The sequence below is a fragment of the Methylobacterium sp. Gmos3 genome (assembly GCF_056430985.1).
In genome coordinates, this window is the sequence record NZ_JBWJYL010000005.1 from 1 (window position 1) to 55,428 (window position 55,428).

General features: G+C 70.1%; 51 protein-coding genes, 1 tRNA gene, 1 rRNA gene and 1 other RNA gene. 31 read left to right on the plus strand and 23 right to left on the minus strand.

Features of this window, described 5'->3' with window-relative positions; genetic code table 11:
• Positions 1-111 (plus strand): 5S ribosomal RNA (rrf, locus tag ACS5Q7_RS11250); the annotation flags it as partial.
• A gap of 62 nt (positions 112-173) precedes the next feature.
• Positions 174-249 (plus strand) — tRNA-Ala (locus ACS5Q7_RS11255).
• 50 nt (positions 250-299) lie between these two features.
• On the opposite strand, the gene ACS5Q7_RS11260 is transcribed toward ACS5Q7_RS11255, so the two are convergent.
• From ACS5Q7_RS11260 to ACS5Q7_RS11275, 4 genes are all read right to left on the minus strand, one after another.
• Positions 300-530, minus strand: coding sequence for a hypothetical protein (locus ACS5Q7_RS11260; RefSeq protein WP_478339407.1), 231 nt, complete (start codon positions 528-530; stop codon positions 300-302).
• Between the two features lie 702 nt (positions 531-1,232).
• Entirely contained in the window at positions 1,233-1,409 is a 177-nt protein-coding gene (locus ACS5Q7_RS11265) for a hypothetical protein (protein ID WP_478339408.1), read from the minus strand.
• A 14-nt stretch (positions 1,410-1,423) separates the two neighbouring features.
• The gene (locus ACS5Q7_RS11270) at positions 1,424-2,143 is read right to left on the minus strand and encodes a sugar transferase (protein WP_478339409.1); all 720 of its coding nucleotides are present in this window, start codon (positions 2,141-2,143) and stop codon (positions 1,424-1,426) included.
• A 163-nt stretch (positions 2,144-2,306) separates the two neighbouring features.
• Entirely contained in the window at positions 2,307-2,843 is a 537-nt protein-coding gene (locus ACS5Q7_RS11275) for a hypothetical protein (RefSeq protein ID WP_478339410.1), read from the minus strand.
• Between the two features lie 95 nt (positions 2,844-2,938).
• On the opposite strand from ACS5Q7_RS11275, the gene ACS5Q7_RS11280 reads away from it, so the two are divergent.
• The 9 genes from ACS5Q7_RS11280 (at position 2,939) to murD (ending at position 13,275) form a co-directional block, all read left to right on the plus strand.
• Entirely contained in the window at positions 2,939-3,379 is a 441-nt protein-coding gene (locus ACS5Q7_RS11280) for a VOC family protein (RefSeq protein WP_478339411.1), read from the plus strand.
• Between the two features lie 53 nt (positions 3,380-3,432).
• Positions 3,433-3,825: RNase P RNA component class A (gene rnpB, locus ACS5Q7_RS11285), an RNA gene on the plus strand.
• Between the two features lie 385 nt (positions 3,826-4,210).
• Positions 4,211-5,254, plus strand: a complete 1,044-nt coding sequence (gene rsmH, locus ACS5Q7_RS11290) for a 16S rRNA (cytosine(1402)-N(4))-methyltransferase RsmH (protein ID WP_478339412.1) — start codon at positions 4,211-4,213, stop codon at positions 5,252-5,254.
• Entirely contained in the window at positions 5,251-5,661 is a 411-nt protein-coding gene (gene ftsL / locus ACS5Q7_RS11295) for a cell division protein FtsL (RefSeq protein WP_243956742.1), read from the plus strand. The genes rsmH and ftsL overlap by 4 nt, the downstream gene beginning before the upstream one ends.
• Before the next feature lie 136 nt (positions 5,662-5,797).
• The gene (locus ACS5Q7_RS11300) at positions 5,798-7,582 is read left to right on the plus strand and encodes a peptidoglycan D,D-transpeptidase FtsI family protein (protein ID WP_478339745.1); all 1,785 of its coding nucleotides are present in this window, start codon (positions 5,798-5,800) and stop codon (positions 7,580-7,582) included.
• Positions 7,579-9,039, plus strand: a complete 1,461-nt coding sequence (locus ACS5Q7_RS11305; RefSeq protein ID WP_478339413.1) for a UDP-N-acetylmuramoyl-L-alanyl-D-glutamate--2,6-diaminopimelate ligase — start codon at positions 7,579-7,581, stop codon at positions 9,037-9,039. Before ACS5Q7_RS11300 ends, ACS5Q7_RS11305 begins: the two co-directional genes overlap by 4 nt.
• Complete coding sequence (locus ACS5Q7_RS11310; RefSeq protein ID WP_478339746.1) at positions 9,036-10,490, plus strand: UDP-N-acetylmuramoylalanyl-D-glutamyl-2,6-diaminopimelate--D-alanyl-D-alanine ligase; 1,455 nt, start codon at positions 9,036-9,038, stop codon at positions 10,488-10,490. Before ACS5Q7_RS11305 ends, ACS5Q7_RS11310 begins: the two co-directional genes overlap by 4 nt.
• Positions 10,491-10,536: 46 nt before the next feature.
• Complete coding sequence (gene mraY, locus ACS5Q7_RS11315) at positions 10,537-11,622, plus strand: phospho-N-acetylmuramoyl-pentapeptide-transferase (protein WP_478339414.1); 1,086 nt, start codon at positions 10,537-10,539, stop codon at positions 11,620-11,622.
• Positions 11,623-11,913: 291 nt separating this feature from the next.
• The gene (gene murD, locus ACS5Q7_RS11320; protein ID WP_478339415.1) at positions 11,914-13,275 is read left to right on the plus strand and encodes a UDP-N-acetylmuramoyl-L-alanine--D-glutamate ligase; all 1,362 of its coding nucleotides are present in this window, start codon (positions 11,914-11,916) and stop codon (positions 13,273-13,275) included.
• A 7-nt stretch (positions 13,276-13,282) separates the two neighbouring features.
• Here the strand turns inward: murD and glgA are convergent, their stop codons facing one another.
• Complete coding sequence (glgA, locus tag ACS5Q7_RS11325; RefSeq protein WP_478339416.1) at positions 13,283-14,806, minus strand: glycogen synthase GlgA; 1,524 nt, start codon at positions 14,804-14,806, stop codon at positions 13,283-13,285.
• 541 nt (positions 14,807-15,347) lie between these two features.
• Between glgA and ACS5Q7_RS11330 the strand changes: the two genes are divergently transcribed.
• Together ACS5Q7_RS11330 and ACS5Q7_RS11335 are read left to right on the plus strand one after the other, a co-directional pair.
• Complete coding sequence (locus tag ACS5Q7_RS11330; protein ID WP_478339747.1) at positions 15,348-17,786, plus strand: glycogen/starch/alpha-glucan phosphorylase; 2,439 nt, start codon at positions 15,348-15,350, stop codon at positions 17,784-17,786.
• A gap of 77 nt (positions 17,787-17,863) precedes the next feature.
• The gene (locus ACS5Q7_RS11335; protein WP_478339417.1) at positions 17,864-18,208 is read left to right on the plus strand and encodes a hypothetical protein; all 345 of its coding nucleotides are present in this window, start codon (positions 17,864-17,866) and stop codon (positions 18,206-18,208) included.
• Between the two features lie 6 nt (positions 18,209-18,214).
• On the opposite strand, the gene rlmN is transcribed toward ACS5Q7_RS11335, so the two are convergent.
• The 5 genes from rlmN to recQ all read right to left on the minus strand — a co-directional run bounded on the left by rlmN (position 18,215) and on the right by recQ (position 24,856).
• The gene (gene rlmN, locus ACS5Q7_RS11340; protein ID WP_478339418.1) at positions 18,215-19,492 is read right to left on the minus strand and encodes a dual-specificity RNA methyltransferase RlmN; all 1,278 of its coding nucleotides are present in this window, start codon (positions 19,490-19,492) and stop codon (positions 18,215-18,217) included.
• Positions 19,493-19,744: 252 nt separating this feature from the next.
• Positions 19,745-20,083 (minus strand): Grx4 family monothiol glutaredoxin, encoded by a 339-nt coding sequence (gene grxD, locus ACS5Q7_RS11345; protein WP_243954226.1) that lies wholly within the window; start codon positions 20,081-20,083, stop codon positions 19,745-19,747.
• Between the two features lie 70 nt (positions 20,084-20,153).
• Positions 20,154-20,390, minus strand: a complete 237-nt coding sequence (locus tag ACS5Q7_RS11350; RefSeq protein ID WP_238206256.1) for a BolA/IbaG family iron-sulfur metabolism protein — start codon at positions 20,388-20,390, stop codon at positions 20,154-20,156.
• A gap of 15 nt (positions 20,391-20,405) precedes the next feature.
• Complete coding sequence (gene purL, locus ACS5Q7_RS11355) at positions 20,406-22,631, minus strand: phosphoribosylformylglycinamidine synthase subunit PurL (RefSeq protein WP_478339419.1); 2,226 nt, start codon at positions 22,629-22,631, stop codon at positions 20,406-20,408.
• A 383-nt stretch (positions 22,632-23,014) separates the two neighbouring features.
• Entirely contained in the window at positions 23,015-24,856 is a 1,842-nt protein-coding gene (recQ, locus tag ACS5Q7_RS11360) for a DNA helicase RecQ (RefSeq protein ID WP_478339420.1), read from the minus strand.
• A gap of 80 nt (positions 24,857-24,936) precedes the next feature.
• On the opposite strand from recQ, the gene ACS5Q7_RS11365 reads away from it, so the two are divergent.
• Positions 24,937-25,182 carry a type II toxin-antitoxin system VapB family antitoxin gene (locus ACS5Q7_RS11365; RefSeq protein WP_478339421.1) on the plus strand — a complete coding sequence of 82 codons (246 nt, stop codon included), beginning with the start codon at positions 24,937-24,939 and terminating at the stop codon, positions 25,180-25,182.
• 150 nt (positions 25,183-25,332) lie between these two features.
• Here ACS5Q7_RS11365 and denD read toward each other — a convergent pair whose 3' ends face one another.
• The 5 genes from denD to ACS5Q7_RS11390 all read right to left on the minus strand — a co-directional run bounded on the left by denD (position 25,333) and on the right by ACS5Q7_RS11390 (position 30,909).
• Positions 25,333-26,301, minus strand: coding sequence for a D-erythronate dehydrogenase (gene denD / locus ACS5Q7_RS11370; RefSeq protein WP_478339422.1), 969 nt, complete (start codon positions 26,299-26,301; stop codon positions 25,333-25,335).
• 7 nt (positions 26,302-26,308) lie between these two features.
• Positions 26,309-27,586 (minus strand): 3-oxo-tetronate kinase, encoded by a 1,278-nt coding sequence (otnK, locus tag ACS5Q7_RS11375; protein ID WP_478339423.1) that lies wholly within the window; start codon positions 27,584-27,586, stop codon positions 26,309-26,311.
• A gap of 5 nt (positions 27,587-27,591) precedes the next feature.
• Positions 27,592-28,368, minus strand: a complete 777-nt coding sequence (otnI, locus tag ACS5Q7_RS11380; protein WP_478339424.1) for a 2-oxo-tetronate isomerase — start codon at positions 28,366-28,368, stop codon at positions 27,592-27,594.
• A 299-nt stretch (positions 28,369-28,667) separates the two neighbouring features.
• Entirely contained in the window at positions 28,668-29,579 is a 912-nt protein-coding gene (gene ltnD, locus ACS5Q7_RS11385) for an L-threonate dehydrogenase (RefSeq protein ID WP_478339425.1), read from the minus strand.
• 10 nt (positions 29,580-29,589) lie between these two features.
• Positions 29,590-30,909, minus strand: coding sequence for an MFS transporter (locus ACS5Q7_RS11390; RefSeq protein ID WP_478339426.1), 1,320 nt, complete (start codon positions 30,907-30,909; stop codon positions 29,590-29,592).
• 164 nt (positions 30,910-31,073) lie between these two features.
• On the opposite strand from ACS5Q7_RS11390, the gene ACS5Q7_RS11395 reads away from it, so the two are divergent.
• Positions 31,074-32,087 (plus strand): LacI family DNA-binding transcriptional regulator, encoded by a 1,014-nt coding sequence (locus ACS5Q7_RS11395; RefSeq protein ID WP_478339427.1) that lies wholly within the window; start codon positions 31,074-31,076, stop codon positions 32,085-32,087.
• Positions 32,084-32,761: a 3-oxo-tetronate 4-phosphate decarboxylase gene (gene otnC, locus ACS5Q7_RS11400; RefSeq protein WP_478339428.1), complete on the plus strand. Its 678-nt coding sequence runs from the start codon at positions 32,084-32,086 to the stop codon at positions 32,759-32,761. Before ACS5Q7_RS11395 ends, otnC begins: the two co-directional genes overlap by 4 nt.
• Before the next feature lie 162 nt (positions 32,762-32,923).
• Here otnC and glyS read toward each other — a convergent pair whose 3' ends face one another.
• The 3 genes from glyS to ACS5Q7_RS11415 all read right to left on the minus strand — a co-directional run bounded on the left by glyS (position 32,924) and on the right by ACS5Q7_RS11415 (position 36,788).
• Positions 32,924-35,023 (minus strand): glycine--tRNA ligase subunit beta, encoded by a 2,100-nt coding sequence (glyS, locus tag ACS5Q7_RS11405; RefSeq protein WP_478339429.1) that lies wholly within the window; start codon positions 35,021-35,023, stop codon positions 32,924-32,926.
• Between the two features lie 50 nt (positions 35,024-35,073).
• On the minus strand, positions 35,074-35,517 hold the full coding sequence (locus tag ACS5Q7_RS11410) for a hypothetical protein (RefSeq protein ID WP_478339430.1): 444 nt from the start codon (positions 35,515-35,517) through the stop codon (positions 35,074-35,076).
• Positions 35,518-35,867: 350 nt separating this feature from the next.
• Complete coding sequence (locus ACS5Q7_RS11415) at positions 35,868-36,788, minus strand: glycine--tRNA ligase subunit alpha (RefSeq protein ID WP_478339431.1); 921 nt, start codon at positions 36,786-36,788, stop codon at positions 35,868-35,870.
• A gap of 211 nt (positions 36,789-36,999) precedes the next feature.
• On the opposite strand from ACS5Q7_RS11415, the gene ACS5Q7_RS11420 reads away from it, so the two are divergent.
• Positions 37,000-37,269, plus strand: coding sequence for a hypothetical protein (locus ACS5Q7_RS11420; RefSeq protein WP_478339432.1), 270 nt, complete (start codon positions 37,000-37,002; stop codon positions 37,267-37,269).
• Between the two features lie 3 nt (positions 37,270-37,272).
• On the opposite strand, the gene ACS5Q7_RS11425 is transcribed toward ACS5Q7_RS11420, so the two are convergent.
• The 3 genes from ACS5Q7_RS11425 to ACS5Q7_RS11435 all read right to left on the minus strand — a co-directional run bounded on the left by ACS5Q7_RS11425 (position 37,273) and on the right by ACS5Q7_RS11435 (position 40,253).
• Positions 37,273-38,877: a Na+/H+ antiporter gene (locus ACS5Q7_RS11425; RefSeq protein WP_478339433.1), complete on the minus strand. Its 1,605-nt coding sequence runs from the start codon at positions 38,875-38,877 to the stop codon at positions 37,273-37,275.
• A gap of 278 nt (positions 38,878-39,155) precedes the next feature.
• Positions 39,156-39,650 (minus strand): MmcB family DNA repair protein, encoded by a 495-nt coding sequence (locus tag ACS5Q7_RS11430; protein WP_478339434.1) that lies wholly within the window; start codon positions 39,648-39,650, stop codon positions 39,156-39,158.
• 81 nt (positions 39,651-39,731) lie between these two features.
• Positions 39,732-40,253, minus strand: coding sequence for a DedA family protein (locus tag ACS5Q7_RS11435; RefSeq protein ID WP_478339435.1), 522 nt, complete (start codon positions 40,251-40,253; stop codon positions 39,732-39,734).
• A gap of 119 nt (positions 40,254-40,372) precedes the next feature.
• Between ACS5Q7_RS11435 and pdxY the strand changes: the two genes are divergently transcribed.
• The 6 genes from pdxY (at position 40,373) to murC (ending at position 46,675) form a co-directional block, all read left to right on the plus strand.
• A complete protein-coding gene (gene pdxY / locus ACS5Q7_RS11440) occupies positions 40,373-41,221 on the plus strand; it encodes a pyridoxal kinase PdxY (RefSeq protein WP_478339436.1) in 849 nt (282 codons plus the stop codon).
• A gap of 31 nt (positions 41,222-41,252) precedes the next feature.
• Positions 41,253-42,137 carry a PhzF family phenazine biosynthesis protein gene (locus ACS5Q7_RS11445; RefSeq protein WP_478339437.1) on the plus strand — a complete coding sequence of 295 codons (885 nt, stop codon included), beginning with the start codon at positions 41,253-41,255 and terminating at the stop codon, positions 42,135-42,137.
• The gene (locus ACS5Q7_RS11450; protein ID WP_478339438.1) at positions 42,130-42,840 is read left to right on the plus strand and encodes an NUDIX hydrolase; all 711 of its coding nucleotides are present in this window, start codon (positions 42,130-42,132) and stop codon (positions 42,838-42,840) included. Before ACS5Q7_RS11445 ends, ACS5Q7_RS11450 begins: the two co-directional genes overlap by 8 nt.
• A gap of 107 nt (positions 42,841-42,947) precedes the next feature.
• Positions 42,948-44,123, plus strand: a complete 1,176-nt coding sequence (locus ACS5Q7_RS11455) for an FtsW/RodA/SpoVE family cell cycle protein (RefSeq protein WP_478339439.1) — start codon at positions 42,948-42,950, stop codon at positions 44,121-44,123.
• The gene (gene murG / locus ACS5Q7_RS11460) at positions 44,120-45,229 is read left to right on the plus strand and encodes an undecaprenyldiphospho-muramoylpentapeptide beta-N-acetylglucosaminyltransferase (protein ID WP_478339440.1); all 1,110 of its coding nucleotides are present in this window, start codon (positions 44,120-44,122) and stop codon (positions 45,227-45,229) included. Before ACS5Q7_RS11455 ends, murG begins: the two co-directional genes overlap by 4 nt.
• A gap of 42 nt (positions 45,230-45,271) precedes the next feature.
• Positions 45,272-46,675: a UDP-N-acetylmuramate--L-alanine ligase gene (gene murC / locus ACS5Q7_RS11465; protein WP_478339441.1), complete on the plus strand. Its 1,404-nt coding sequence runs from the start codon at positions 45,272-45,274 to the stop codon at positions 46,673-46,675.
• 13 nt (positions 46,676-46,688) lie between these two features.
• Here murC and ACS5Q7_RS11470 read toward each other — a convergent pair whose 3' ends face one another.
• Both ACS5Q7_RS11470 and ACS5Q7_RS11475 read right to left on the minus strand, forming a co-directional pair.
• Complete coding sequence (locus ACS5Q7_RS11470) at positions 46,689-47,063, minus strand: helix-turn-helix domain-containing protein (RefSeq protein WP_478339442.1); 375 nt, start codon at positions 47,061-47,063, stop codon at positions 46,689-46,691.
• A gap of 10 nt (positions 47,064-47,073) precedes the next feature.
• Positions 47,074-47,331 (minus strand): type II toxin-antitoxin system RelE family toxin, encoded by a 258-nt coding sequence (locus ACS5Q7_RS11475; RefSeq protein WP_478339443.1) that lies wholly within the window; start codon positions 47,329-47,331, stop codon positions 47,074-47,076.
• Positions 47,332-47,381: 50 nt separating this feature from the next.
• On the opposite strand from ACS5Q7_RS11475, the gene murB reads away from it, so the two are divergent.
• The 8 genes from murB (at position 47,382) to lpxC (ending at position 55,380) form a co-directional block, all read left to right on the plus strand.
• Positions 47,382-48,317, plus strand: a complete 936-nt coding sequence (murB, locus tag ACS5Q7_RS11480; protein WP_478339444.1) for a UDP-N-acetylmuramate dehydrogenase — start codon at positions 47,382-47,384, stop codon at positions 48,315-48,317.
• A gap of 24 nt (positions 48,318-48,341) precedes the next feature.
• A complete protein-coding gene (locus ACS5Q7_RS11485; protein ID WP_478339445.1) occupies positions 48,342-48,575 on the plus strand; it encodes an AbrB/MazE/SpoVT family DNA-binding domain-containing protein in 234 nt (77 codons plus the stop codon).
• Positions 48,562-48,960, plus strand: coding sequence for a type II toxin-antitoxin system PemK/MazF family toxin (locus tag ACS5Q7_RS11490; RefSeq protein ID WP_478339446.1), 399 nt, complete (start codon positions 48,562-48,564; stop codon positions 48,958-48,960). The genes ACS5Q7_RS11485 and ACS5Q7_RS11490 overlap by 14 nt, the downstream gene beginning before the upstream one ends.
• The gene (locus ACS5Q7_RS11495; RefSeq protein ID WP_478339447.1) at positions 48,957-49,877 is read left to right on the plus strand and encodes a D-alanine--D-alanine ligase; all 921 of its coding nucleotides are present in this window, start codon (positions 48,957-48,959) and stop codon (positions 49,875-49,877) included. The genes ACS5Q7_RS11490 and ACS5Q7_RS11495 overlap by 4 nt, the downstream gene beginning before the upstream one ends.
• On the plus strand, positions 49,844-50,806 hold the full coding sequence (locus tag ACS5Q7_RS11500; protein WP_478339448.1) for a cell division protein FtsQ/DivIB: 963 nt from the start codon (positions 49,844-49,846) through the stop codon (positions 50,804-50,806). Before ACS5Q7_RS11495 ends, ACS5Q7_RS11500 begins: the two co-directional genes overlap by 34 nt.
• A 59-nt stretch (positions 50,807-50,865) precedes the next feature.
• Positions 50,866-52,191, plus strand: a complete 1,326-nt coding sequence (gene ftsA / locus ACS5Q7_RS11505) for a cell division protein FtsA (protein ID WP_478339449.1) — start codon at positions 50,866-50,868, stop codon at positions 52,189-52,191.
• Positions 52,192-52,285: 94 nt separating this feature from the next.
• Positions 52,286-54,046: a cell division protein FtsZ gene (ftsZ, locus tag ACS5Q7_RS11510; RefSeq protein ID WP_478339450.1), complete on the plus strand. Its 1,761-nt coding sequence runs from the start codon at positions 52,286-52,288 to the stop codon at positions 54,044-54,046.
• 389 nt (positions 54,047-54,435) lie between these two features.
• Positions 54,436-55,380 (plus strand): UDP-3-O-acyl-N-acetylglucosamine deacetylase, encoded by a 945-nt coding sequence (lpxC, locus tag ACS5Q7_RS11515; protein ID WP_478339451.1) that lies wholly within the window; start codon positions 54,436-54,438, stop codon positions 55,378-55,380.
• Positions 55,381-55,428: the final 48 nt, after the last annotated feature.

Here is a 55,428-nt window from a genome sequence, read left to right on the forward strand (position 1 = left end):
TGGCTCGAGCGGCGTGCCCAGAACCCGATCCCATCTCGAACTCGGCCGTTAAACACGCCAGCGCCCATGGTACTGTGCCTCAAGGCACGGGAGAGTCGGTCGCCGCCAGACCCGCACAACGCAAAAGCAAAAACATTCCCTCTCACACGGCTTCGCCCTCGGGCGAATGGGTTGGGGCCTTAGCTCAGCTGGGAGAGCGCTTCCATGGCATGGAAGAGGTCATCGGTTCGATCCCGTTAGGCTCCACCAATCCCGTCCATTACTAATCTTATGCAGTTTTGATCGGCTGTAAGCCGGTGTCAGGTTTCCCCTGGCATCGGCCGCATCAGCATGCCGAGAAGGAAGGCGAGTTCGCCACAGACCAGCAGCGCCACGCCCCGTCGGAGGCCGGCGCCGAAGCCAAGGTGGTAGACGACATAGCCGTAGGCGAGTTCCGCCGCGACGATCGGCACGAAGGCGCAGAGCATCCAGACGCCACCGAACCGACCGAGCGCCAGCCCGAGCAGCGTGTTCAGCAACAGCCCCTTCATGCCGTGCGCGGCTCCCGCCTCGTCCCGTCGGCGCGCAGGAGCCATCGGGCAGTGAATCGATCCCCCGCGATCGCGGAGGACATCCGTTAGATCATGTGCCGGGGCAGGAAAAGCCGTTTCAGGGTCCCCTCCGATCTGTCACCGGCCGGGCTCGCCGCTTGAGCAGCTTGCCGACAGCGATGCCGAGCGGCACCGAAAGGGCGAGCCATGTCCGGAGGAAGCGCAGAACTTTCAGCATGGTCGTCCCTCGGGTACACTCGCCGGGCCGGGCCGGCCCTGCCGGCCGCGACACTCCGAAGAGCGAACAAGCGGGTATCGGCGGTGTTCCTCGATCACGAACAAAGAGCGGTTCCGCCACCCTGGGAACCGCCTTCTCGCAAGGCCGAGACGAAGCGGAACGAGAATGCGGCCATCGCGCTCATCCTTCTCGTCTCCCTTTTCGGCTTACTTGCACCCGTAGCCGGCGGAACTTTAATCGGAATGCTCCTTGCCCTTCTGAGACAGTAAGGGCAGCATCGACCCGTGAGGAAACGTCAAGCTTTCGCCCCTAGGGTAACGAGAGCGACACCGCAGGGGCGACATCGATGCACTGGACCGCCGTGCTGCTAGCGGCCTATGCGGCCTGCTTTCTGGAAATCTGGCGCCTCTGCGACGAGGCCCCGGTTGCCCCGGACGATCAGTCCGGCGGCCTCTGAGACTGTATCAGCGCCCCTTACCGAAGGCGGCGACCCAAAGGCGATCCGGCAGCAGATAGACCCGCCTCACTGCGGCGGTCGCCAGGGCGAGGCCTGCGAAGGTCGCGGCCAGTGCCGTCAGGACAGGTCCCGGCTCCTCGCCGGGCTCCACATGATCGTACCAAAGCGGGTTGTCATCGTGCATGGCGGCCTCCCGGCTCAGCGGCTGCCGCGCTGCGCGAAGACAGCGGGAACGGTCCTGACCAGGATCATGAGGTCGCGCTTGAGGCTCCAGCGCGCAGCGTAGTCGAGGTCGAGGGCGACACGCTCCTCATAGGTCGTGTCGGAGCGACCCGAGACCTGCCACAGGCCGGTGACGCCGGGCGTGACCGAGAAGCAGGCGCTGAACGCCGCGCCGTAACGCACGACCTCGGCCTGTACGATCGGACGGGGACCGACGAGGCTCATGTCGCCGCGCAGGACGTTGATCAGTTGCGGCAGCTCATCGAGGGACGTCTTCCGCAGCACCCGGCCCAATGCCGTCACCCGCGGGTCGTCGGTGAGCTTGTGCGTGGCGGCCCATTCGGCCCGCGCCGCGGCGCTCGTGGCGAGATGCGCGGCGAGGGCCGCCTCGGCATCGACCACCATGGTGCGGAACTTCAGGCAGCCGAAGGGACGACCGTCGCGACCGAGACGCGTATGGCGGAAGATCGGCGACTTGCCGTCGCCCATCCAAACCGTCGCGGCGACGAAAGCCAGGAGCGGCAGAAGCAGGAACAGGGCTGTCCCGGCCACGACCACATCGATGGCGCGCTTGGCCGTGAGGCTCAGACGTCGCTCGAATCCCCGTGAATTCAGGGCATCGAGAAAGGGCTCGAAACTGTGCTGCGGCGCGAGCACGGACCTGATGACTGTCAGCTGTCCCTTGGGACGCGGCATGTGCGCAGATCCTTTTGCGGGGGGGAGGCGGTTAAATCTTTCTTAATATGCGCTGCATAACAAATAGGCTCCGCCCACACAACCTAACGGCGTAGCATGCGCACAGTCCTGGCGAGTCCATACTTGGCCAGATGAAACATCGAGCTTGGCAGATCCCGAATTATCATTTGATATGAACGGGAATAAAGCAGAAGCGCACCGCGTCATCCGAAAGGTGTTCCGGCCCTGTAGTCCGCTGTGGAGGCGCGATCATGCTCACGCTGTTATTGATCGGAACCTTGATAGGCGGCGCAATCGGCTTCCAATTTGGATTTGGATACGGCTGGATCTCCGGTGCCCTCGGCGCGCAACTGGGCGCGACCGCTGGCGTGGCTCTCGTGGCAGCCGTTTTCAGCCCTCGGTAGCGAATACGCATCCGCGTTTGAGAATGGTCAAGGTTAACACCGCAAAGCAGTCGAGCGGCATCATTCCGCGATACATCGCCTCGCGGAAACACAATCTGCTGATGCGCCGATTTCGTCTTCGCACTATTGGCCGCGCCGCCTATCGCGCGATTTAAGCCGGGAACTCTGACACGCCGCGCCAATTCTTGCCGAACCGGTTCGCCCGGATCGAAGGCTGCCGGAATTGCCCGGCCGGGCGTGCCGATATGGCCTGAACGGACAGCGTTGCCGGAGATGCGCAGCCGCCATGCCCGCATGGACCTCGCGGCGCCCCTTCCTAAGTAGTGGCTCGAACGACCGGCGCGCGGGCGCCGGGCCTTGCTAAACGGCCTTGCCGGCAGAGGATCGTCCCATGGAATTCCTGCACACGATGGTGCGCGTCGCCGACCTCGATCGGGCGCTCGCCTTCTATGTCGATACGTTCGGCCTCAAGGAGGTTCGCAGGATCGAGAACGAGAAGGGCCGCTTCACCCTGGTCTTCCTGGCCGCGCCGGGCGACGTCGCCCGCGCGCAGGAGAGCAAGTCGCCCCTCGTGGAGCTGACGTACAACTGGGACCCCGAGACCTATACCGGCGGGCGCAACTTCGGGCACCTCGCCTATCAGGTCGATGACATCTACGCCTTCTGCGACAAGCTCCAGAAGTCCGGCGTCACCATTAACCGGCCGCCGCGCGACGGGCGCATGGCCTTCGTGAAGTCGCCGGACGGCATCTCCATCGAGATCCTGCAGAAGGGCGACGCGAAGGAGCCTCAGGAGCCGTGGACCTCCATGGAGAACACGGGCACGTGGTGAGACGCGTCTAGCCCTTGACCGCTCGGGCGGGGCGGGCGCATGTCGCCCCCGGATCAGCCGGCCGGGCGGCCGCTCCGGGTTCGCCCGGGGAGGAAAGTCCGGGCTCCATGGAGAGACGGTGCCGGATAACGTCCGGCGGGGGCGACCCCAGGGACAGTGCCACAGAGAGCAGACCGCCCCGGATCCGTCCGGGGTCAGGGTGAAAGGGTGCGGTAAGAGCGCACCGCGGACGCGGCAACGCGGACGGCACGGCAAACCCCACCGGGAGCAAAACCGAATAGGGGCGGCGCGTCCCCCGCGAGGGGGGCAGGCCCGCTCTCCAGGCCAGTCGCCCGGGTTGGTTGCTCGAGGCGGTCGGCAACGACCGTCCCAGAGGAATGGCTGCCACGTCGAGGGGTGCGAGCCTCCCGGCCCTACAGAACCCGGCTTACAGGCCGGCTGATCCGCTCATTTCCGAAAAGACGAACGGTGGCAGTGCGTTGCGCGAATCTTCGCCCGCGCGGCGTCGGCGGAAAATGCCGAAAAACACACCATCGGTTAACCTTGCCCGGTTCTAGATCGGCAACGTGGCGCTCACGCCCAACGCGCGTTGACGACCTTCCGAGGCCCATGATACCCGGCACCCTCCCGTCAGCGGCGACAATCGGCTCGCCGGGCGTTACCTGCGGACCCGCAGGGCTCGTCCGTTCGCGGGTGTTCGCGCCCAGTGCCTCCGTCGCCGCTCCCGTCACGCGAGCCGCCTCCGCGCGGTCCGGACCAGGGCGAGATGAGAGTGCGCGCACGTTCCCACGCTTCCCCGCCCGCCGGCCCGTCGATTGTCGGGTGGCGCGCATGAGGGTCCAGCCGATTCGCACCGCCCCGGCGTCCGGTGCCCCCCATATCCCCGTCCTCCTCGATGAGGTGATCGCGGCGTTGAGCCCGGCAGGCGAGGGGGTGGTCATCGACGGCACCTTCGGCGCGGGCGGCTACACGCGGGCCTTGCTTGCCGCCGACCCGGCTCTGCGTGTCGTCGCCATCGACCGCGACCCGCGCGCCATTGCGGGGGGACAGGCCCTCGTGGCGGAGTCGCACGGACGGCTCGCCCTGGTGCCGGGCTGCTTCGGCGATCTCGACAGCCTCGCATCCGAGGCGGGGGCGGGCGCGGTGAACGGCGTGGTGCTCGATATCGGCGTGTCGTCGATGCAGCTCGACACGCCGGAGCGCGGCTTCTCCTTCCGCCACGACGGCCCCCTCGACATGCGCATGGGCGCCGAGGGGCAGAGCGCGGCCGACATCGTCAACGAGGCCGAGGAAGCCGAACTCGCCGACATCATCTATCATTACGGCGAGGAGCGCCGGTCGCGGGCGGTGGCGCGGGCGATCCACGAGGCGCGGCGGCGCGGGCGGATCGAGACCACGGCGCAGCTCGCGGAGATCGTGGCGGGCGTGGTGCGGGTCGAGCCCGGCAGCCACATCCACCCGGCGACGCGGACCTTCCAGGGCCTGCGCATCGCGGTGAACGACGAACTCGGCGAACTCGTCCGGGCGCTGCACGCCGCCGAGCGGGTGCTGGCGCCGGGCGGGCGGCTCGCCGTGGTCACGTTCCATTCGCTGGAAGACCGCATCGTCAAGCAGTTCTTCGCCGCGCGCAGCGGCCGGGCGGCCCAGGGCTCCCGGCACCTGCCGAGCCAGGGCGCCCCCGAGCCGCGCAGCCTGGAACCCGTCACCAAGGGCCCCGTCCTGCCGGGCGAGGCGGAACTGGCGCGCAACCCGCGCGCCCGCTCGGCGAAGCTGCGCGCCATGGCGCGCACCGACGCCCCCGTGCCGCCGCCGCTCAGCGCCATCGAGACCCTGGCGAGCCTGCCCGAACACCGCCGCGGAGGCGCGCGCCGATGATCCGCCTGCTCAACCTGCTGGCGATTGCCGGGCTCGTCGCCTCGGCCGTTTACGCCTACTCGATCAAGTACGACACGCTGTATCAGGCGGGTCAGGTGTCGAAGGTCCAGACCGCCCTGCACAAGGAGCGGCAGGCCATCGCCGTCCTGCGGGCGGAGTGGCAGTTGCTGACCCGGCCCGACCGGCTCCAGGCGGCGGTGGAGAAGCACCTCGCCCTCGAGCCCATCGGCATCAGCCATCTCGGCCGGATCGCGGACCTTCCCGCCCGGCCTGAGCGCGGCGACGAGATCGGCCGGCTTCTCGCGGCGACGGCGACTCCCAAGGAGAAGGGAACGCCCGAGCCGCGCACGACGGGTGCGATCAGCCGCACCGTGACGACGACCCGTACCCCGACCGCCGCGAGGTAGTTTCGTGTCCGACGCGCAGGATCATTCGGAGCGCCGGGAGCCGGTCTTCGGCACGGCGGAAGAACAGGCGGCTGCGGCGGAGGCGGCTGCGGCCCAGCCGGACCCGGTCGTGCCGGAGCAGGATGCCGCCCGCCTGATGCAGGCCGTGGAAGAGGTGCTGGCCCCGCGCGAATCGCGGCAGGTGCGCCTGCGCCGGCTCCTCGGCAACATGTTCCGTCTCGCCATCGAGCGCTCGCAGGTCCGCGTCGCCCTGGTCGGGCTGGTCTTCCTCGGCGTGTTCGGGGCGATCTCCGCGCGCCTGCTCACCATGGCGATCTTCGGCGAGCCGCCCAGCCAGGAGCACCGGGCGGCGGCCAGTTCCTCCACCGCCTTCCGCCCCGACATCGTGGACCGCAACGGCGAGATCCTGGCGACCGACATCCGCACGGTGTCGGTCTTCGCCGAGCCCGGCAACATCTACGACAAGGACGAGGCGGTCGAACTCCTCACCGCCGTCCTGCCCTCGCTCAACGCCTCGGAACTGCGCGCCAAGCTGTCGTCGCGGAAGGACCGGAAGGGCGCGGGGTTCGTGTGGGTGAAGCGCGAACTCACGCCGAAGCAGCAGGCCGAGGTGCACCGCCTCGGCATCCCCGGCATCGGCTTCCTGCCGGACCACAAGCGCGTCTACCCGAACGGCACCGCCGCCGCCCACATCCTGGGCGCGACGAATCTCGACGGGGTCGGCATCGCCGGCATGGAGAAGTACATCGACTCCACCGGCTTGCAGGCGCTCAACAGCTTCGGCCTCGTGAACAAGCAGGCGGACCTCAAGCCGATCCAGCTCTCCCTCGACCTGCGCGCCGAGTTCGCGGTGCGCGACGAGCTCGCCAAGGGCATCGAGCACTTCAAGGCCAAGGCCGGCGCCGCGATGATCCTCGACGTGAAGACCGGCGAAGTGATCGCCCTGGTCTCCATGCCGGATTTCGATCCGAACGATCCGAAGGACGCACTGGCGCCCGACAAGATCAACCGCATGAATGTCGGCGTCTACGAGATGGGCTCGACCTTCAAGGCGATGACGCTGGCGATGGCGCTCGAATCCGGCAAGTATAACGTCAACTCGACGTTCGACACGCGCGGCGGCGTCCTCAACTGGGGCCGCCAGAAGATCCACGAGTACCACGGCACCAACCGCATCATCACCATGCCGGAGGTGTTCACGCACTCGTCCAACATTGGCTCGGCCAAGATGGCGCTCGGCGTCGGCGTGCCCGGCCACAAGGCCTTCCTGAAGAAGATGGGCCTCACCGACCGGCTGCGCACCGAATTGCCGGAGAGCGCGGCCCCGATCGTCCCGTCGCGGTGGAGCGAGATTAACACCATCACCATCGCCTTCGGCCACGGCATCGCGGTGGCGCCCCTCCAGGCGGCGATGGCGGTCGGCGCCATCGTCAACGGCGGCAAGCTCATCACCCCGACCTTCCTGAAATCCGACGAGGATTCGGTGAAGGCGCGCTCGACCCCGGTGCTCTCGGCCCAGACCTCCGAGGCGATGCGCTACATCATGCGCCTGAACGCCAACGAGGGCTCGGCCAAGAAGGCCTCGGTGCCGCTCTACTTCGTCGGCGGCAAGACCGGCACGGCCGAGAAGGTTATCGGCGGGCGCTACAACAAGAACCGGCTGTTCACGACCTTCATGGCGGCCTCGCCGATGAACGACCCGAAATACCTGTTCGTCACCATCATGGACGAGCCGCAGGGCCTGCCGGAATCCGGCGGCTACGCCACCGCCGCCTGGAACTCCGGCGTCGTAACCGGCAAGATCATCGAGCGCGTCGCCCCGATCCTCGGCCTGCCGCCGCAATTCGAGGCGCCGGTGCGGCCCTTCCCGCAGATGGTCAAGCTCAACGCCTACCACGTGAACCAGCTGGGCGGCCCGTGACCCGCCTCGGCGACCTCTTCCCCGAGGCCAAGGGCCCCGCGGCCGACGAGCCCGTCGCCGGGCTGACCGCCGACAGCCGGCGCGTCGTGCCGGGCGGGGTGTTCGTCGCGGTTCCGGGGACCAAGGCCGACGGGCGCCTCTTCGCCGCCAAGGCGGCGGAAGCGGGGGCGCTGGCCGTCGCGGGGGAGGGCGAGCGGCCCGCCGATCTGCCCGAAATGACCGCCTGGATCGCCGTCCCCGAGGCCCGCCGCGCGCTGGCGCTCGCCGCCGCGCGCCTCTCCGGCCGCCAGCCCGAGACCGTGCTCGCCGTCACCGGCACCGCCGGCAAGAGTTCGGTGGCCGATTTCGTCCGCCAGATCTTTTCGCGGATGGGTCGCGAATCGGCGAGCCTCGGCACGGTCGGCATCGTCACCAACCGCGGCGCGCAATACGGCTCCCTCACCACGCCCGATCCGGTCACGCTGCACGAGACACTGGCGCGCCTCGCCGATGACGGCATCACCGAACTCGCCATGGAAGCCTCGTCCCACGGGATCGAGCAGCGCCGCCTCGACGGCGTGCGCCTCACGGCGGCGGGCTTCACCAATCTCGGGCGCGACCACCTCGATTACCACGCGAGCATCGAGGAGTATCTCGCGGCCAAGATGCGGCTTTTCACCGATCTGCTCCCCGTCGGGTGCCCGGCGGTCGTGAACGCGGACGGGGCCTTCTCCGACCGGGTGATCGCAACGGCAAACGCCGCCGGGCGGCCGGTCTTCACCACCGGGCGGGCGGGGCGCGACATCCGCCTCGCCGCCGCGCGGACGGAGGGTTTCGCCCAGGTGCTCACCGTCGAGGCCGGGGGCCGCTCGCGCGAGGTGCGGCTGCCCCTGGTGGGCGGATTCCAGGTGGAGAACGCCCTGGTCGCGGCGGGCCTCGCCCTGGCGGCGCCGGCCGGCGCGGCCGACCCGGACGGCGTCTTCGCCGCCCTCGACCACCTGACCGGCGTGCCCGGCCGCATGGAGCGGATCGGCGAGGCGCGGGGCGGGCTCTGCCTCGTGGATTACGCCCATAAGCCGGAGGCGCTGGAACAGGTTCTGACCGCGCTGCGCGCCTTCGCCTCGGGCAGGCTCGTGGTGGTGTTCGGCTGCGGCGGCGACCGCGACCGGGGCAAGCGACCGCTGATGGGCGCCATCGCCGCCCGCCTCGCGGACCACGTGATCGTCACCGACGACAATCCCCGCACCGAGGAGCCGGCCGCCATCCGCCGCGCGATCCTCGACGCGGCCCCCGGCGCCGAGGAAATCGGCGACCGCGAGGCGGCGATCCGCAGCGCGGTCGGCCGTCTCGGCAGGGGCGATGTGCTGGTCGTTGCCGGCAAGGGTCACGAAACCGGCCAGATCGTGGGAGATCGGGTGCTTCCGTTCTCGGACCATGAGGTCCTGCGTACCGCGATCACCGAGCTTGCTGGGGGCTGACCTTGACCGCACTCTGGACCCCGGACGCCCTCGAAGCGGCCACCGGCGGACGCTGGATCGGCGAGCGCCGGCCGGTGTCGGGCGCCTCGATCGACACCCGCACCCTTCAGCCGGGCGACCTGTTCTTCGCGATCCGGGGCGAGGCGCGGGACGGGCATGATTTCGTCGCCCAGGCGCTGGGCAAGGGCGCCGGCGCCGCCGTGGTGAACGAGAGCCGCGCGGCGGAGTTCGAAGGCCCGGTCCTCGCCGTGGCGGGAGAGGGCGCCGACCCTGTGCTGAATGCCATGGAACGGATCGGCCGCGCCGCCCGCGCCCGCAGCGATGCGCAGGTCGTTGCCGTCACCGGCTCGGTCGGCAAGACCGGCACCAAGGAAGCCCTGCGCCACGTCCTCTCGGGGCAGGGGGCGACGCACGCCTCGGCGGCTTCCTACAACAACCATTGGGGCGTGCCGCTGACGCTGGCGCGGATGCCGGAGGAGGCGCGGTTCGGCGTCTTCGAGATCGGCATGAACCACGCCCACGAGATCCTGCCGCTCACGCGCATGGTCCGGCCCCAGGTGGCCCTCGTCGTCACCGTCGAGCCGGTACATGCCGAGCACTTCCCCTCGGTCTCGGCCATCGCCGACGCGAAGGGCGAGATCTTCTCCGGCCTGGAGCCCGGCGGCGTGGCGGTGATCAATCGCGACAACCCGCATTACGAGCGCCTCGCCGCCCATGCCATGGCCTCGCGGGCCGGGCGGATCGTCAGCTTCGGAGAGCACCCCGAGGCGGACGTCCGCGCCAACCGGATCGTGCTCCGCCCCGACCTGTCGGTGGTCGATGCCAGCGTGATGGGGCAACCCGTCACCTACAAGCTCGGCACGGCGGGCCGCCACACGGCGCTCAATTCGCTCGGCGTGATGGCGGTGATCCATTCGCTCGGCGCCGACCTCGCCGCCGCCGCCCTTTCGCTCGCCGTCCTCGCGCCGCCCGCCGGCCGGGGCGAGCGCACCGCCCTCGAAATGGCGGGCGGCACCGCCTGGCTCATCGACGAGAGCTACAACGCCAACCCCGCCGCCGTCCGCGCGGCGCTGGCGACGCTCAGCGGCATCGAGACCGGCCCGCGCGGCCGGCGCATCGCCGTGCTCGGCGACATGCTCGAACTCGGGCCGACCAGCCCCGACCTGCATCGCGGGCTCGCCGAATCCGTCGAGGCGGCGGGTGTCGACCTCGTCTTCGCGGCCGGGCCGCTGACCCGCAACCTCTACGAAGCCCTGCCGGTCAGCCGGCGCGGCGCCGTGGCCGAAACCTCGTCCGACCTGATCGAGCCCCTGACCCGGACCCTGCGCCCCGGCGATGCCGTGATGGTCAAGGGCTCCAACGGCAGCCGCATGGGCCGGATTGTCGAGGCGCTCAAAGGCCGTTACGCCGCGCCGCATACGCGCCGCGACTCGGCCGTCGCCCTTTCCTGAGCGGCCCCGCCGCCTCCCCGCCCGAACAGAGGGGCCCCGCGCCCGGATGCTTTACCTCCTCTCGGACCTGAGCAGCACCTTCACGCCGCTCAACGTCTTCCGCTACATCACCTTCCGCACCGGCGGCGCGATGTTCACCGCCGGCCTGTTCGTGTTCTGGTTCGGGCCGTGGATCATCTCCCTGCTGCGCCTGCGCCAGGGCAAGGGCCAGCCGATCCGCGAGGACGGGCCGCAGACCCACCTGCTCACCAAGCGCGGCACGCCGACCATGGGCGGGCTGATGATCCTGGCCGGGTTCATCGTCGCGGTGCTGCTCTGGGCGAATCCGCGCAACCACTACGTCTGGATCACCCTCACCGTGACGCTCGGTTTCGGGGCGATCGGCTTTTATGACGACTATCTCAAGGTGACGAAGCAGTCGCACAAGGGCTTCTCCGGCAAGTTTCGGCTCGGCCTCGAAGGGCTGATCGCGCTGGCCGCCTGCGTGACGATCTCGGCCTATTCGCCGCTCTCGCTGCAGAACCAGCTCGCCTTTCCGGTCCTCAAGGACACGCTCCTGAACCTCGGCCTGTTCTATCCGCTGTTCGGCGCCTTCGTGATCGTCGGCGCGGGCAATTCGGTGAACATGACCGATGGGCTCGACGGCCTCGCCATCGTGCCGGTGATGATCGCCTGCGCCACCTTCGGCGTCATCGCCTACCTCGTCGGCAACTCGTTCACGGCGAGCTACCTGCAGGTGAACTACGTCCGCGACACGGGCGAACTCGCCGTGGTCTGCGGCGCGGTGATCGGGGCGGGCCTGGGCTTCCTGTGGTTCAACGCGCCGCCCGCGCAGATCTTCATGGGCGACACCGGCTCGCTGGCGCTGGGCGGCCTGCTCGGCACCATCGCGGTCGCCGCCAAGCACGAGATCGTGCTGGCGGTGGTCGGCGGCCTGTTCGTCTTGGAGATGATGTCGGTCATCATCCAGGTCGCCTCGTTCAAGCTCACCGGCAAGCGCGTCTTCCGCATGGCGCCGATCCACCACCATTTCGAGCAGAAGGGCTGGAAGGAGCCGCAGGTCGTCATCCGGTTCTGGATCATCGCGGTGATCCTGGCGATGGCGGGCCTCGCCACGCTCAAGCTGCGCTGAGGCTTTTTAGGCGCGGATGCATGGTGTAAGACCTTCCAACTACGGCCATTCCCAGCATTCACCCTCATCCTGAGAGATCACCGAACAGGTCGCTTGCACTTCAGGTCTTTGCGAGCGTCAGCAAAGCAATCCACGGTAGTGTGACGCCTCAGAACGTGGCGCTTCCTGGATCGCTTTACTCCGCCCACGAGGACGGGGAGCGTTCGATGAGCCGTCACGGCCGTTCCGGTCGGGCTCCCAGGATGAGGGCGGGGGGCGGGACAACCCTTCGTCGCCTTGCGTGAGTAACCCATGACCCCCGTCACCACCTTCGCGGGCCAGAGAGTCGCCCTGTTCGGCCTCGGCGGATCGGGGCTCGCCACGGCCCGGGCGCTGATCGCGGGCGGCGCCGAGATCCTGGCCTGGGACGACGGCGCGGAGGGTGTCGCCAAGGCGCAGGGGGAGGGGATCCCCACCGCCGATCTGCGAGAGGCGGATTGGTCGGACTTCGTCGCCCTCGTCCTGGCACCAGGCGTGCCGCTGACCCATCCCGAGCCCCACTGGAGCGTCCGGCTCGCGCGGAGCGCGGGCGTCGAGATCGTCGGCGACATCGAATTGTTCTGCCGGGAGCGCCGGGCCATCGCGCCGGGCTCTCCCTTCGTGGCGATCACCGGCACCAACGGCAAGTCGACCACCACGGCGCTGATCGCCCATGTCCTGCGCCGGGCGGGCCGCGACGTGCAGATGGGCGGCAATATCGGCACCGCGATCCTCTCCCTCGCGCCGCCGGCCGCGTCCCGCGTCCACGTGATCGAGATGTCCTCGTTCCAGATCGACCTGACGCCCTCCCTCGACCCGAGCGTCGGCGTCCTGATGAACATCACGCCGGACCACCTCGACCGTCACGGCACGATGGAGCAATACGCGGGCATCAAGGAGCGGCTGATCCAGGGCGCGGACCTCGCCGTGATCGGCATCGACGACGCCCCGAGCCGGGCCATCGCCGACCGGCGGGCCGAGCGGCTGGTGCGGGTCCATGTCGGGGCCGGCGCCGCGCAGGGCGACGGGCTCTGCGTCGCCGAGGGCCATGTCCGCGATGCGTCGGGCGAGGACCTGGCCGATGTGAACGGCATCGGCTCCCTGCGCGGCGCCCATAACTGGCAGAACGCGGCGGTGGCCGTGGCGGTCGCCCAGGCGCTCGGCGTCCCGCCTGAGCGGATCCGCGCCGGCCTCGCCTCCTTCCCCGGCCTGCCCCACCGGATGGAGGAGGTCGGCCGCCGGGGCCATGTGTTGTTCGTGAACGATTCGAAGGCGACCAACGCGGACTCGACCGAGAAGGCGCTCACCGCCTTTCGCGACATCCATTGGATCCTCGGCGGCAAGGCCAAGGACGGGGGCATCTTCCCCCTGGTGCCGTATTTCGAGCGGGTGGCGCATGCCTACCTGATCGGCGCCGCATCCGATGCCTTCGCGGCGACGCTGGAGGGCGCCGTCCCCTATACCCGCTGCGGCACCCTCGACGTGGCCGTGGAGAAGGCGGCGGAGAACGCCGCCGCCTCGGGCGCGCCGGAGCCGGTGGTGCTGCTCTCGCCGGCCTGCGCCTCCTACGACCAGTTCCGCAACTTCGAGATCCGGGGCGACCGCTTCCGCGAACTGGTGAAGGCGCTGCCCTGACCGGCGGCTAGACAGCGCTCCAGCGCAGGGCGACGTTGTTGCCGATCGCCCGCGCGTAGAGGTCCGCGTAGTTGTCGGCCGCGCGATCCCAGCCGAAGCGCGTCGCCATGGCCCTGCGCCGCATGGTGTTGAGGCGCTTCTTCTGGCCAAAGGCGTCGAGCGCCCGGCGGACGGCGCCGGTCAGCCCGCTGGGCGAGGCATCCGCGAAGGAGAAGCCTGTCGCGCCATCCTCGACCGTATCGGCGAGGCCGCCGGTCCGGCGCACGATCGGCAGCGAGCCGTAGCGCTGGGCGTACATCTGCGCGAGGCCGCAGGGCTCGAAGCGCGACGGCATCAGCAGGAAGTCGCTGCCGGCGAAGATCCGCCGGGCCTGCCCCTCGTCGAAGCCGACATGCACGCCGACCGACTCAGGGTGCCGCTTGGAAAGGCCGCGCAACGCCCCCTCGAACCGGCCCTCGCCCTGGCCGATCACCACGAGCTGGCCGCCCTCGGCGACGATGGTCTGGGCTGCTTCCAGGCTGAGGTCGATGCCCTTCTGGTGCACCAGCCGCGAGACGATGGCGAAGAGCGGCCCGCGCGAGACCGCCATGCCGAATTCCTTGCGCACCGAATCGGCATTGGCGCGCTTGCCCTTCCAATCGTCCGCCTCGAAGGGCAGGGCGAGGCGCGGGTCGGTGCGCGGGTCCCAGGATTCGTCGATGCCGTTCAGGATGCCCGCGAGGCGGCCCTGACCGGCGCGCACCCGCAGCAGCCCGTCGAGGCCGCAGCCCATCTCGGGCGTCTGGATCTCGCGGGCATAGGTCTCGCTCACGGTCGTGACCTGCGACGCGTAGTAGAGCCCGGCCTTCAGGAAGGAGAGTTGCCCGTAGAATTCGCAGCCATCGACCTGGAAGGCCGAATCCGGCACGCCGATCCGGTGCATGCCGTCGCGGGGGAAGAGACCCTGATAGGCGAGGTTGTGAACGGTGAGCACGCTCGGCAGCCGGACGCCGCGCCATGCGAGGTAAGCCGGCGCCAGGGCCGCCTGCCAATCGTGCAGGTGCAGGAGATCCGCCGCCCAGCCGGCATCGACGCCCAGGGCGAGATCCGCCGCCGCGAGGCTGAGGCGGGCGAACCGCACGTCGTTATCCGCGAAGTCGCCGGACGAATCGCCGTAGGGCGTGCCCGCGCGCTCGTAGAGCTCGGGCGCGATCAGCACGTAGATGCGCAGGCCGTCGGCCGTTTCCGCGAGGCCGAGATCGCAGGCGGGAATGCCGGCCAATCCTTCAAGGCGGGCCACGACCGGCATGTCCGGGAAGGCCGCGCGGACCTGCGGATAGCCGGGTATGAGGACACGCACGTCGTAATGCGTCCGCAGCGCCCGGGGGAGAGCGGCCGAGACCTCGCCGAGGCCGCCGGTCTTCACGAAATCCGCCATCTCCGGGGTGGCGTAGAGGATGCGCCGGCCTATCGGAATCGCGGAGGGCAGGGACTGGTACGAACACGTCTCGGACTTCCGCGCGGTCAGTCCGGAGCGGTGCACGTGAAGCATCTGCGGAATTCCAGCCCGGGAAAGATGCCCCGGAGACGCATAGACCGGGTCAAACCGAAGTGCCGCGATCTCAACCACGCCTAACGCTCCCTGGTGCGCGCCGGTTCCGCTGCGACGCACAAACGGGGCCACCTTTTCAGTTAAGGCCCGGTTATCTGCGGTTGCATTGCCGAAATAAACTCGCTTCCCCGCTCTTGAGAGCAATCTGTGCAGCGCCGCTAGTGTTTTGTGCAGAGCCGTCCAGAGCCCTCCCTTGATATCGAAGTCGCTGTACCTAAGATGACACAGTGTCGACACGCCTCTCGCAGAAACTCTGCGGTCACAGGGTGTTGCCTCGACTTTGCCCGAGACCGTCCACAGGATCGGTGCGGTCGGGTCTAGATGCAGGCGCGTTCATTCGGCGGCAATCTAGGAAGAAGCATAATCTGCCGACGTATTTGGGGGTTCGACTGTGCTCACCGAAGTTCAGACGCGTGCCGCTGCACCGACTTCCCCGTCCGAAACCGGGCGGGACGCGGTGAAAGCTGCCGTCATCCCGGCGATGGTGCGTCCCGTCATGACCGGAACCGGCGATCCCGTGGTCGACCTGCGGGAGGCGATCCGGGCGAAGCTCGGCATCGTGCTCGGCACGACGCCGGAGACGGCCCGCCCGCGCGACTGGTTCGTGGCGACGGCGCTCGCCCTGCGCGACCGGATCGCGGAGGCCGGCCTGCCGAACGTCGGAAAGATCCCGCACAAGCGGGTCTATTATCTCTCGCTGGAATTCCTCATCGGCCGGCTGATGTCGGACGCCTTGAACAATCTCGGCCTCACCGAGACCGTGCGCGAGGCCCTGGCCGAACTCGGTATCGACCTCGATGCCGTGCAGGACGCCGAGCCCGACGCGGCGCTCGGCAATGGCGGCCTGGGCCGCCTCGCCGCCTGCTTCATGGAGAGCATGGCGAGCCTGTCAATTCCCGCCATGGGCTACGGCATCCGCTACGACCACGGCCTGTTCCGCCAGTCCTTCAAGGACGGCTGGCAGCAGGAGGCGCCGGAGACGTGGCTCGCCGAGGGCAACCCCTGGGAATTCGCCCGGCGCGACGCGACCTACCGGATCGGCTTCGGCGGCGGCGTGACCATGTCGCTCGCGGGCGGCGGGATCGAGCGGCGCTGGCAGCCGGCCGAGACCGTGCTCGCCGTGGCCCATGACGTGCCGGTGGTCGGCTGGCGCGGGCGGCAGGTGAACAGCCTGCGCCTGTGGAAGGCCGAGTCCGAGGCACCCATCGACCTCGCCCGGTTCAACGGCGGCGACCATGTCGGCGCCCTCAGCCAGCGGATGCGCGCCGAGGCGATCTCCCGCGTCCTCTACCCGAGCGACGCCTCCGCCGAGGGGCAGGAACTGCGCCTTCGCCAGGAATACTTCTTCACCTCCGCCTCGCTGCAAGACCTCGTGGCCCGGCACAAGGCCGAGCGCGGCGACCTGCGCTCCCTGCCCGACCATGCCGCGATCCAGCTCAACGACACGCACCCGGCCATCGCCGTGCCGGAGCTGATGCGCATCCTCACCGACGACCACGCCCTCTCCTGGGAGGATGCGTGGCACGTCACCACCAACACCCTGCACTACACGAACCACACCCTCCTGCCGGAGGCGCTGGAGACCTGGCCGGTGGAGCTGATGGAACGGCTGCTGCCGCGCCACATGCAGATCATCTACCTGATCAACTGGATGCACCTTGAAGAGCAGGGCAAGTCGGGCAAGGGCGATGCCGCCCACCTCGCCTCAGTCTCGCTGATCGACGAGGCGAATGGCCGGCGGGTGCGGATGGGCCATCTCGCCTTCCACGGCGCGCGCCGGGTGAACGGCGTCTCGGCGCTCCACACCGACCTGATGCGCTCGACCGTCTTCGCGGATCTGCACGCGCTCGATTCGGACAAGATCGTCAACAAGACCAACGGCATCACCTTCCGCCGCTGGCTGCACACCGCCAATCCCGGCCTCACGAAGCTCGCCGTCGAGGCGGTGGGTGAGGGCGTGCTGGACAATCCCGAACTGCTGACCGGGCTCGACCGGTTCGCCGAGGATGCGAGCTTCGTCGCGCGCTACCGGGCCGTGCGCCGCGAGCGCAAGGAGGCGCTGGCATCCATCGTCGCCGACCGCACGGGAATCGACATCGACCCCGACGCGCTCTTCGACGTGCAGGTGAAGCGCATCCACGAGTACAAGCGCCAGCTGCTCAACGTCTTGGAGACGGTGGCGCTGTATCAGGCGATCAAGGCCGAGCCGAACGGCCATTGGACGCCGCGCGTCAAGATCTTCGGGGGCAAGGCGGCGCCGAGCTACGTCCAGGCGAAGCTCATCATCAAGCTCGCCGCCGACGTCGCCCGCGCCGTGAACGACGATCCCGATGTGGCGGGCCGCCTCAAGGTGGTGTTCCTGCCGAACTACTCGGTGAGCCTCGCGGAGGCGATCATCCCGGCGGCGGACCTGTCGGAGCAGATCTCGACGGCGGGTCTCGAAGCTTCGGGCACCGGCAACATGAAGTTCGCCCTCAACGGCGCGCTGACGGTCGGCACGCTCGACGGGGCCAATATCGAGATCAAGGATCACGTCGGCGCGGAGAACATCTTCATCTTCGGCCTCGATGCCGCCGGGGTGATCGCCCGCAAGGCGGTGCCGGGCTACGCGCGGGCGGCGATCGAGGCCTCCCCGCGCCTCGCGGCGGCCCTCGACATGATCGCCTCGGGCCGGTTCTCGCCGGAGGAGCCGAGCCGCTTCCGCCCCCTCACCGACGACCTGCGCCACCGCGACCCCTACCTGCTGACCGCCGATTTCGACGATTACTGGCGGACGCAGCGCGCCATCGACGCCGCCTGGCGCGACCCGGCGACGTGGTGGGCCAAGGCGATCCACAACACCGCCCGGATGGCGTGGTTCTCGTCCGACCGCTCGATGCGCGAATACGCCCAGGAAATCTGGCGCGTCCGCCTGGACTGAGAGGGATCCCCAAGGGCAAGGCCCATGGGTGGGGTGCCGGGGCGACGCCCCGGCATCATCGGCGTGGAAGGACAGCGATGCGTACCCTGTTCCGGCTGGCCTTCTGGGGAATGCTGGGCTTTCTGGCCTTCGTGACCCTCTCGCCCATCGGGCTGCGGCCGGAGGTCGGCCCGGCGAATGTCGAGCGTGCCCTGGCCTATGCGGCCTTCGGCGTGCTGGGCGCCTTGGCCTATCCGCGCCAGCGCCTCGCGATCCTCGTTTTCATCGTCGTCGCGGCGGGGCTGCTCGAAGCCGGGCAGAACCTGTCGGCAACCCGCCACGGCCGGATCGACGACTTCCTGGTGAAGGCCGCCAGCGCCGTCGCCGGCTGGCTCGCAACCAGCGCTGTCACCGTCCTGGCCCCGCGCGTGAAGGCCGGCTGACGGGGCCTAGTCCTCGTCGGAGCCGAGATAGAGGCCCTCGGCGATGCCGTCCTCCATCATCATCCGGGCGCGGGCGCGCAGCTTCTCGGTCTCGCTTTTGAGCTGGCCGCAGGCGGCCAGGATGTCCCGCCCGCGCGGCGTGCGCACCGGCGAGGCGTAGCCGGCGTTGAACACGATCTCCGAGAAGCGCTCGATCCGCTCCCAATCGGAGCATTCGTAGCGGCTGCCGGGCCAGGGGTTGAACGGGATCAGGTTGATCTTGGCCGGGATGCCCTTGAGCAGCCGCACCAATTCCCGCGCATCCGCATCGGAATCGTTGACGCCCTTCAGCATCACGTACTCGAAGGTGATCCGCCGGGCGTTGTTCAGGCCCGGATAGGCGCGGCAGGCGGCGAGCAGATCGCGGATCGGATACTTGCGGTTCAGCGGCACCAGCTCGTCGCGCAGGTCGTCGCGCACGGCGTGGAGGGAGATCGCGAGCATCGCGTTCGCCTCAGCGCCGAGACGGGGGATCTGCGGCACCACGCCGGAGGTCGAGACGGTGATCCGCCGCCGGGACAGGCCGAGGCCCTCCTGATCCGACATCACGCCGACCGCATCGACCACCGCGTCGAAGTTGTAGAGGGGCTCGCCCATGCCCATGAACACGATATTCGTGACGAGCCGCCCGACCTCGCCGGCGCCCCCGGCGTCGCGGCTCGGCATCTGACCGGTCCAGTCGCCGAGTTCGTCGCGGGCGACGACGAGCTGCTGCACGATCTCGGCCGAGGAGAGGTTGCGCACGAGGCGCTGGGTGCCGGTGTGGCAGAACGAGCAGGTGAGGGTGCAGCCGACTTGGCTCGACACGCAGAGGGTGCCGCGATCCGGGCCGGGGATGTAGACGCACTCGATCTCGGCGCCGCGATTGTGCTCCTGCGCATTGGTCGGCGCCATGCGGATGAGCCACTTGCGGGTCCCGTCACGGGAGACCTGCCGGGTCACGACCTCAGGCCGCTCCAGGGTGAAGTGCTGGGCGAGTTCGGCCTTCAGGCCCTTGCCGACATTGGTCATCTCGGCGAAGTCCTGCGCCCCGCGCAGGTTGACCCAGTGCCAGATCTGGCCGGACCGCATCCGGCTCTCACGCTCGGGCACACCGGCCTCGATGAGGCGGGCCTTCAGCTCGTCGCGGGTGAGGCCGACGAGGGAGAGCTTCCGGCCGGGCAGGGCCTCGGGTCGAAACTCGGGGGTCTTCTCGATCGCGGAGAAAGCGGCCGCGCGGGCGCTGTCGAGCGACGGCGTCGCCATGGTGATGCACATCCCTTCGTGTGAAGGGAGTTCATATAGTCGATTTGGCCTCGGGATGCGACCTAGCGGGCCGCATGCCAGCTTTCTCCCGATCATCACCTCATCCTGAGGTGCCCGCCTCGGCGGGCCTCGAAGGAGGGCTCCAGAAAGCTCCGTGATCGCTGGAGCCCTCCTTCGAGGCGGCTGACGCCGCACCTCAGGATGAGGAGGAGTGTGGGATTACCCCTCACAAGAGGGGCGCCCGGCCACGGCTCACGCGGCGGCGGTCTTCACCGGGATGCCCTTCTCGGACAGGAAGGTCTGCAGTTCGCCGGACTGGAACATCTCGCGGGTGATGTCGCAGCCGCCGACGAACTCGCCCTTCACGTAGATCTGCGGGATGGTCGGCCAGTTGGAGAAGGCCTTGATGCCCTCGCGGATGCCCTGGTCGGCCAGGACGTTCACGCCCTTGAACGGCACGCCGAGGTAATTGAGGATCTGCACCACCTGGCCCGAGAAGCCGCATTGCGGCATCTGCGGCGTGCCCTTCATGAACACCACCACGTCCTGGGAGGCGATCTCGTTCTGGATGGTCGAATGGGCGTCGGTCATGGGGTCTTCCGTCCTCGTTCCTGATCCGTGATCTAGTGACGGTCGGGCGTGGATTTCAATGTGACGTAGGTCAATCCTGCGGGACACCCGTCGTGAGCGCAAGGGCGTGGAGCACGCCACCCATGCGCCCCTGAAGCGCCCCGTAGACCATCTGGTGCTGTGCCACCCGGGTCTTGCCCTTGAAGGCGTGGCTCAGCACCGTGGCGGCGTAGTGGTCGCCGTCGCCGGCGAGATCGCGGATCTCCACCTTCGCGTCGGGCAGGGCCTCGACGATCATGCGTTCGATCTCGCGGGCATCCATCGGCATGGGGTTTCTCCGGATTCAGGCAGCCGGGGCGGCCGGCTGGCTCGCCATGTAGGCCGGCAGCCAGCCCTCGTGGGCCTCGCGCAGGTCGGCGATGGCGACGGTCTCGCCGCCCGGCAGGGTCAGGCGGTCGGACCCGGTGATGCCGATGACGGCCGCGTCGATGCCCTGCGCCGAGGCGCTGGTGAGCAGATCGGTCGCCGCCTCGGGCGGGATGGCGATGAGGTAGCGGGCCTGATCCTCGCCGAACAGGTAGGCGTGGGCGGGCAGGTCCACCGGCACCTCGGGGAGCGCCGCGCCGATGCCGCCGGCCATCGCCATCTCGGCGAGGGCCACGGCGAGGCCGCCATCCGACAGGTCGTGGACCGTGTCCGCGACGCCGGAGGTGATGAGGCCGCGCACGAAGTCGCCGTTGCGGCGCTCCAGGCCGAGATCGACCGGTGGCGGCGCGCCCTCCTCGCGGCCCTCGACCACGGCGAGGTAGGCGGACTGGCCGAGCCAGCCCTCGCCCGCGCCGATCAGCACCAGGGCATCGCCCTCGCGCTTCAGGGCGATGGTGGCGTGGCGGGTCACGTCGTCCATCACGCCGACGCCGCCGATGGTCGGGGTGGGCAGGATGCCGACGCCGTTGGTCTCGTTGTAGAGGGAGACGTTGCCCGACACGACCGGGAAGTCGAGTGCCCGGCAGGCCTCGCCGATGCCCTTCAGGCAGCCGACGAGCTGGCCCATCACCTCGGGCTTCTCCGGGTTGCCGAAGTTCAGGTTGTCGGTGATGGCCAGCGGCTTGCCGCCCACCGCCGTGATGTTGCGCCACGCCTCGGCGACGGCCTGCTTGCCGCCCTCGACCGGATCGGCCTCACAGTAGCGCGGCGTCACGTCGCAGGTGATCGCGAGGCCCTTCGGCCCGTCCTCGACCCGCACGATGGCCGCGTCGCCGCCGGGCTTCTGCACGGTGTTGCCGAGGATGAAGTGGTCGTACTGCTCGTAGACCCAGCGCTTCGAGGCGAGATCCGGCGAGGCCACGAGGCGCTTCAGAGCGTCTGCCAGGGAGGCGGGGGCGGCGATGTCGGCCGGGCGGATGACGTCCTGATGGGTGTTGGCGAGGTGCGGCCGGTCGTAGAGCGGCGCCTCGTCGCCGAGTTCCTTGATCGGCAGGTCTGCCACCGTCTCGCCGTGCCACTTGATGACGAAGCGCAGGGTGTCGGTGGTCTTGCCGATCACTGCGAAGTCGAGGCCCCATTTCACGAAGATCGCCTCGGCTTCCGCCTCCATGCCGGGCTTGAGCACCATGAGCATCCGCTCCTGGCTCTCGGAGAGCATCATCTCGTAGGGGGTCATGCCCTCCTCGCGGGCGGGCACCTTCTCGATGTCGAGTTCGACGCCGAGGTCGCCCTTGGCGCCCATTTCGACCGCCGAGCAGGTCAGCCCCGCCGCGCCCATGTCCTGGATGGCGATGACCGCGCCCGAGGCCATCAGCTCCAGGCAGGCTTCAAGGAGCAGCTTCTCGGCGAAGGGATCGCCGACCTGCACGGTCGGGCGCTTGGCCTCCGTGCCCTCGTCGAACTCGGCCGAGGCCATGGTGGCGCCGTGAATGCCGTCGCGGCCGGTCTTGGAGCCGAGATAGACGATCGGGTTCCCGACCCCGGCGGCGGCCGCGTAGAAGATGCCGTCCTGCTTGGCGAGGCCGACCGCCATGGCGTTGACGAGGATGTTGCCATCGTAGCGCCTGTGGAAGCCGACCTGCCCGCCGACGGTGGGCACGCCGAAGGAATTGCCGTAGCCGCCGACGCCCGCCACCACGCCGGACACGAGGCCCCTTGTGCGGGGATGCTCGGGATCGCCGAAGCGGAGCGCGTTGAGGGCGGCGATGGGCCGGGCGCCCATGGTGAAGACGTCGCGCAGGATGCCGCCGACGCCGGTCGCAGCGCCCTGGTAGGGCTCGATGAAGCTCGGGTGGTTGTGGCTCTCCATCTTGAAGACGCAGGCCAGCCCGTCGCCGATGTCGATGACGCCCGCGTTCTCGCCGGGGCCCTGGATCACCCACGGCGCCGAGGTCGGCAGGCCGCGCAGGTGCTTTCGCGAGGACTTGTACGAGCAATGCTCGTTCCACATCGCCGAGACGATGCCGAGCTCGGTCAGCGTCGGGTCGCGGCCGATGAGCGCCCGGAAGCGGTCGTACTCGTCCGGTTTGAGGCCATGCTGGGCCACAAGCTCGGGCGTGATCGGGACATCGTTGCGGAACATGCGGCGGTCTCGACGAACAGGCCTACGGCGGCGGACACGGACACGGTGCTGACGTGGGCCGCGACGGATTAGGGCCATCCTGACCTGCGATGCAACATCCAGGCTGTCTCTGATGTGAACGGCGGGGGACCGATCCGGTCCAATCGGGTGGGTCTGTGAGGGTTTTGCCGGTGCGGTGGCGGGCGTCCCCTCTCCCCGCTGGCGGGGAGAGGCCCGTTTGCACCTCGTCGTGCAAACGGGAAGCGAAGGCGAAGCCGGAGTGGCGGTGAGGGGGCTCACAGGATGAGACTCCACCGGCGAGCCCCCTCACCCTCGGCTGCCGCCTTGCCGCGCCGACGACGGGGTCGTCGCGGCCCTCTCCCCGCAGGCGGGGAGAGGGGAACCTATGTCCCCGCCGCGTGGCTCAGGAAATCCTTGATCGCTACGGCGAATCGATCGCCGTAGGCCTCGCGCTTGCGCTCGCCGACGCCGTGGATGCTGCGCATCGCCCAGAGATCGACGGGTTTCTGGCGGGCCATCTCGATAAGCGTCCGGTCGGGGAAGACCATGAAGGCGGCGATTCCCTCTGCCCGGGCGATGGTCGCGCGCAGACCACGCAGATGCTGGAACAGCGCCTCGTCCGCCTCGGGCAGGCCCATCTCCTCGGCGGCACGGGGGGCGGTGCGGCGGCGCTCGCGGGATTCGGGCTTGGGCTCGGGGTCCGGCCGCAGGGTGATCGGCTCGCGCCCGTAGAGGATCTCCGTGCCCTTCTCGGTGAGGCTGAGGCCGCCGTAGCCGTCGGCGTTCTCGGCCACCGCCCCGGCGGCGAAGAGCTGGCGCAGGATCGCCCGCCACGCCGCCACCGGCTTGTCCGCGCCGACCCCAAAGGTCTTCAGCCCGTCATGGCCGTTGCGGCGGATCGGATCGCTCTCCTTTCCGTGCACCACGTCGCAGACATAGGCCGCGCCGAAGCGCTGGCCGGTGCGCACGATGGCCGAGAGCAGCTTCTGCGCCGGCACGGTCCCGTCCACCAGTTCCACCCCGTCGCGGCACAGGTCGCAGCGGCCGCAGCGCCCGCTGGTCTCACCGAAATAGGCGAGCAGCGATTGCCGCCGGCAGGACGCGCCCTCGCAGAGCGAAATCATTGCCTCGAGCTTGCGCCGCTCGACCCGGCGGCGCTCGTCGGAGATCTCCTTCTCGTCGATCTGGCGGCGGCGCAGCGCCATATCGTCGAGGCCGTAGAGGGTCAGCGTGTCGGCGGGCAGGCCGTCGCGGCCGGCGCGGCCGATCTCCTGATAGTAGCCTTCCACGTTGGTCGGCATGTCGGCATGGATGACGAAGCGCACGTCGGGCTTGTTGATGCCCATGCCGAAGGCGACGGTGGCGGTCATCACCATCCCGTCCTCCTGGAGGAAGCGGTCCTGGTTGCGCGCCCGCGTCCCCTGGTCGAGGCCGGCATGGTAGGGCAGGGCGGTGAACCCGTCCTTGCTGAGCGTTTCGGCCAGTTGCTCCGTGCGCTTGCGCGACGAGCAATAGATGATGCCGCTCTCGGACCGGCGGTGCCGCAGGAACCGCTCGATCTGCCGGGACGGGTTGTCCTTCGGCTGGAAGGTCAGGCGGATGTTCGGCCGGTCGAAGGAATGGACGAAGATCCGCGGGTGCCGCCCCTCGGGGAACAGGCGCTCAGCGATCTCGGCGCGGGTGGCCGCGTCGGCGGTGGCGGTGAGCGCCACGGTCTGGACATTGCCCAAAGCCTCGCGGGCGCGGGCGATCTCCCGGTATTCCGGGCGGAAGTCGTGGCCCCATTGCGAGACGCAATGCGCCTCGTCCACGGCGAGCCGCTGGACGCCAGCCCCGCGCAGGGCCTCCATGCAGCCGTCCATGAGCAGGCGTTCCGGGGAGACGAACAGGAGCCGCATCGCGCCGCTGCGGATCGCCCGCCACGCCTCGCGGGATTCGGCCTCCGGCACGGTGGAGTTGAGGGTCGCCGCCGGGATGCCGACGCTACGCATCTGCTGCACCTGATCGTGCATCAGGGCGATCAGCGGCGAGACCACCACGGTGAGCCCGGCATCGACCAGGGCCGGCAATTGGTAGGTCATCGACTTGCCGGAGCCGGTGGGCATCACGGCGAACACGTCCTGCCCGTCGAGGACCGCGCCGATCACCTCGTCCTGGCCGGGCCGGAAATCCTCGTAGCCGAAGGTTTCCTTCAGCGCGGCGCGGGCCTCGTCGAGGCGGGTCATCCGGGTTCTCTCAATTTCTGGTGTGCTTGCGGCAAGGGTCGGGCTGGCTTACGTTTTTCCCGCTCATCACGGAGGCAGCCATGCCGCTCACCATCGCCAGCGACGAGGTCGATCAGCTTGCCGAGAAATTGGCATCGCGGACGGGCGTGAGCAAGGCCGAGGCGGTGCGGGTCGCGTTGGTGCACGAACTGGCGCGGACCGGCAAGACGCTCGCCGAGCGCATCCGGCCGATCCAGGACGAGTTGGCACGCTACCCCAAGACCGGCCTCAAGGCGGACAAAGCGTTCTACGACAGTCTGGAAGAAGGGCTGTCAATACAATCGTGAGGGTGCGCGCGAGGCGGCTATCCCCTGCACCGTCATTGCGAACGCAGTGAAGCAATCCAGCAGCGCTACGGTCGGAAACGTCCCGCTTCCCTGGATTGCTTCGCTTCGCTCGCAATGACGATGAAGGAGGAAGGGTGGACTCAGCCCCCCTCACCCCCCGTGGAACTCGGCGATGTGCTGGGCCACGATGGCGTCGAACGAGGCGTCTGCCTGGAAGCCCAGGTCAGTGGCGGCCTGGGTGTCGAACGCGGCAGGCCATGTCTCGACGATGCGCATCACCGCCTCGTCGGGCTCCCGGCGGATCAAGGCGACCGCCTTGTCGCCGGCCGCCCGGCGCAGGGCCTCGATCTCCTCGGCCACCGTCGCCGAGACGCCCGGCATGGTCAGGCTCCGGCGGGTGCCGAGGCGCGTGAGGTCGAGAGCCGCCGCATGGGTGAGGAAGCCCACAGCCGCCGCCGGGCTCGCGAACCAGTGCCGCACCGTATCCGGCACCGGCAGGCGGGCTTCCTGCCCGGCCAGCGGTTCGCGGATGATGCCGGAGAAAAACCCCGAGGCCGCCTTGTTCGGCTTGCCCGGCCGCACGCAGATCGTCGGCAGGCGCAGGCCGATGCCGTCGAAGATGCCCCGGCGCGAATAATCGGCCAGGAGCATCTCGCCCATCGCCTTCTGCGTGCCGTAGGAGGTCGCCGGGCGCAGGATGTAATCGTCGGGGATCACCCCCGGGAAGGGCGGGCCGAACACGGCGAGCGAGGAGGTGAACACCACCTTCGGCCGGTAACCCTCGATGGCGCGGATCGCCTCGAACAGGAAGCGCGTGGCGTCGAGGTTCACGCGGTAACCGAGGTCGAAATTTGCCTCCGCCTCGCCGGAGACCACCGCCGCGAGATGGAAGATCACCTCCGGCCGGTCGCGGATCGCCGCCTCGGCGGCGCCGGGCACCGACAGGTCCGCGGCCTCCGCGCGCACCGGGCCGGGCACGCCCTCGGGCGCCGAGGGGGCGACCACATCGAGGAGCGTCAGCCCCGTGAGCGGCTGACCGCCGACTTGCCCCGTCTCCACGAGGGCATCGACGAGGCGCCGGCCGATCATGCCGGCGGCACCGAGGATCAGAGCGTGCATCGAAACCTCACTGCATCATGTCGAGGGCGCGGGCGAAGAAGTCGGGGCCGCCGAAATTCCCCGACTTGAGGGCGAGCAGCATCGGCTCCGGGCGGCCGGCGCTGCGCAGCACCGGCACGCCGGCGGCGATCTCCGGCCCGACGAGGAAGGCGCGCAGGCCGAGGCGGTCGACGCAGGCGCCGGAGGTCTCGCCCCCGGCGATCACGAGGCGCCGCACGCCCGCCGCGACCAGGCCCTCGGCGATGGCCGAGAGGGCCGCCTCGACGGCATGGCCGGCGGCTTCCGAGCCGTGGCGGGATTGGAGCGCGCGGACCGCCGCCGGCTCGGCGGAGGAGGCGATCAGCACCGGGCCTTGCGCGATCCGCTCGCGGGCGAAGGCCAGCGCCTCGGCCACCACCGCCTCCGGCTCGGACAGCAGCCGCCCGGCCTCGAGGCGCAGCACCGGCATCAGGGCCTCTGCCGCCGCGACCTGCCCGAGGGTCGCCTGCGAGCAGCTTCCGGCGAGGCAGGCGGCATGGCCGCCGACCGGCTCACCCACGGCGGCGCCGGCCGCGTCGCGGGTGCCCCGTCCATCCTCTGCCAGGGCGCGGGCGAGACCCAGGCCGAGGCCCGAGGCGCCCACCGAAAACCGCCGCCCGACGATGGCGCGGCCGAGCGTTTCGAGATCGTGGTCGAAGATCGCGTCGGCGATGGCCGCGCCCTTGCCCTCGGCGGCGAGCGCGTCGAGCCGGGCGGCGACGGCCTCCGGCCCCTTCGCGACGGTGGCGATGTCGATGAGCCCGACCCCGCTCCGGCTCTGGCGGGCCAGCACCCGCACGAGGTTGGCGTCACGCATCGGGTTGAGGGGGTGGTCCTTCAGCGGGCTCTCGTTCAGCGGCATGGCCCCGACGAACAGGTTGCCCTGGTAGACGCTGCGGCCCGTCTCCGGGAAGGCGGGGGTGACGAGGGCGATGGCCTCGCCCGCCGCCTCCCGCAGGGCATCGGTGACGGGGCCGATATTGCCCTCGTCCGTCGAGTCGAAGGTCGAGCAGACCTTGAACATCACATGCGCTGCGCCCCGCTGGCGCAGCCAGGATTCCGCCTCGCGCGAGCGGGCGACGGCCTCCGGCGCCGGGATCGAGCGGCTCTTGAGCGCGACGACCACCGCATCCGTCTCCGGCAGGGAGAGGTCGGGGCTTGGGATACCGATGGTCTGGACCGTGCGCAGGCCCGCCTTGGTCAGGGTGTTCGCGAGGTCCGAGGCGCCGGTATAGTCGTCGGCGACGCAACCGAGGGCGAGCGTCATCGGGGTCAGGCCTTCCTGTAGGGGGCGAACCAGCCGAGACCCGCCTCGGTGTTCCCCGCCGGGATGTATTCGCAGCCGACGAACCCGTCGTAGCCGAGCCGGTCGAGTTCCGCGAAGAGGAACGCGTCGTCCATCTCGCCGGTGCCGGGCTCATGCCGGTCGGGCACGCTCGCGGTCTGCACGTGGCCGATCATCGGCATCAGATCGCGCAGGCGCATGGTCACGTCGCCGTGCAGGATCTGGCAATGGTAGAGGTCGAACTGGAGCTTCAGGTTCGGCAGGGCCAGCTCCCGGATCAGCGAAGCCGCCGCCCCGAAATCATTCAGGAAATAGCCCGGCATGTTCCGGCCGTTGATCGGCTCCAGCACGAGATCGAGCCCGGCCGGGGCGAGCTTGCCGGCGGCGTAGGCCACGGCCATCCGGTAGGCGTCGCGGGCCTTGGGATCTGCCGGGTCGGCGAGCCCGGCCATCAGGTGCAGGCGCTTCACGCCCGTCGCTTCGGCGTAGCGGAGGGCCGTGTCGACCCCCGCCTTCACTTCATCGAACCGGTGAGGAAATGCCGCCAACCCCCGCTCGCCGCTGGCGAAATCCCCCGGCGGCATGTTGAACAGCGCCTGGGTCAGGCCGTTCGCGCGGAGGCGCTCGGCGATGGCCTCCGGCGGATGCTCGTAGGGGAACAGGAACTCCACCGCCACGAACCCCGCCTTGGCGGCGGCCTCGAACCGGTCGAGGAACGGCACCTCGTTGAACATCATCGTGAGGTTGGCGGCGAAGCGGGGCATTTTCTGGGGACCTTCTCTCAACCGCTTCCGTCCTTGCGAGCGGAGCGAAGCAATCCAGGGCAGCGCCATGGTCGGAAGCGGCCCGCTGCCCTGGGTCGCTTCGCTGCGCTCGCGATGACGGCGGGACCGAACGCGATGGTTTTCCCAGCCTCCTCCCTCCCTCTCCCTCATCCTGAGGTGCGGCGTCAGCCGCCTCGAAGGAGGGCTCCAGAAGGCTCCGCGATCCCTGGAGCCCTCCTTCGAGGCCGCCGCTTTGCACCGACACCTCAGGATGAGGGTGGTGCAGGGGAGGCCGGGGGCTATCCGGCTTCCGGCAGCCTCGCCCCGGAGACCTGCGCGTAGAGCCTTGCCACGGAGGCGTCGTCGTCCCGGCCCATGCCGGAGCCGGAGGCCATCAGGAACATCTGCAGGGCGGCCGCCGCCACCGGCACCGGGTACTTCTCCGCCCGCGCCATGTCCTGCACGATGCCGAGGTCCTTCACGAAGATGTCGACGGCGCTCTTCGGGGAGTAATCCGCGTCGAGGATGTGCGGCACCCGGTTCTCGAACATCCACGAATTGCCGGCCGACTTCGTGATCACCTCGTAGACGCGGCGGAGGTCGAGGCCCTGCTTGGCCGCGAAGCTCATCGCCTCGCAGGCGGCGGCGATGTGCACCCCCGCCAGCAGCTGGTTGATCATCTTGAACGCCGCGCCTTGCCCCGCCTCGTCGCCGAGTTCGTAGACCGTGCCGGCCATGGCGGTGAGGGCGTCCCGCGCCCCCGCGAACGCCGACTGCGAGCCCGAGGCGAGAAAGGTCAGTTCCCCCTCGGCGGCGCGCGCGGCGCCGCCGCTCATCGGCGCGTCGAGATAATGCCGGCCGGTCTCCTCCAGCCGGGCCGCGAGGCGACGGGCGACCGCCGGGTCCATGGTCGCGGAGGAGACGAACACCGCCCCCTCCGGCATCGCCGCCGCCGCGCCGTCCGGCCCGAACAGCACCGCCTCGGTCTGGGCGGCGTTCACCACCACCGCGACCACCACGGCGGCACCCTTCGCCGCCTCGGCGGGGCTGGACGCCGCCTCGCCGCCGGCCTCCCGGAAGCGGGCGACCGCCTCTGGGTTCACGTCGCAGGCCGCGACGGAAAAGCCCGCGCGCAGGAGCGAGGCCGCCATCCCTGAGCCCATCGAGCCCAGGCCGATCACCGCCGCGCGGCGCTGTCTGGTGTCCGTCATCGCGGGCTCCTCACTTGTTCACGAGGCGGGGCGGCACCACGAACACGCAGGCCGCGCCGAGGACCAGCGTCACGGCCAGCACGTACATGCCGGCGGCGGTGCTGCCGGTGTAGTCGCGCAGCGCCCCGATGGCGTAGGGGCCGGCGAAGCCCGCGAGGTTGCCCACCGAGTTGATGAGCGCGATGCCCGCCGCCGCGCCCGCGCCGCTGAGGAAGGCGGTCGGCAGCGACCAGAACAGGGGCGAGCAGGCGAGCACGCCGCCCGCCGCCACCGAGAGCGCCGCGATGGCGACCACCGTGTCGGTGCTCGACGCCGAGACCGTGAAGCCCACGGCGCCGATCAGCGCCGGGATGATGAGGTGCCAGCGGCGCTCGCGAAAATGGTCGGCGCTGCGGCCGAGGGCCACCATCGTCACCGTGGCGACGAGGAACGGGATCGCGCTCACGAGGCCGATATGGAAATTGCCCTGGATGCCCGAGGCCTTGACGATGGTCGGCACCCAGAAGGCCAGCCCGTACTGCCCGGCCACGAACAGGAAGTAGATCAGGCTCATGAACCACACGCGGCCATTGCGGAACACGGTGGCGATCGAGTGCGGGCTGTCGGTCTTGGTGCGCTCCTCGGCGGCGATGTCGCGCTCCAGCACCTGCCGCTCGGCGGAGTTCAGCCACTTCGCCTCGGAGGGGCGGTTGTCGAGGTAGAGCAGCACCGCGATGCCGACGAGGACGGCGGGGATCGCCTCGATCAGGAACATCCACTGCCAGCCGGAGAGGCCGTGCGTCTCGTGGAACGTGTCCATGATCCAGCCCGAGAGCGGGTTGCCGAACACGCCCGAGACCGGGATCGCCGCCATGAACACGGTGATCACCCGCGCCCGGCGGTGAGAGGGGAACCACGAGGTCACGTAGAGGATGACGCCCGGATAGAAGCCGGCCTCGGCCAGCCCGAGGAGGAAGCGCATCGCGTAGAAGCTCGTCTCCGAGTTCACGAACACGAACGCCCCGGAGATCAGCCCCCAGGTGATCATGATCCGCGCGATCCAGACCCGCGCGCCGACCCGGTGGAGAATGACGTTCGAAGGCACCTCGAACAGGAAATAGCCGAGGAAGAAGATGCCCGCGCCGAGGCCGTAGGCCGTCTCGGAGAAGCCGAGTTCCTTCGACATCTGCAGCTTGGCGAAGCCGACATTCACCCGGTCGAGATAGGCGACGATGTAGCAGAGCATCAGGAACGGCACGAGCCGCCAGAAGACCTTGGCGTAGGTCTTGTCGATGAAGCTCTTGTCGCTGGACGCGGCGCTCCCCGGCGCCGCGGCGGCCTGCACTGGCATCGTGTTTCCTCCCTCGCCTCCCTCGTGGGAAGGCCCGTTCCGCCGCTCAAGGGGCGGCTGTGAATCGCGCTATATCTCGCTTTGGCAGCGCTGCCAATTCTGTTGTGAAACAAAATGCAGCCCTGTATGCCGATCCTGGGGAAGGGCGCCGGGAGGGTGCAGGGATGGCAGGGTTCGACCCGCCGGGACGGCTCGTGACGCTCAGCGACGTGGCCCGCGCGGCGGGCGTCGGGGAGAGCACGGTCTCGCGGGTGCTGCGCAACCACGGCTCGTCCTCGAAGCGCGCCAGGGAGCGGGTCGCGGAGGCCGTGGCCCGCCTCGGCTACGTGCCGAACCGGCTGGCGGGGAGCCTCGCCGGAGGCGGGGCGGGCACGGGGTCGGGCCTCGTCGGGGTGGTGATCCCCTCGCTCGCCAACATCGTGTTCCCGGACCTGCTGCGCGGCCTCACGGCAGCCCTCGACGGCACGGGGATGCAGAGCGTCGTCGGCGTCAGCGAATACGATCCCGACCGGGAGGAGGCGCTGGTTGCCGCGCTGCTGTCGTGGCGGCCCGAGGCGCTGCTGCTCACCGGGCTGGAGCACAATCCCGGTACGGTGACGCTCGCCCGCGCGGCGGGGGTCCGCGTGGTCGAGATGATCGACACGGACGGGGAGGGGATCGACCGGGTGGTCGGCTTCTCGAACCGGGCGGCGGGGGAGGCGAGCGCCCGGCACCTCCTGGCCCGGGGCTACCGGCGGATCGGCTATATCGGCCTCGATCCGGGGAGCGACCGGCGGGGCGGCAAGCGCCTCGCGGCCTTCGAAGCGGTGCTGGCGGAGGCCGGCCTGTCCCTCGTGGGGCGGGAGGTCCGAGAGGGCCGCTCCTCGGCCGCCATGGGCCGGGCGGGGTTCGAGGCGCTGCTGGCGCGCCACCCGGACCTCGACGCGGTGTATTTCGCCAACGACGACATGGCGCTCGGCGGCTGGTTCGCCTGCCTCGCGGCGGGGCTTTCGGTGCCGGGGCGGATCGCCCTCTTCGGCTTCAACGGCCTCGACTTCACGGAGGCGATGCCCCAACCCCTCTCGACGATCCGCACCCCGCGCCTCGCCATCGGGCGCGCGGCCGCCGCCTGCCTCACGGGCGACGGCCCGGCCCGGATCGATCTCGGATTCGACCTCATCGAAGGAGCCACCGCATGAGCGAGGAAACCCGCCTGCGCGAGGAGATCTGCCGCTACGGCCGCTCCCTGTTCGAGCGCGGGTTGACGCCGGGTTCCTCCGGCAACATCTCGCTGCGCCTACCCGACGGCGGCTGGCTGGTGACGCCGACCAACGCCTCCCTGGGCTTCCTCGACCCGGCGCGGATCTCCCGCCTCGACGGGTCAGGGCGGCTCCTGTCCGGCGACAAGCCGACGAAGGAAATCCCCCTCCACACCGCCCTCTACGAGAGCCGGGGGAGCGCGAAGGCCATCGTCCACCTGCACTCGACGCACGCGGTGGCGGTGTCGATGCTGCCGGAGATCGACCCGAAGGCGGTGCTGCCGCCGATGACGCCCTATTACCTGATGCGCACCGGGGGCACGGCGCTGGTCCCCTACTTCCGCCCCGGCGACCCGGCGGTCGCGGACGCGATCCGGGGGCTCGCCGGGCGCTATTCCTCCGTGCTGCTGGCCAACCACGGGCCGGTGGTGGCGGGCGACAGCCTGGAGGCGGCGGTCTTCGCCACGGAGGAACTAGAGGAGACGGCCAAGCTCTACCTCCTCCTGCGCAACCTCAACCCGCGCCACCTGTCACCGGGGCAGGTGCAGGATCTCGTGAGCCATTTCGGCCTGACCCTGCCCGAGCATGACGGGCACGGGCACGATCACGGGTGAGGGCGGCGCGGGCCCGAGGCCCCCGGGGACCGCACGCCTCCTTCTCGTCGTTGCGAGCGGAGCGAAGCAATCCAGGGCAGCGCCACGTTCGGAAGCGGCCTGCTGCCCTGGATTGCTTCGCTGACGCTCGCAATGACGGCGAGGGCGGGGGAATGGGCTGGCCTACCCCTCGATCTTCGAGAAGTCCGCGACCTCCCGCGTGGCGGCGCGGAGCGCGTTGAGGAGCGCCAGGCGGTTCTCGCGGAGCCTGGAATCCTCCGCGTTCACGGTGACGTCCGTGAAGAAGGCATCGACCGGGGCGCGCAGCGTCGAGAGCGCCCGCATGGCACCGGCGAAATCCTCGGCCGCGACGGCCTTCGATGCCTCGGCGCGGGCCGTCTGCAAGGCCTCGGCCAGCGCCCGCTCGGCCGGCTCGCCCTGGGCGGCCAAGGCGGCATCGGGTTCGGCGTCGTAGGCGCGGCCGTCCTTCTTCTCCTCGATGCGCAGGATGTTGGCCGCGCGCTTGTAGCCCGCGAGCAGGTTCTTCCCGTCCTCGGTCTCCAAGAATTTCTGCAGCGCCTCGACCCGGCGGGCGATGAGCAGGAGGTCGTCCTGGCCGGGCAGGGCGAAGACCGCGTCCACGAGGTCGTGCCGGGCGCCCATGTCCCGCAGGGTGATCTTCAGGCGGTCGGCGAAGAAGGCGAGGAGGTCCGCCGGATCGGCCCCGGCCCGCTCGGCCAGACCGCGATCGGCCGCGGCGAACCGGTCGAGCAGGCGCAGGCGCAAAGCCCGGTCGAGGATCAGCCGGACGACTCCCAGAGCCGCCCGGCGCAGCGCATAGGGATCCTTGCTGCCCGTGGGCTTCTCGTCGATGGCCCAGAAGCCGACCAGCGTGTCGAGCTTGTCGGCGAGCGCCACGGCGATGGCGACGGGGTCGCTCGGCACCCGGTCGGAGGGGCCGAGCGGCTTGTAGTGATCCTCGATCGCCGTCGCGACGCTGGGCGGAAGGCCTTCCAGCGCGGCGTATTTCGCGCCCATCAGGCCCTGCAACTCGGGGAACTCGCCGACCATCTCGGTGACGAGGTCGGCCTTGGCCAGCCGCGCCGCCTGCTCGGCGAGCGCCGGGTCGGCGCCGACGAGGGGCGCCAGCTCCTTGGCGAGCGCCGCGATGCGCGCGACCCGCTGCCCCTGCGTCCCGAGCTTTTCGTGGAAGACGATGCTGTCGAGCTTCGGCAGGCGGTCTTCCAGCCGGATCGCCTTGTCGGTCTCCCAGAAGAACTTGGCGTCCGAGAGCCGCGCCCGCACCACCCGCTCGTTGCCGGCGGTGATGGCGAGGCCGCCGTCGCTGGCCATCAAATTCGAGACCAGGATGAAGGCCGGCGCCAGTTCCTCCGAGCCGGACTTCCGCAGCACGAAGCACTTCTGGTTGGCGCGGATCGTGGCCCGGATCGCCTCGGCTGGGATGTCGAGGAACGCCTCGTCGAAGGAGCCGAGGAGCACGACCGGCCATTCGACCAGCCCGGCGACCTCTTCCAGCAGGCCCTCGTCCTCGACCAGTTCGAGGCCGCGGGCGAAGGCGAGGTCGCGGGCGTCGTGCAGGATCACGTCCTTGCGCCGGTCGGCGTCGAGGATGACCTTCGCCTTCTCCAGGGCCTGGATGTAGTCGTCGAAGCGGCGGACCTCGATGGGGCCCGGCGCCAGGAAACGGTGGCCGTAGGTCGTGGTGCCGGCCGTGATGCCGCCGACCGTGAAGGGGACCACCTCCGGCGTCTCGGTCTCGGGGCCGAAGGTCGCCACGATGGATTGCAGCGGGCGCACCCAGCGCAAGGCGCCGGGCTGGGCCGAGGCGGCGCCCCAGCGCATCGCCTTCGGCCAGGGGAAGCCCTTGACGATCTCCGGCAGGATCTCGGCGAGAACGTCCAGCGTCTCGCGCCCGGCCTTCTCGATCACCGCGAGGTAGAACTCGCCCTTCTTCGGGTCGGTGATCGTGGTCGCCTGATCGAGGCTCGTCAGGCCGGCGCTCTTCAGGAAGCCCTGGATCGCGGCCTCGGGGGCGCCGACGCGGGGGCCGCGCCGCTCCTCGCGAACGGCCTCGCCGCGCGCCGGCAGGCCAGCGACGTGGAGGGCGAGGCGGCGGGGCGTCGCGAAGGCCTTGGCGCCCTCGTAGAGGAAGCCGCGCGCCACGAGGGCGTCGGTGACGAGCTTCCGGAGATCCTCGGCCGCGCGCCGCTGCATGCGGGCGGGGATCTCTTCCGAGCGGAGTTCGAGCAGGAGGTCGGGCATGGCGCGGCCATATCGCCGCGCCGCACCCCTGTCGAGGGCTCAGGCCGGCGTCAGCGCGCCTCGCCCTTCAGGATGGTGGAGAGCTGCCACTTCCGGTCGCCGATGGAGTGGGCGTCGGAGACCCGCCACGCCCCATCCTCGCGCACGAGATCGTAGACGATGGATTTCGCGCCGTCGCCGCCCTTGCGCTGGACCGTGACCTTCGCCTGGTCCTTGCCCTCGGTGGCCTCCTTGAAGGTCAGGGCCTTCACGGTGTCGGGCTTCATCGGCTCGCCGTTCAGGCGATAATCGAAATCGAGGTTGCCGGTGGCGCCGTTCGCCTGCTTCGCGTCCGCGTCGAACAGCCCCTGCAGGCGCTTGGTGTAGACGGCCGAGTGATTCGGGTGCGGCTCGGCATAGAGCTTCTTCACCACGGCCTCCGGGCCGGGTTCGGCGGCAAGTGCCGGGGCAAGGCCGAGCAGGACGGCGCCGAGGGCGAGGCTGGTCTTCTTCATGAGTCGGTTCCCGCGTCTGCGCACGCGCCGGAGCGCGCCGGTTGGCGGGGCTGCAACGCATGAAGGCCCAAGGGGCTCCACTTGGGCTCCGCCGGGGCTCCACTTGGGCTCGCTCCAGCCCATCACCTCATCCTGAGTGTCTGGACGAGAAGCCTAAGCGGCTCTCCGTCCCGCCCCGTCTTTGCGAGCGTCAGCGAAGCAATCCAGGGCAGCGGGACGCTTCAAGACGTTGGCGGATCCCTGGATTGCTTCGCTGCGCTCGCAAAGACGGGGGTGGTCTTCGCCTTTCCGGCCAGACCCTCAAAATGAGAATGTGATTGGGTCGAACCTGACGATGCGCCAGGATCCGCCTACGCCCCGCCACCCGCCGTCTTCAGCCACGCCGCGCCGCAGGCCTTGGCGAGTTCCCGCACCCGCAGGATGTAGCTCTGGCGCTCCGTGACCGAGATCACCCCGCGCGCGTCGAGCAGGTTGAAGACGTGGCTCGCCTTGATGCACTGGTCGTAGGCCGGCTGCACCATGCGGTGGCGCTCGCCCTCGTTCGGCGCGCCCGCGTCAAGATAGGCGCGGCAGGCGGATTCCGCGTCGGTGAACTGGCGGAACAGCATCGTCGTGTCCGCCGCCTCGAAGTTGTGGCGGGAGTATTCCTGCTCGGCCTGAAGGAAGACGTCGCCGTAGGTGACGCGGTCCTCGCCCTCGGCGCCGTTGAAGTCGAGGTCGTAGACGTTCTCGACGCCCTGCACGTACATGGCGAGCCGTTCGAGGCCGTAGGTCAGTTCCCCCGCCACGGGGGCGCATTCGAAGCCTGCGACCTGCTGGAAGTAGGTGAACTGGCTCACCTCCATCCCGTCGCACCAGCATTCCCAGCCGAGGCCCCAGGCGCCCAGCGTCGGGCTCTCCCAATCGTCCTCCACGAAGCGGATGTCGTGCAGCTTGAGGTCGACGCCGATCGCCTCGAGCGAGGCGAGGTAGAGTTCCTGCAAGTTCGGCGGGTTCGGCTTCAGGATCACCTGGAACTGGTAATAGTGCTGGAGCCGGTTCGGGTTCTCGCCGTAGCGCCCGTCCTTCGGCCGGCGGGAAGGCTGGACATAGGCCGCCTTCCACGGCTTCGGCCCCAGCGCCCGCAGGGTCGTGGCCGGATGGAACGTGCCCGCGCCGACCTCCATGTCGTAGGGCTGCAGGATCACGCAGCCCTTGTCCGCCCAGTAGGTCTGGAGCGCCAGGATCAGCCCCTGGAAGGATCGGTTGGGAGTGGGCGCGGCGCTCGGCATGCTCGGTCGGTGCTTTCGGACTCGGCCGGGGGTCTAGGAGAGCGGGGCCGTCGGCGCAAGGCGGGGCGGGCGAGGCGCGCGCCCTATGGCGCCGGTGCGAACCGTCAAGATTGCTGCGACGACCGGAACCGCGACCCCCACAGCCAAGTTATTCGCACAACCAGGGGTTATCCGGCGCCCGATGTGCTGCCGAATGTTGCGGAATTGGACCATGACCACGTTGCCCAGGAAGTCGTTCGCCCGTCGTAACCTTGCCCTCGTCGCCACCCTCGCCCTGTCGGCGATGGCCGCGACCCCCGTCGTGATGAATGCGAGCCGCGCGCTCGCGACCTCGGACGACCCCATCCCCGCCGCGACGCTCCGCGTCGAGCCGGTGGAAGTCGCCCCCATCGCCCCGGTCGCCAAGCCGGCGTGTCTGCACAAGGTGCGTGTCGTCTACGGCAGCTACGGCACGCCGGAGGGCTGCGCCGCCGCTCGCTAAGCCTCAGCCATGCCCGGCGGCCTCGCCCGAGAGCCGCCGGAGATGCAATTCCTCGAGGTCGAGTTCGGCCTCGATGGTCCTCAGTACCGAGCCGTGGATGCGGCCCTCCCGGTGCAGGGAGGCGAGGGCGGCCCGCCCGGCCCGGACGGCTCCGAGGGCGGCCTCCATATGGGCGTCGCGCTCCCGTTCGGCCTCGGAGCGCGCGTCGCGCAGGCGCGAGGTCGCCCAGACCCGGCGGCGATACTGCTCCACCAGCACCGGGTGGCGGTGCTCGCCCGAATCGGGGGCCAGCAGGGTTTCGAGGGCGGCGAGCCCGGCCTCGTTCACCGCGACGCGGGCCATGGCGGCGTCGAGATGCCCGTCCGGCAGGCTTGAGCGCGCATCGAGCCGCAGGCGCCGGATCAGCGGACCCAGCGTCGTGCCCTGCACCAGCACCGTGAACAGGATCACCGCGAAGGCGGCGAGCAGGATCGGGTCGCGGCCGGGAAAGCCGAGCGGCAGGGCGAGGGCCGCCGCCAGCGTCACGACCCCGCGCATCCCCGCCCAGCCGACCACCAGCGGGATCGCCGGGCGGAGCGCCGGGGAGGAATCCCGCCAGCGCCGGGGCAGCAGCCGCGACAGGTAGACGGCGGGGAACACCCAGGCGAGCCGCGCCGCGACGCAGGTGAGCGTCGCCGCCAGCGCCAGGGGCAGGCCGGTGATGAGCGCATCCGCGCTGCCGCCCATCCGGTCGAGCACGCCGCGCAGCGCCAGCCCGATCAGCACGAAGACCAGCGCCTCCAGCACGAAGACCACGAAGCCCCACACGGCCAGCGCATGGGTGCGGGTGCGGGCATCGAAGGTCTCGTGCTCGCGCCCGCCGAGCATCAAGCCGCAGGCCACCACGGCGAGGACGCCGGAGGCGTGGATCTCCTCCGCCGCCAGATAGGCGAGGTAGGAGACGAGGAAGGTGACGATCGTGGCCGCGTCGGCATCGTGCAGACGGGCGACGACCCACGTGGCGACGAAGCCGAGGGCGACGCCCACCGCCACGCCCGCCACGGCGAGCCACGCGAAGCTGCCGAGCGCCGCCCAGGCGTCGAAGGCGCCGGTGAGGGCGGCGGCCACCGCGAAGCGGTAGAGCACGAGGCCGGAGGCGTCGTTCACGAGGCTCTCGCCTTCGAGGACGGTGACGGTCTTGCGCGGCAGCGTCACCCGGGCGAGCACCGCCTTGGCCGAGACGGCATCCGGCGGCGAGACGATGGCGCCGAGGGCGAAGCAGGCGGCCCAGGGCAGGCCGGGGGCGACCGCATGGGCGACCACCCCGACGACCAGCGTCGTGAACAGCACGGCCCCGAGGGACAGGGAGAGGATCGGCCCGATCGCGGCGCGAAAATCCCGCCAGACGGTGAAATAGGCCGATTCGAGCAGGAGCGGCGGCAGGAACAGGACCATGATCAGGTCCGGGTCGAGGTCGAAGGTCGGCAGGCCCGGCGCGACGGCGAGCGCCATGCCGCCGACCACGAGGGCCACGGCGGGCGGCAGGCCGAGCCGGCCGGCGACCAGGGACAGGACCAGCGCGGCCGCGAGCAGCGCGAGCACCAGTTCGAACAGGGCGACGGGTGTCATGCCCCCCGCTGTGGACGCGGCGGCGCTCCGGGGCAAGCCTCTCCGGTGTCCGGCCGGGAAGCCGGACGATCCCTTCCAAGACCTCATCCTAAGAGTCCGGCCGAGAAGTCGGCGGTTCTTTCACCCTCGACCTCATCCTGAGGTGCCGGAGCGCAGCGAAGGCCTCGAAGGAGGGCTCCAGGGATCGCGGCGCTGTCTGGAGCCCTCCTTCGAGGCCGCTGCGCGGCACCTCAGGATGAGGGGGATTGAGGGGAGGAATCGACTTTCCCGCCAGCCTCTCAGAGCGCGCCTTCGCGGATCGCGCCGGGGTCGGCGAGCGCGTGCAGGAGCCGCGCGGCGCTGTGAGCGAAGCGGAGCGTCACCGCCTTGCGCCGGGGGCCGCTGAGGGCATGCTCGGGCGCCTCGCGCAGGATCGCGGCGCCGTAGGCGTCGGCGACGATCAGGCCGCATTCCTCGGGAATCAGATCTTCCGGCACATCGTCGGGGATCGCGAAGTAGAACCGGTCGCAGAAGTCCCGGTAATCCGGCCATTTCCGGTCGGCGCGGAAATCGGCCACGCTCGATTTGATCTCCACGATGGTGAGCCGCCCCGCGCCGCAGAGGGCGATGACGTCGGCCCGGCGGCCGTTCACCAAGGAGAATTCCGGCAGGGTCACGCAGCCCATCTCCGAGAACAGCCGCCGCACCCCGCGCTGGATCCGCAGGGCGGTGGGGGATTGGCGCCGGTCCGGGGGGAGGATCAGCGCGGGTTCTGGCGTGGCGGTAGCTGTCATGACCGAATCGGTATCGTGCCGAATCGGGACATGGTGAAGGCGCGCGCCGGCCGCGTCACCTGCGGCGCGGCATCACGCGGCTCATTTCTCGAACCACGCCAGCAGACCGGCGCCGGGCGCCAGCAGCACGAAGGCCCAGACCAAGGCCGAGGCGACGTTGGCGAGCTGGAAGGGCAGGCGGCTCATGCCGAGCACCCCGGCCAGCAGCGGTACGAGGGCCCGCGCCGGGCCGAAGAAGCGCCCGAGCGCGACGGCGGCGACGCCCCAGCGGTGGATGAAGCCCTCGGCCTTGGCGGTCATCTCGGGATAGCGGCTCAGGGGCCATTTCTGCTTGGCGCCCGGCCCGAGCCAGTGCCCGAACTCGTAGGAGACCCAATCGCCCAAGGCCGCCCCGGCGGCGGCGCCGATCACCACCGGCCAGAAGGCGAGCCCGGCCCCGCCGACCAGCGCACCGACGGCCACGAGGATCACCGTCGCGGGGACGAAGAGCGAGAGCACGGCGATCGATTCGCAGAAGGCGAGCCCGGCCGCGATCAGCGGCGCCCAGGCCTTGTGCGTCTCGACGAAGGCCATCGTCGAGTCCTTGAGGGCTTCGATGTCCATGGGGGCGGAAAACTCTCCTTGCGTCGGTCCCATCTGAGTCCGGCATGGCAGCTCGGCAAGAGCGGGGGTGCGAAGGCGCGTGGAACGGGCTAACCACGGCGCGTCGAGGAGCCCTTTAAGTGAACGTCCTCTCCATTCAGTCCCACGTCGCCTACGGCCATGTCGGCAACGCCTCGGCGGTGTTCCCGATGCAGCGGCTCGGGGTCGAGGTGTGGCCGGTCCACACCGTGCAGTTCTCCAATCACACCGGCTACGGCGCGTGGCGGGGCGAGGTCTTCGCCGCCGAGACCATCCGCGACGTGGTGCGGGGCGTCGGCGAGCGCGGGGCACTCGCCCGCTGCGACGCGGTGCTGTCCGGCTACATGGGCTCGGCCGCCATCGGCGAGGCGATCCTGGAGGCGGTGGCCGCCGTCCGCGCCGAGAACCCGGCCGCGCTCTATTGCTGCGATCCCGTGCTCGGCGACACGGAGGAGGGCGTCTATGTCCGCCCCGGCATCACCGAGTTCATGCGCGAGCGCGCCGTGCCCGCCGCCGACATCCTCACCCCGAACCAGTTCGAGCTGAACCTCCTCACCGGCCTGCCGAGCGGCACCCTGGACGAGGCGCGCGCCGCCATCGCCGCCTTGCAGGCGCGGGGACCGAAGGTGGTGGTCGTGACCTCGGCGGCCACCGCCGAGACCCCCACCGACCGCATCGACCTGCTGGCCGGGGAGGGCGGGCGGCTGTTCCGGGTGCGCACCCCGCGCCTCGACCTCGCGATCAACGGCGCGGGCGATTGCATCGCCGCCCTGTTCCTCGTCCACTACGCCAGGGAGCGCTCCGCCGCCCCGGCGCTGGAGAAGGCGGCGGCCTCGGTCTACGGCCTGCTGCGCGCCACCGCCGAAGCGGGCTCGCGGGAAATCCTCACCGTCGCCGCTCAGGAGGAGTTCGTCGCCCCCTCCGAAGTTTTTCCCGCCGAGGCGGTCTGAGCCGACACTGTCCCAAGCCTGAGGTGATGCCATGACGCGCCGCTTCGCCACCCTCGACGTGTTCACCACGCAGCCCCTCGCCGGCAACCCGCTGGCGGTGGTCCTCGATTCCGAAGGGCTCGACGGCGCGGCGATGCAGGCCATCGCCCGCGAATTCAACCTGTCGGAAACGGTGTTCCTGCTCCCGCCGGACGAGCCCCGCCACCGGGCGCGGTTGCGCATCTTCACCCCCGCCCGGGAACTCCCCTTCGCTGGGCATCCCACCGTCGGCACGGCGGTGTTCCTCGCGTTGCAGGATCCGCCCGGCGCCGACGCCCGCGCCTTCGGCCTGGAGGAAGGGATCGGCATCGTGCCCTGCGTCGTCGAGACCCTGCCCGACGGCGCGGGCGGCCGCGCCCGGTTCAAGCTGCCCGCCATGCCCGAATATCTCGGGCCGGGGCCGGAGCCGGAGGTACTGGAAACGCTCCTCGGCCTGGAGCCGGGGGAGGTCGGCTTCGGCCGGCACCGCCCGAGCCGGCACGGGACGGGGCCGTGCTTCACCTGCGTGCCGGTCGCCTCGGCCGCGCGCCTCGATGCGGTGCGCCCGGCCGCCGCCCCGGAGGAGGGCGACGGGCTCTATCTCTACGCCCCCGACCCGGAAGGGCTGGGCCTCGCCTTCCGCACCCGGATGTTCGCCCCCCGGATGGGCGTGCCGGAGGACCCCGCCACCGGCTCGGCGGCGGCGGCCTTCGCCGGGGTGCTGATGCAATTCGAGTCGCTCGGCGACGGCATTCACGACGTCGCCATCGCCCAGGGGCAGGCGATGGGCCGCCCGAGCAGCATCGCCCTGCAGATCGACATCGCGGCCGGCGCCCTGCGCTCGGTGGAGATCGGCGGCGCGGCGATTCTCGTGTCGGAGGGACGCTTGCGTGCCTGATGGCTTCCACGCCACGAGCCTGCGGGGCGTCGAGGGCCGGCTCGTGCCCTACGCCTGGCCCTGGGCGCGGGACAACGCGGAGCGGATCGCCGCCCATTGGGAGCGCCGCCGCGCGGCGCGGCCGGCGATGTTCGACGGCATCGTCCTCCTGTCCTGCGCCTGCGCCGTCGAGGGCGGGATCGCCCGCGTCGACCTGTTCGAGGCGCGCTACTCGCAATTCGTGGCCTATCGCGACGGCGGACGCTTCGACGGCGTTGTCGCCAACGCCTTCGCGGCCATCGTCCCCTGGAGCGCAGATGGGGCGGTGCTGGTGGGCGAGATGGGCGCCCACACCGCCAATGCCGGCCAGCTCTACTTCCCCTGCGGCACCCCCGACCGGGACGACCTACGCGGCGAGGCGGTCGATCTCGTGGGCAGCGCGGAACGGGAATTCACCGAGGAGACCGGGCTTTCGCTGCCGGACGACGCGGCGGGCGAGTGGATCCTCCTGGAAGGGGAGGGACAATTGGCCTTCCTGCGCCCCGTGCGCTTCCCGCAGACCGCCGATGCCCTCGTGGCGCGGGCCGAGGCCCACCGGCAATCGGAGGCTGACCCGGAACTGGCCTCCCTCCGCATCCTGCGCGGTCGCGCCGACCTCGATCCGCAGCGCATGCCGGGCTTCGTGCGGACCATCCTGTTCGAGGCCTTCCCGCCGGCAACCTGAGCGGGCACGACAGGCCGGTTTGGCGACCGCGTAGCGAAGCATTTACCATTCGCGGACAAGCTTCCGGCTCGCGCCGCAGGCCCGGCGCCGGGAGCACCCGCACGCCCATGATGTCCCGCGCCGAACGCACCCCCCTGACGGATTGGTGGTGGACGGTCGACCGCGGCCTCCTCGCGGCGCTCGTCGCCCTGATGGTGGCCGGGCTGGTCTTCCTGATGGGCGGCGGCCCGCCGGTGGCCGAGCGCATCGGCCTGCCGACCTTCTACTTCCTGAACCGTCAGGCGATGTATCTCGCGCCGACCGTGCTGATCATCTGCGCGGTGTCGTTCCTGAGCCTGCGCGGCATCCGGCGGCTCGCCCTGCTCACCTGGGTCTCCGGGGTCGCGCTCTGCCTGCTCGCCGTGAAGGTCGGGCCGGAGATCAAGGGCGCGCATCGCTGGATCCAGTTCGGCTCCTTCGGCCTCCAGCCCTCCGAGTTCGTGAAGCCGGCCTTCGTGGTCGTCGCGGCCTGGGCCTTCTCCGAGGGCGCGCAGCGGCGCGACATGCCCGGCGGCCTGCTTGGCCTGCTGATCCTGCCGGTCACCATCGTCCCGCTGCTGCTGCAGCCGGATTTCGGCCAGACCATGCTCATCACCATGACCTGGTCGGCCCTGCTCTTCGTGGCGGGCCTGCACCTGATCTGGGTCGGCGCACTCGGCGTCTTCGGCCTCGCGGGCGTCTTCGCCGCCTACACGTTCTTCCACCACGTCCGCGAGCGCTTCAACAAGTTCCTCGACCGGGGCGACGACGGCGCGGGCGGCGGCTTCCAGGAATTCTGGTCGCGCGAATCCTTCCGCTCGGGAAGCTGGTTCGGCACCGGGCCGGGGGAGGGCGTCGCCAAGCGCCACCTGCCCGATGCCCATACCGACTTCCTCTTCTCGGTGATCGGCGAGGAATTCGGCGTCATCGTCTGCCTGTGTCTCGTCGCTTTGTTCGCCTACATCGTGCTGCGCGGCCTCAAGCTCGCCCGGCGCACGGACGACACGTTCTCGCGGCTGGCGATCACGGGGCTCGCGACCCTGTTCGGCTTGCAGGCGTGCATCAACATGGCGGTGAACACCCAACTCATGCCGGCCAAGGGCATGACGCTCCCCTTCGTCTCCTTCGGCGGTTCGTCGATGTTCTCGCTGGCGCTCGGCACCGGCTTCCTCGTGGCGCTCACCCGCAAGCGCCCGCGCACGGTGCTCCTCAGCCAGAAGCCCCCCGGCACCGCGCCGTCCAGCGTGGCGGGAGTGATGCAGTGACCGTCTTCACCCCCACCATCCTGCTCTGCGCGGGCGGCACCGGCGGCCATCTCTTCCCGGCCGAAAGCCTCGCCCATGCCCTGCGGGCGCGGGGCGTGCGCGTCGCCCTGGCCACGGACGCGCGGGTCGATTCCATCGCCACAGGCTTCCCCGCCTCGGAGATCGTCACCATCCGCTCGGCGACGCCGTCGGGCATGAGCCCGCTCCGGCGGGCCAAGGCCGTCGTCACCCTCGGGCGGGGCTTCGGCGACGCCGCCAAGGCGATCCGGCGGATCAACCCGGCGGCGGTGGTCGGATTCGGCGGCTATCCGACCGTGCCGCCCGTGCTGGCCGCGCAGCTCCTGCGGGTGCCGACGCTCCTGCACGAGCAGAACGCCGTGATGGGCCGGGCCAACGCCTTCCTGGCGCGGGGCGCGCGCACCATCGCCACCGGCTTCCGCGAGGTCCGGGGCATCCCGGACAAGGCGACCGCCCGGCGCGTCCATACCGGAAACCCCTTGCGGCCCGCCGTCATCGAGGCGGCGCGCATTCCCTATCCGGCCTTCGGGGAGGGGGACGTGCTCCGGCTCCTCGTGTTCGGCGGAAGCCAGGGCGCGCGGATCATGGGTGAGATCGTCCCGCCGGCACTCGAACGCCTGCCCGCCGACCTGCGGGCGCGCCTGCACGTCACGCAGCAGGTGCGGCCCGAGGACCTGACGGCGGTGCAGAACCGCACCCTCGCCATGGGTCTCGCCGGCCTGGATGCGGCCCCGTTCTTCAAGGACCTGCCGGCCCGGATGGCGGCGAGCCACCTCGTGATCTCGCGCTCCGGCGCCTCGACCGTCTCGGAACTCGCCGCCATCGGCCGCCCCTCGGTGCTGGTGCCCCTTCCCGGCGCCCTCGATCAGGATCAGGCGGCCAACGCCGCGACCCTGGAGGCGATCGGCGCCGCCCTCGTCCTGAAGCAGACCGCCTTCACCCCCGACCGGCTCGCCGCCGACCTCGTGGAGATGTGCGAGAACCCGGCGAAATTGACCCGGGCCGCCGATGCGGCGAGAAGCGCAGGCATTCACGACGCCGCCGAGCGGCTGGCCGAAGTCGTCGTCGAGACGGCGGCCCATCCCTGATCGCCGCGCCGTCGCGCCCGGTTCCGCACAGGTCTGACACCCATGAAGCTGCCCGACAAACTCGGTCCCATCCACTTCATCGGCATCGGCGGCATCGGCATGTCCGGCATCGCCGAGGTGATGCACAACCTCGGCTACACGGTGCAAGGCTCGGACGCCTCGGACAACGCCAATGTCCGCCGCCTCGCGGACAAGGGCATGCGCACCTTCGTCGGGCATGACGCGGCCAACGTCGCCGAAGCCGGGCTCGTCGTCGTCTCGACGGCGATCCGCCGCGACAATCCCGAGCTCGAAGCCGCCCGCGAGGCCCGCCTGCCGGTGGTGCGCCGCGCCGAGATGCTGGCCGAGCTGATGCGGTTCAAGTCCTGCGTCGCGGTGGCCGGCACCCACGGCAAGACCACCACCACCTCCCTGGTGGCGACGCTCCTCGACGCCGGCAACCTCGACCCGACGGTGATCAACGGCGGCATCATCAACGCCTACGGCACCAACGCCCGCATGGGCGCGGGCGACTGGATGGTGGTGGAGGCCGACGAATCGGACGGCACCTTCCTCAAGCTGCCGGCGGACGTGGCGATCGTCACCAACATCGACCCCGAGCATCTCGACCATTTCGGCTCGTTCGACGCGATCAAGGACGCGTTCCGGCGCTTCATCGACAACATCCCGTTCTACGGCTTCGCGGTGATGTGCATCGACCACCCGGTGGTGCAGGATCTTGTCGGCCATATCGAGGACCGGCGGATCATCACCTACGGCGAGAACCCGCAGGCAGACGTGCGCCTGATCGACGTCGACCTGAAGGGGGGCCAGAGCAAGTTCCGGGTGATGATCCGCGACCGTCGCCCCGGCTACCGGATGGAGATGGAGGATCTCGTCCTCCCGATGCCGGGCAAGCACAACGCGCTGAACGCCACGGCGGCCCTGGCGGTGGCCCACGAGCTCGGCGTGAAGCCCGACGCGATCCGCAACGCGCTCGCCGGCTTCGGCGGCGTGAAGCGGCGCTTCACCCGCACGGGCGAGTGGAACGGCGCGGCGATCTTCGACGATTACGGACACCATCCGGTGGAGATCAAGGCGGTGCTCAAGGCCGCCCGCGCCTCGACGGATCACGGGGTGATCGCGGTGGTGCAGCCGCACCGCTACACGCGGCTGCAATCGCTGTTCGACGATTTCTGCACCTGCTTCAACGACGCCGACACTGTGATCGTCGCCCCGGTCTACGCGGCGGGCGAGGCGCCGATCGAGGGTTTCGACCGCGACAGCCTCGTGGCGGGCCTGCGCTCGCGCGGCCACCGGGACGCCCGCGCCCTGGAGAAGCCGGAGGATCTGGCGGGGATCGTCGCGGACGTCGCCAAGTCCGGCGATTACATTGTGTGCCTCGGCGCCGGCACGATCACCCAATGGGCCTACGCCCTGCCGGGTGAGTTGGCCACGCGGGGGTGAGGGTGGACGGGGCCTACGGAGCGATGTCCTCGGGATCGACGCCGAGGACCCGCGCCAATGTTCCGGCCATCGCCAAATCGGCGTCCACCGTGCCCGCCTCAAGGGCGGCGAGGGTCTCGGTGGGCACGCCGCTGTCGCGGGCGAGGGTTTCGAGGGACAGTGCGCGCTTCGCTCGCCAGAAGGCGAGGGGGCTCGGCGCCCGGAGCAGCGCATCGAGTTCGGCCTCGGTGAGGAGTTCGTCCTCGCCGGCTGCCACCCGTTCCCGCGCGGCGTCGATCGTCCGCGCGTCGGCGGCATCCTCCGCGAGGTCGCGCAGGCGGTCGAATTCGGCCTCCGGGAGGATCACGATGGCCTCGCCCGCCGGCGTCACGGTTCGCACGATGGTCACGGTCACGCTCCTAGCCGTAGATCGACCCGCGAGGGCCGACATCATGAATGATGACGCGTTCCGGCTCGATGGTGAAGACCGCGCGCCAATCGCCGATCCGCAGGCGGTAGCGATGGCCTTCGCCGCGCAGGGCTTTGACGTTGTTGGAAAGGGCCTCCGGATCGTCCGCGTAGAGCCGAAGCTTTTCGCGGATCAGCCGTTCCGTCTCTTCGGGCATGCGGCGGAACGCGCGTGCGGCGCTCCGGGTGAAGACGATCTCTCGCGCCATGCCTGCAAACTTGGCTCCCCCGTTCGGGACCAGATGAACCGATTCCCATCATGATATCAAATACCCTTCACGACACGATCCGCGCCGCCGCGCCCGGCCTCCGGGGCCGGCTGGTGGCGGGAGCGAGCCTGGCCGATCTGACGTGGTTCCGCGTCGGGGGGCCGGCGGAGGTGCTGTTCACCCCCGCCGACGAGGAAGACCTCGCCGCCCTGCTCGCCGCTCTCGACCCCGCTGTGCCGGTGACGGTGATCGGCCTCGGCTCGAACCTGATCGTGCGCGACGGCGGCATCCCCGGCGTGACCGTGCGGCTCGGCGGCAAGGCTTTCGGCACCGTGACCATCGACGGCGAGACAATCAGCGCCGGCACCGCCGTGCCCGACATGCGCCTCGCCAAGGCAGCGGCGGAAGCCGCCCTCGACGGGCTCGCCTTCTATCGCGGCATCCCCGGCTCGGTGGGCGGGGCGCTGCGCATGAATGCCGGCGCCCATGGCGGCGAGACCACCGACGCGTTCGTGGAGGCGAGGGGCGTCGACCGGCGCGGCAACCTCCGCCGCTTCGACCACGCCCGGATGGGCTTCTCCTATCGCCACTGCGCGGCACCGGAGGAAGTCATCTTCACTGAGGCCCGGTTCCGAGGCCGCCCCGGCGAGCGCGAGGCCATCGAAGCCGAGATGGAGCGCGTCACCGCCGCCCGCGAGGCCGCCCAGCCGATCCGCGAGCGAACCGGCGGCTCGACCTTCGCCAACCCGGAGGGCGGCAAGGCCTGGCAACTCATCGACGCCGCCGGCTGCCGGGGCCTGACGCGGGGCGGGGCGCAGGTCAGCGAGATGCACTGCAACTTCCTGATCAATCGCGGCGGCGCCACCGCCGCCGACATCGAGGGCCTCGGCGAGGAAGTCCGCCGCCGGGTCCGCGAGACCAGCGGGGTCGAGCTGCGCTGGGAGATCAAGCGGATCGGTGTTGAGGCCCAATTCGTAAGTCGGTAAGATGTAAGTCGATTGGTGCCCTTCATGCCTGCTCAGATCATGCGAACGGCGTATTCCAAGGTCTCGGTGAAGAGTCAGACCGTACTTCCGGCCGAGGTGCGCGAATGGCTGTCCATTAGCCCCGGAGACCGCCTCCGCTACGTGATCACGCCCGAGGGGGTCACGATCGACAAGGCACCTGCCGAGGGCGAGGACCCCTTCGTCGCCTTCACCGAATGGGGCGGCCCGATCGATGACGAAGACTATGCCGACCTCTGACCCCGGCGACCTTCCGGCCGGCACGGTGGTCGTCGTGCCGTTTCCGTACTCGGACCGGCTGGCCGAGAAGCGGCGGCCGGCGTTGGTCGTCTCCGGTCCCAAGGTGGCGGCGTCCGGCTTCGTCTGGATCGCGATGATCACGAGCGCGCGGAACACGGCGCTCGCCACCGATGTCCGCATCGATGACCTTCCGGCGGCCGGTCTTGCCGTCCCGTCGGTCGTTCGGCCCTTGAAGATCGCCTGCATCGAGCCCGCCCGCGTCCTGCGGGCCATCGGCGCCCTGCGGCACGACACGGCGGCAGAGGTTTATGCCTGCCTTCATGACATGATCGGGACGGCTGCCGGCGTCCCGAACCTGACCCTCTCTCCGGAGCCTGCCCCATGACCCGCCACGTCGCCGTCCTGATGGGGGGCACCTCCTCCGAGCGTGAGGTCTCGCTGAATTCCGGCAAGGCCTGCGCCGATGCCCTCGAAGGGGAGGGGTACAGGGTCACGCGGATCGATGTCGGGGCCGATGTCGCCACCGTGCTCACCGGGCTCCGGCCGGATGCCGCCTTCAACGCCCTGCACGGGCCGGACGGCGAGGACGGCACGATCCAGGGCCTCCTGGAAATCCTGAAGATTCCCTACACCCATTCCGGCGTCCTCGCCTCGGCGCTCGCCATGGACAAGGAGCGCGCCAAGGTCGTCATGCGGGCGGCCGGGGTCGACGTGCCGGGCGGCATGATCGTTAACCGCATGGAGGCCGCGCGCCGCCACGTCCTGCCGCCGCCTTATGTGATCAAGCCCAACGCCGAAGGGTCGTCGATGGGCGTGATCATCGTGCGCGACGGGCGCTCGCACCCGCCCCAGATCCTCGCCTCGGACGAGTGGCGCTTCGGCGACCAAGTCCTTGCGGAACCTTACATTGCCGGCCGCGAGCTGACCTGCGGGGTGATGGGCGACAAGCCCCTCGGCGTCATCGAAGTGAAGGCCGCCACCGAGTGGTACGATTATGACGCCAAGTACGCGCCGGGGGGTTCGATCCATGTCCTCCCGGCAGAACTTAAACCAAATGTTTACCAGCGCGTCCAAGAGTTGGCGTTAACGGCGCATCAAGCGCTGGGTTGTCGGGGCGTCAGCCGTGCCGACCTTCGCTACGACGACACGCCGGGGGGAACCGGCGCGCTGGTCGTGTTGGAGGTCAACACGCAGCCCGGCATGACCCAGACGAGCCTTGTGCCGGATATGGCGGCCCATGCGGGCCTGAGTTTCGGTGAGCTCGTCCGATGGATGGTGGAGGACGCTTCCCTGAATCGCTGAACCCGGGTCCCGCCCGGGCCGCGGGCCTGTCCGCGCGGCTCGCCGGCAACCCGCTCCTGCGATTCGCCGCGCGCTTTCCCTCCCGCGCCCTCTCGGTGCGGCGGGTGCGCGGTGGCCAGCCCATGTCCGAGCGGCTGCCGCGCGGTGCGGGGACCGTCGCCATCTCCGTGACCCTTGCCGCCGTGTCTCTGGCCGGCTTCGTCGCCAGCGGCCGTTACGATGCCTTCGTGATCGAGCAAGGGCGCCCCCTCGACGTGGCGGCGCGCGTCCTCGGCTTCGGCGTGAAGCGGGTGACGATCACCGGCATCTCGCGGATGTACGAGCGCGAGGTCCTGGCCGCCGCCGGGATCGATTGGCGCTCCTCCGTGCCCTTCCTCGACGTGAACGAGGCGCGCGAACGGCTCCTGCGGGTGCCGCTCATCGCCCAGGCCTCGGTCCGCAAGATCTACCCGAACGACATCGCCATCACCCAGGTCGAGCGTGAGCCCGCCGCCCTGTGGCAGAAGGACGGCGTCATCAACGTCATCGCCGCCGACGGCACGGTGATCGACGCCATGCGCGACGACCGCTACGCCAGCCTGCCGCTGGTGGTGGGCGAGAACGCCAACGCCAAGCTGCCGGAATACCTCGCCCTGGTGTCCGCCGCCGGCCCGCTGGCGGACCGGATCAAGGCCGGCACCTACGTCTCGGGCCGCCGCTGGACCCTGAAGCTCGACGGCGTCGACGTGCGCCTGCCCGAGGACGATCCGGCCGGGGCGCTCGCCCGCCTCGTCAAGTTCGAACGCAACGAGCGCCTTCTGGAGAAGGACATCATCGCCGTCGACCTGCGCATGGCCGACCGGGTGGTGGTGCGCCTGACCGAGGAAGCCGCCGCCGCCCGCGCCGAGGCGCAGCAGCAGAACAAGAAGAAGCCGGGGGCGCCCACATGAGCCCCCGCATCGCGCCCGCCTTCTCCCTCCGTCCCGCCTTTCGCGTCCGGTAGCGTTTCATGCACAGCCAACACGGCCTCACGCCGCGTCTGAAGCCGCTCTCGGCCCGCCGTTCGACGATCCTCTCGGTCCTCGACATCGGTACGAGCAAGGTGGTCTGCCTGATCGCGGAGCTTCAGCCCGCCGAGGCGCTCTCGACGCTGCGCGGGCGGACGCATCTGGCGCGGATCATCGGCATCGGCCACCAGCGCTCGCTGGGCCTCAAGGGCGGCGCGATCATCGATCTGGAAGCGGCCGAGAACTCGATCCGCCAGGCGGTGCATGCCGCCGAGCGGATGGCCAAGGTCGAGGTCCAGTCGGTCATCGTGAACATGTCCGGCGGGCGCCTCGCCTCGCAGCATTTCCAGGCGCGGGTGAACGTGCGCTCCGGCAGCGTCACCGGCTCGGACGTGGAGCGCGTGCTGGAGACGGCGAGCGCCCACGGCGTCAGCCCCGGCCGGGCCGTGCTGCACGCCCTTCCCACCGGCTACGCCCTGGACGGGCAGGGCGCGGTGATCGACCCCTCGGGGATGATCGGCGAGGCCTTGGGCGTCGACCTGCACGTCGTCACCACCGAACTCGCCGCCGCGCGCAACGTGATGCTGGCGATCGAGCATTGCCATCTCGGCGTCGAGGCGGTGATCGCCACCCCCTACGCCGCCGGCCTCTCGGCCCTCGTGGACGACGAGGCGGAGATGGGCGTCTGCGTCGTCGACATGGGCGGCGGCACGACCAGCGTCGGCGTGTTCTCCGGCGGACACCTGGTCCATTGCGACGCGGTGGCGGTGGGCGGCCACCACGTCACGATGGACATCGCCCGGGGCCTCTCGACCCGCGTCGCGGCGGCCGAGCGGCTGAAGACCCTCTACGGCTCGGCCATCTCCTCCCCCTCCGACGAGCGCGACATGATCGCGGTCCACGGGGTCGGCGAGGAGGAGGGCGATGCCCCGGCCCATATCCCGCGCTCGCAACTGGTGCGGATCATCAAGCCGCGCGTGGAAGAGGTGGTGGAGCTGGTCCGCGACCGGCTGCGCAACGCCGGCTTCGCCGCCCAGGCCGGGCGCCGGGTGGTGCTCACGGGCGGCGCGAGCCAGCTCGTCGGCCTGCCGGAGGTGGCCCGGCGGGTGATGCAGGGGCAGGTCCGCATCGGGCGGCCCCTCGGGATCCGCGGCCTGCCCGAGGCGGCCAAGGGTCCGGCCTTCTCGGCCTCGGTCGGCCTGCTCGTCTACCCGCAGGTCGCCCACGCCGAATATTTCGAGCCGCGCGGCCACGGCGCCTTCGCCGCGACCGGCACGGACCACCGATACCTCCCGCGGGTCGTCCGCTGGATCAGGGACAGCTTCTAACGGTCCGCGCCCCGGCAGGGGCGGGGATCGACGACCGACAAACCGGCGCCGTGAGGCGCCAAGCGACAGCGACGTTCAGCAGAGGCTCGACACCATGGCCATCTCCCTCCAGGCGCCGGACATCCGGGAACTCAAGCCCCGCATCACCGTCTTCGGCGTCGGCGGCGCCGGCGGCAACGCGGTCAACAACATGATCGAGTCCGGCCTGCTGGGCTGCGAGTTCGTGGTGGCCAACACCGATGCCCAGGCGCTCACCTCCTCGAAGGCCGAGCGGGTCATCCAGATGGGCCTCAACGTCACGCAGGGTCTCGGCGCCGGCTCGCACCCGGAAGTCGGCTCGGCGGCGGCCGACGAGGTGATCGACGAGATCCGTGACCAGCTCTCCGGCGCCCACATGTGCTTCATCACCGCCGGCATGGGCGGCGGCACCGGCACCGGCGCGGCCCCGGTCATCGCCCGCGCCGCCCGCGACATGGGCATCCTCACCGTCGGCGTCGTGACGAAGCCGTTCCAGTTCGAGGGCGTCCGCCGGATGCGCACGGCCGAGTCCGGCATCCAGGAGCTTCAGGCGGCGGTCGACACCCTGATCGTCATCCCGAACCAGAACCTGTTCCGGGTCGCCAACGAGAAGACCACCTTCGCCGACGCCTTCGCGATGGCGGACCAGGTGCTCTACTCGGGCGTCGCCTGCATCACCGACCTGATGGTCAAGGAAGGCCTCATCAACCTCGACTTCGCCGACGTGCGCGCGATCATGCGCGGCATGGGCAAGGCGATGATGGGCACCGGCGAGGCTTCCGGCGAGAAGCGCGCCAACCGTGCCGCGGAAGCCGCCATCGCCAACCCGCTCCTCGACGACGTGTCGATGAAGGGTGCGCGCGGCCTGCTGATCTCGATCACCGGCGGTTCCGACCTCACCCTCTACGAGCTAGACGAGGCCGCCACCCGCATCCGCGAGGAGGTCGATCAGGACGCCAACATCATCCTGGGCGCCACCTTCGACGAGAGCCTCGACGGCATCATCCGCGTGTCGGTGGTCGCCACCGGCATCGAGCCGGCGCTGATCTCGGCGAACTCGCCGAACAACCCGGCCGTTGCCGAGACCGAGCAGCGCATCGCCGAGGTGGCCGAGCGCCTGCGCGCCGAGGCCCGCGCCCGCGCCGCCTCGCCGGTGCCGAGCATCCGCACGGACTCGATCGCCTCCGCCCTGGCCCCCGTCCAGGCGCCCGTCGCCCCGGCCGCCCCCGCCCCGGTCGCGCCCTCCATCGAGCAGCGCCTCGACATCCGCCCGGAGCCGGCCCCGGTGACGACCCGCGACGACGTGCTGCTCGCCCCCGTGCAGCCGCGCGCCGCCGCCCCGTTCGTGCCCGCGCCCGTCGCGCCCCAGCCCGAGCCGGCGCCGCAGCACCATGCCGGCCCGTTCGTGCCGCCGCGCCCGGCCGCGCCGGTTTCGAACCCGGCCGTCGCCCGCGCCCCGCGCATGCCGCAGATCCACGAGCTGCCCCCGATCGCCCAGAACCAGCTGATGGCGAGCCGCGCCGCCGAGGAGTCCGCGCCGGAATCCAAGCGGACCTCGCTGCTGCGCCGCCTCGCCACCGTCGGCTTCGGCGGACGGCGTGAGGACGAGGCCGCTCCGGCCCCGCGCGCCGCCGCGATGCCGCCGGCTCCGCCCGCGCCGGCCGCCTACCAGGCGCCGCTGCCCCCGGCGCCCCGTGCTCCGATGCCGCCGGCTCCGCAGTACCGTCCGGCGCAGGGCAACCTCGACGGCCAGGGCCGCACCCTGCCGCAACAGCCCCGGATGATGGACGACGACCAGCTCGAGATCCCGGCCTTCCTCCGCCGTCAAGCGAACTGATCGCCACCTTAACCGACACTATTCAACCTCACGTTGTGCAATCCTTTGGGATTGCATGGCGTGAGGTCTCGTCGTATCGGTGCTGGGGCTGTGCATATGATGCATCGGCGCCACAGATCGGCCATGGATCGGCCGCGCGTTAACCAATTTTTAACTCATTGGACGCGTTGCGCTTTCTTCGAATCCCGATCCGGTCCAGCTTGTAACAAGCGGTAAGAATCCGTGATTTGGCTGGCCTGCCGAGCGCGGCTATAGCTAATCCCGTAAGAACGAGCGTGCCGCGGGGATACAACCTGTCAGCGGTATAGGGGCATCAAGCAGCGGACGGATCGAGGCGCACGCCACCCGAACCGGGATGGCGAAGCCGGATTGCGGCCGAGGGCTCAGGAATGCGAACGAATAATCAGACCACCCTCAAGGCGGCGGCCACGCTCTCCGGCGTCGGCGTCCACTCCGGGAACCCCGCCGGGATCACGATCCGGCCCGCTCCCGCAAACCACGGCATCGCTTTCCTCCGCACCGGTACCCCCCTCGGCAACGACCGTCTCATCAAGGCCCACCACGCCCTCGTTTCCGCCACCGAACTCTGCACCGTCATCGGTGACGTCGAGACCGGGGCCGTCGCCACCATCGAACATCTGATGTCCGCCCTCTTCGGATTGGGCGTCGACAACGCCCTGATCGAGATCGACGGGCCCGAACTTCCCATCCTCGACGGTTCCGCCAAGCTCTTCGTGGAGGCCATCGACGCCGTCGGCCTCGCCTCCTGCGGCGCCCCCAAGCGGTGGCTGAAGGTCCTGCGCCCGGTACGCATCGAGGTGGGCCGCGCCTTCGCCGAACTCCGCCCCATCGACTGGGGCTTCCGCCTCGACGTCGAGATCGATTTCGACAACCCGGTGATCGGTCGCTCGCGCAAGGCCATGGACCTGTCGCCGGCGTCCTATCGTCGTGAGGTCGCGGATGCCCGCACCTTCGGCATGATGAAGGACGTGGAGCGCTACTGGAAGGCGGGCTTCGCGCTCGGCGCCTCGCTCGAGAACACCGTCGCGGTGGGCGAGAACGGCGTCGTGAACCCCGAGGGCCTGCGCTTCCCCGACGAGTTCGTCCGCCACAAGATCCTCGACGCGGTGGGCGACCTCGCCCTCGCCGGCCTGCCGATCCAAGGGGCCTACCGCTCCTATTGCGGCGGCCACCGCATGAATGTCGGCGTCCTGTCCGCCCTGTTCTCGGACCGCGCCAACTACGCCATCGTCGAGGCCGCCGGCAGTCGCCAGGGCACCCTCGTCGATCTCGGCGCGAGCCTCGGCCTCGCCGCCTTCGCCGCCGACGTCTGAGGCGGACGAGCCGGGTCGCCCTCGGGGCTGTGTCCGGCGCACAACACT

Coding starts and splice junctions, on each gene's coding strand:
- ACS5Q7_RS11260 (WP_478339407.1), bottom strand. CDS start 530: ATGAAGGGGCTGTTGCTGAACACGCTGCTCGGGCTGGCGCTCGGTCGG.
- ACS5Q7_RS11265 (WP_478339408.1), bottom strand. CDS start 1,409: ATGCACGATGACAACCCGCTTTGGTACGATCATGTGGAGCCCGGCGAG.
- ACS5Q7_RS11270 (WP_478339409.1), bottom strand. CDS start 2,143: ATGCCGCGTCCCAAGGGACAGCTGACAGTCATCAGGTCCGTGCTCGCG.
- ACS5Q7_RS11275 (WP_478339410.1), bottom strand. CDS start 2,843: ATGCGGGCATGGCGGCTGCGCATCTCCGGCAACGCTGTCCGTTCAGGC.
- ACS5Q7_RS11280 (WP_478339411.1), top strand. CDS start 2,939: ATGGAATTCCTGCACACGATGGTGCGCGTCGCCGACCTCGATCGGGCG.
- rsmH (WP_478339412.1), top strand. CDS start 4,211: ATGAGGGTCCAGCCGATTCGCACCGCCCCGGCGTCCGGTGCCCCCCAT.
- ftsL (WP_243956742.1), top strand. CDS start 5,251: ATGATCCGCCTGCTCAACCTGCTGGCGATTGCCGGGCTCGTCGCCTCG.
- ACS5Q7_RS11300 (WP_478339745.1), top strand. CDS start 5,798: ATGCAGGCCGTGGAAGAGGTGCTGGCCCCGCGCGAATCGCGGCAGGTG.
- mraY (WP_478339414.1), top strand. CDS start 10,537: ATGCTTTACCTCCTCTCGGACCTGAGCAGCACCTTCACGCCGCTCAAC.
- murD (WP_478339415.1), top strand. CDS start 11,914: ATGACCCCCGTCACCACCTTCGCGGGCCAGAGAGTCGCCCTGTTCGGC.
- glgA (WP_478339416.1), bottom strand. CDS start 14,806: ATGCTTCACGTGCACCGCTCCGGACTGACCGCGCGGAAGTCCGAGACG.
- ACS5Q7_RS11330 (WP_478339747.1), top strand. CDS start 15,348: ATGGTGCGTCCCGTCATGACCGGAACCGGCGATCCCGTGGTCGACCTG.
- ACS5Q7_RS11335 (WP_478339417.1), top strand. CDS start 17,864: ATGCGTACCCTGTTCCGGCTGGCCTTCTGGGGAATGCTGGGCTTTCTG.
- rlmN (WP_478339418.1), bottom strand. CDS start 19,492: ATGGCGACGCCGTCGCTCGACAGCGCCCGCGCGGCCGCTTTCTCCGCG.
- grxD (WP_243954226.1), bottom strand. CDS start 20,083: ATGACCGACGCCCATTCGACCATCCAGAACGAGATCGCCTCCCAGGAC.
- ACS5Q7_RS11350 (WP_238206256.1), bottom strand. CDS start 20,390: ATGCCGATGGATGCCCGCGAGATCGAACGCATGATCGTCGAGGCCCTG.
- purL (WP_478339419.1), bottom strand. CDS start 22,631: ATGTTCCGCAACGATGTCCCGATCACGCCCGAGCTTGTGGCCCAGCAT.
- recQ (WP_478339420.1), bottom strand. CDS start 24,856: ATGACCCGCCTCGACGAGGCCCGCGCCGCGCTGAAGGAAACCTTCGGC.
- ACS5Q7_RS11365 (WP_478339421.1), top strand. CDS start 24,937: ATGCCGCTCACCATCGCCAGCGACGAGGTCGATCAGCTTGCCGAGAAA.
- denD (WP_478339422.1), bottom strand. CDS start 26,301: ATGCACGCTCTGATCCTCGGTGCCGCCGGCATGATCGGCCGGCGCCTC.
- otnK (WP_478339423.1), bottom strand. CDS start 27,586: ATGACGCTCGCCCTCGGTTGCGTCGCCGACGACTATACCGGCGCCTCG.
- otnI (WP_478339424.1), bottom strand. CDS start 28,368: ATGCCCCGCTTCGCCGCCAACCTCACGATGATGTTCAACGAGGTGCCG.
- ltnD (WP_478339425.1), bottom strand. CDS start 29,579: ATGACGGACACCAGACAGCGCCGCGCGGCGGTGATCGGCCTGGGCTCG.
- ACS5Q7_RS11390 (WP_478339426.1), bottom strand. CDS start 30,909: ATGCCAGTGCAGGCCGCCGCGGCGCCGGGGAGCGCCGCGTCCAGCGAC.
- ACS5Q7_RS11395 (WP_478339427.1), top strand. CDS start 31,074: ATGGCAGGGTTCGACCCGCCGGGACGGCTCGTGACGCTCAGCGACGTG.
- otnC (WP_478339428.1), top strand. CDS start 32,084: ATGAGCGAGGAAACCCGCCTGCGCGAGGAGATCTGCCGCTACGGCCGC.
- glyS (WP_478339429.1), bottom strand. CDS start 35,023: ATGCCCGACCTCCTGCTCGAACTCCGCTCGGAAGAGATCCCCGCCCGC.
- ACS5Q7_RS11410 (WP_478339430.1), bottom strand. CDS start 35,517: ATGAAGAAGACCAGCCTCGCCCTCGGCGCCGTCCTGCTCGGCCTTGCC.
- ACS5Q7_RS11415 (WP_478339431.1), bottom strand. CDS start 36,788: ATGCCGAGCGCCGCGCCCACTCCCAACCGATCCTTCCAGGGGCTGATC.
- ACS5Q7_RS11420 (WP_478339432.1), top strand. CDS start 37,000: ATGACCACGTTGCCCAGGAAGTCGTTCGCCCGTCGTAACCTTGCCCTC.
- ACS5Q7_RS11425 (WP_478339433.1), bottom strand. CDS start 38,877: ATGACACCCGTCGCCCTGTTCGAACTGGTGCTCGCGCTGCTCGCGGCC.
- ACS5Q7_RS11430 (WP_478339434.1), bottom strand. CDS start 39,650: ATGACAGCTACCGCCACGCCAGAACCCGCGCTGATCCTCCCCCCGGAC.
- ACS5Q7_RS11435 (WP_478339435.1), bottom strand. CDS start 40,253: ATGGACATCGAAGCCCTCAAGGACTCGACGATGGCCTTCGTCGAGACG.
- ACS5Q7_RS11445 (WP_478339437.1), top strand. CDS start 41,253: ATGACGCGCCGCTTCGCCACCCTCGACGTGTTCACCACGCAGCCCCTC.
- ACS5Q7_RS11455 (WP_478339439.1), top strand. CDS start 42,948: ATGATGTCCCGCGCCGAACGCACCCCCCTGACGGATTGGTGGTGGACG.
- murC (WP_478339441.1), top strand. CDS start 45,272: ATGAAGCTGCCCGACAAACTCGGTCCCATCCACTTCATCGGCATCGGC.
- ACS5Q7_RS11475 (WP_478339443.1), bottom strand. CDS start 47,331: ATGGCGCGAGAGATCGTCTTCACCCGGAGCGCCGCACGCGCGTTCCGC.
- murB (WP_478339444.1), top strand. CDS start 47,382: ATGATATCAAATACCCTTCACGACACGATCCGCGCCGCCGCGCCCGGC.
- ACS5Q7_RS11485 (WP_478339445.1), top strand. CDS start 48,342: ATGCCTGCTCAGATCATGCGAACGGCGTATTCCAAGGTCTCGGTGAAG.
- ACS5Q7_RS11490 (WP_478339446.1), top strand. CDS start 48,562: ATGCCGACCTCTGACCCCGGCGACCTTCCGGCCGGCACGGTGGTCGTC.
- ACS5Q7_RS11495 (WP_478339447.1), top strand. CDS start 48,957: ATGACCCGCCACGTCGCCGTCCTGATGGGGGGCACCTCCTCCGAGCGT.
- ACS5Q7_RS11500 (WP_478339448.1), top strand. CDS start 49,844: ATGGATGGTGGAGGACGCTTCCCTGAATCGCTGAACCCGGGTCCCGCC.
- ftsA (WP_478339449.1), top strand. CDS start 50,866: ATGCACAGCCAACACGGCCTCACGCCGCGTCTGAAGCCGCTCTCGGCC.
- ftsZ (WP_478339450.1), top strand. CDS start 52,286: ATGGCCATCTCCCTCCAGGCGCCGGACATCCGGGAACTCAAGCCCCGC.
- lpxC (WP_478339451.1), top strand. CDS start 54,436: ATGCGAACGAATAATCAGACCACCCTCAAGGCGGCGGCCACGCTCTCC.